Origin of the sequence: Olleya sp. UBA1516, assembly GCF_002323495.1 — a bacterium.
Lineage (GTDB): Bacteria > Bacteroidota > Bacteroidia > Flavobacteriales > Flavobacteriaceae > Olleya.
The window spans coordinates 1-57,671 of the sequence record NZ_DCQO01000005.1; the positions used below are offsets into that span (position 1 = coordinate 1).

Sequence of the window (57,671 nt, forward strand, 5' to 3'; positions counted from 1 at the left end):
ATAAATCTACAGATGTAGATGTTACTGCATCTAAAGTAAGTCCTGAAGGGTTTGGACATGTAGCGTTGTATATAAGTACGTTGTCAATTAGCCAATACCAAGCCCAAGAATCGGCATCATTATATATAAATCTAACTTGCATGTTAGCGTTAGCATAGGCTGTAATATCGATATGTTGTTGGTCAGGTGCATTAAAATTACCTGCTGATGCTGTTTGATTTAAGACTTCGACCCAAGCAGTACCATCATAAACTTCTACTATAGCATTGTCTGCTCCAATATTTCTGTAATATTGGTCAAAATCTAGAAATAGTGCAGTTGCTGCCGAAGCATCAAAAACAGGAGACGTTAACGTTTCTAATAATAAAGTTCCGTTTCCGTTTGCATCACTATCTACTATAGCTGCATTTGTGCCATCTAAGCTTGAAAAACCTCCTTGAATTCCAGAAATCCATGAATCACCTGTTGCTGCTCCTGCATCTGTTATCGTCCAGGTTGCAGGTATGGAGGCATTAAAATTTTCTTGTAAATAAGTTTGTGAATTAGCTTGCCATCCTGTTAGTAGAAATAGTAAAGCTAAAATGAACGTAGTTTTTTTCATTTTAATGAGATTGGGTGTTAGTTTATTTTTTTGAAAACCTTGCGAAAAACACAAGTTGGTTATTTAAAGGTATACTTTTATTAAGAATAATTTAACACAGATAGACGTAATGCGTTTTTTTTCGACGAAAAGAGCATTAATTGTTAAAATTGTAAGATTTATATATCGTGTTTAGAATATTATTTAGAAATTATCACGTTTCTTTTTATTTCATTGCCAAATTCGTCGACTACAACAAGTGAATGTTCTCCAATTTCGGGCTTAATTGCGATATCATGAATATCTGTAGTTTGACCAATGTAAGTTTTGTCTATATACCAAAAAAGAGTGCTATTTTTTTTAGAATGTGCAACTTTTAAAACGAGTTCGTTCGTCGTTTCGTTAAAATCCTTAGGTAGATAAATAGTACTTTCATTTTTGGTATAAATAAATTGCATTGTGACTTCATTTTCACCTAAACAATCAAATCTAAAAGTTGGAAGTGATTTATAAAATGGATTCTTTTTTTTATAATAGTATTCCATTAAAGGAGGAAGTGTAAACCAAGATTGAGTGTTAATGTTATTTAGATCTTCGCAAGAGGTATTAACCTGATAAGTGTTTGTTTTGTCTAGGTGAATTAACTTATGATAAGGACATGGTTTTGTTTTAAGACCACTTAGTTGTACGTATTGAAGCTCTGTATCTAAACAGTTAAGCGAGGCTCTGTAGCCACTAAGTCTACAGATTCTAGTTTCTTGCATTTCATCAAAAGGTTTTTTAAACCATTGACTATTTGGAAGCGCATCAAATACGTCAAATAAAATTGGAGCTGCAGATTGTACGCCAACTAATCCTGGTCTACCTTCTCCGTCAGCATTACCTACCCAAACACCTACAACATAATCTTTGGTTGTACCAATTGCCCAAGCATCTCTAAAACCGTAGCTAGTACCTGTTTTCCAGGCGATTTGTTTAGAATTGTCAAAAAACTCCCAATTGTCATCGCCTTCTGGTCTGTTTACCTCCTTTAAACTTTGATACGTTAGATAGATTGAGGCAGCATCAAAAAGCGTTTTTTGATTAGTTTTTTTTCCAAAATCAATGGTTTGCGAGTCGTAGAAAGTAGGTTCGCAAAATTCATTAGAATAATACTCGCTTGAAGTGTCGTTAAAATGATTTATAGTAGAAGAGAACGCTGCATAACTTTTACATAAATCCCATAAATTACTTTCTGCTCCACCTAAAATTAAGGATAATCCGTAATGATTTGCATTATAGGTTATGTCTTTTAGTTTTAAATCTTTTAGATAATGATGAAATCTATCTAAACCAAACGCTTGTAACATTCTAACCGCAGGAACATTTAAAGAGCGTGATAAAGCGCGTTTTGCAGGAACAGCTCCATCAAATTCTTTATTAAAATTTTCGGGACTATAATTTCCAAATTGAGAAGGTATGTCTGCAACTAATGTGTTAGGAAGTATGTCTCCTGCATCAAGCATAGCAGCATATAAAAAAGGTTTTAATATACTACCAGTACTTCTAGGCTTGTTAATTATGTCTACATTTTTTTGATGTGCTTTATCTGTTGGAGCGTTACCAACATAGGCTAAAACTTTCCTAGTTTTAACGTCTAAAACTAAAACAGCAATGTTATATATTTCATTTTGTTTTAAAATGTTATAATGATTAGAAACAATGCTGTTTACTTGTTCCTGAAGTTGTTTTTGAATTGTTGTTTTAACTCGTTCTCCTTTATTAGTTTTTGAAATAGTTTGTAGTAAATGAGGTGCTGTTTGTGGTAATGGATATGGTTTTTGTGGCAAGATTTCAGCTAAAGAAAGAGTATAGGTTAATGAATCAATAGTATTGTTTTCTAATAATTTTTTTAATAACCTGTTGCGTTTTTCTAGTAATTTTTTTTGATTTTTACCTGGGTAAATTAGGCTTGGTGCATTGGGTAAAACAGCTAATGTTGCGCTTTCTGCCCATGATAAATCATGAGCATTTCTGTTATAATAACGCCAAGATGCAGCATCTATACCAACAACATTTCCGCCAAAAGGCGCATGACTTGCATAAAGCGATAATATTTTTTCTTTACTATGCCTTAACTCTAATCTAGTGGCTAAAATAATTTCTTTAAACTTTTCTAAATAGGTTCTTGATTTTCCTTTTCTAGATAGTCTAATAACTTGTTGGGTAATTGTACTTCCACCACGTTTGACTTCACCAGAACTTAAGTTTTCATTTAAGGCTTTAATTATAGAGATAGGATTAAATCCAGGATGATTGTAAAAATAGTCATCCTCAAAAGCGATGACACACGTTTTAAATTTTTCCGGAATACTATCGCTTTCTGGAAAACGCCATTGTCCATCTTTTGCTATTTGAGCACCCAACAATACATTAGTGTTACTAGTAATAACAGTTGCTGTTGGATCTTTAAAAAGTATACTTGGTAAACAAAAAAAATAAGCTACTAATAGTATGAAAAACACTATTGTTTTTTTTAAATGTTTTGAAATAATAGCAATTAACCTATACATGAGTGCAACAAAAAGGCTTTAGTTGTTTTAATAATTGTGAATTTAAAAAAATACATTTATACTTGATGATAATATCTTAATTATAAACGTGAAAAGCTACCGACTTACTATTAATATCATTTTATTTTTATCTGTATTTTTTACAAATCAAAATGCAATAGGGCAGTTGGGATTTTGTAATGGTAATTCTGGAGATATTATTTTTAGTGAAACTTTTGGAACTGGAATAGGTCAAAGTGCTTTACCTGCAGGAACATCATCCTACACCTATTCTAATGGGTCAGAGCCAGAAGATGGTTTTTATACGGTAAGTAATACCTCTAACTTTTTTGATTGGTTTATACTTCAAGATCATACTTTAGATGATGTTAACGGTAAAATGTTAGTAATAAACTCTGATTTTACAACAGGTGAGTTTTACCGGACAACTATTAATGGACTTTGTGTGGACACATCTTATGAGTTTTCTTCGTGGTTAGTAAATTTGACACCTTCTACCGGATTTTGCGGTTCAGGAGCTATACCTATAAATGTAAGTTTTGAGATTTGGGATAGTTCTGATACTAATTTATTAGCCTCTGGTAGTACCGGAAACTTGGGTAGTTTGCCTTCACCAGAGTGGTTGCAGTATGGATTAGTTTTTCAGACGCTTCCTGGTCAGACGTCTGTTATATTAAAGATGAAAAATAATGGTGTTGGAGGATGCGGAAATGATCTTGCAATTGATGATATTGTTTTTAAAAGTTGTGGAGATAATATATCAATAGCAGATGCATCAGCTTCCAATATGATAAGTTTATGTAGTAGCCAAACACCTTTTAGTACGTCTTTGACAGTAACGCCAGATAATAGCGTATTTAGTACTCATTTTTATCAATGGGAAGAGAGTTTAGACGGAACTACATGGACCGATATTATTGGAGAAACAACTCAAAATATAACCATAAATGGTATTACAAATACTAGGTATTATAGGAGTAAAGTAGCTGAATCTGTTGCAAACTTAAATAATAACCTATGCAATGTTGTATCAGAAGTTTTTCAGGTAGATGTAACACCTCTACCACCTGTTCCAACACTGGCGTGTTGGGAAACCGCGACTGTAAATAATACGACTTGTTTATGGGATATTGTTGGTACACAACCAATTCATCCTATTGTAGCATGTTGGGAAACTGCGATATTTAATGCTGCAACTTGTGCTTGGGAAGTTTCTGGTACGCAACCATTACCACCTTCAGGATTAGAATGTTGGGAAACCACTATATTTAATACTACTACATGCGTTTGGGATATTATTGGTGACCAACCATTTATTGAAGAAACTGAATTTGTAAATTTCTGTCAAAATGAAACGATTACTTTACATGCCATTACAGATATAATTAGTCCAACATATATTTGGGATACAGGCCAAACGACATCCTTTTTAGAAGTAGATGCTTCTGGTATTTATACCGTAGAAGTAACTGATGGTTGTTTGACTACCATTATAACTTTTACTGTAGCCCAATTAGAAACACCTTTACTTGATACTATTACCTCCAACGGAAACCATATTGTTGTTAATACAAGCAATACTGGTGATTTTGAATATTCTATAGATGGTATTAACTATCAGAATACAAATGTATTTTTTAATATTGAAGGTGGTTTGTATACAATTTATATTAAAGCTAATGGATGTGATGATGTCGTGACCACATCGTTTTTACACTTTTACATACCGCAATTTTTTACTCCAAATAACGATACAAAGCATGATACCTTTGATTTAAAAGGAATCCAATATTTTCAGTCCTCAGAGGTTTATATATATGATCGTTTTGGTAAGCTTTTAAAAAGCTCAAAAAATAAATCCTTTTCTTGGGATGGTACATTTAATGGCAGCCCAATGCCTACATCGGATTATTGGTATGTTATAATAATAGATGGTCAGCGTCGTGTTGGACATTTTACTTTAAAACGATAAGGGTTTCTGCGAAAGCAGTATTATAAATTTAAAGATTTTAATACAGATTTAAGTTCGGTTTCTTTTTGCGTTCCAATAATAAATTTATTTCCATCTTTAAGTGTGATAGATAGTCCTTTGTTACCTTTTATGTTATAAACAGTACCGTATTTGGTCCATAATCTAATTCCCCAACCACCAACAAAACCATAGTTTACAACTTTCATTGTTTTAACATCGTTTAATTTAACCTTCTTTTTTACAAAAGGATTAAAAGACATTCTAATTTCGGAATGGTCAATTTCTGTTTTTAAACGAATTAATCCAAAAAGTCCAATAACCAAAAAAAGGATTATTGTAAAAGCAATTAAGCCTTGATTAGATAAAGGTTTGTCTCCAAAACTTTGACCAATAATTAGTTGTTTATAAATACCGTATATTGGTATTAATCCAATACCAATTAATAACATCCAAAGCCACCATTGGTTAAATCTTTGCACTTCTTTAAAATTCATAGTTTTAGTATTAAAAAAATACCACTTTCGTGGGAAACTTTTATTTTTCAACTTCAATCCATTGTCCTTTGTTTCTAACAAAAAAGTTGTTATCGTACATTGCTTCAGCTTGTAATCCTGGTAAATAGTATTGTCCTAAATACGAAGCATTAAGCATGACGTTAAACGTGTTGGTTTTTTTAGGTCCTAAGTCAAAATAAAAATTAACACGATCGTCTCTAATATTTGTAAACCTAGCCTGACTTGAAGTTGAAGCTCCAAAGTCTGTAAAACGTGTATTTACTATTTCCCAACCTGATGGAAAAATTTGAGTCAATGCAACGTCATTTATGTTGTAGTCTTTAGTATTAGTAATTTGTACTGTTGCAACAAAATCTTGACCTTGTTGTAGTTTGGAAACATCAATTTTATTACCCTTTAAATCTTTGTAAATTATACTTGTGGTCAGACCTCTTTGTTCTGCTAACTCTTGACCTAATGGTAGTTTTCCAGAGCTTAAAACACGTATGTAAACTATGTTTTGTTTGTTGTTTTTAACGCTTATAGTGTTGCTTCCATCGTTAATTGCTAAAGTACGTTGTGCAATAGCATTTTTAGTATCGATTGTTTCGGTTTTACCATTAATGGAGTAGCTTAATTTCATGGCTTTTCCGCCATTTGCATTAACCATTTTAGCCATAGATAGTAGGCTATATGCAGTGGTTTGTGTACTCATCCAACGTTGACTTGATAAATCATTAGCAATGGTTTCGGATAAATCTTTAACCCGTTTGTCTTTAGTTAAAATCATAGTTTCTAAAGCCATCGCTCTGTTTCTGTCAACAGATCCATAAGTGTAATAATTATATTTTTGTGGCTTAAAGTTAATATTTGCAGTACTTGACACTTGGTTGCTAGCTTCGGTTTGACCAGCTAAAGCATAAGCAGCTGCTAAACGCCATTTGGCTTCGTTAGAAATTTCTGAAAATTCGCGTAAACGATTCATAGCTCCCAAATCTGCACTTCCAGCTAATGCTAAAGTGTATAAGCGATAGGCTTGTGCTAAGTCGGAATTATATGTTCTGTAGCTTGGTCTCCAACTTTGTGCAGCTTGTTTTTGGTATTTAATCCAATTACTTTTAAAAGTTAATGGTAGAACAAATCCTTTTTTCTCTGCTTCTAATAAGAAATGTCCAGCATAACTAGTTCCCCAATCATTAGCACTATTTTCTCCAATCCAATAGCTTAAGCCACCATTTGGTCTTTGAAAAAGACCTAAACGTTTGATTCCGTTTTCTATGTTTGCTTGGATTTCTTGTTTTTTATTGAAAGGTAAATCAAAAATATCTTGTAAAAATAACTGAGGAAACACACTTGATGTGGTTTGCTCTACACAGCCATGAGGATATTGTACTAGATATTGTAATCTTCTAGTAAAATCCATTGGAGGCAATGTTGAAAACTCAACGCTTGCACTATTTGTTCCTGTAACACCAAATGTCGAAAAGTCAATAGTTTTAGATCCATTTGAATCTAAAGTAGCATCTAAGCTTTTAGACGAAATTGGATTTACGTTTTCTACATCAATCTCTACTTTATAAGTTGAAGATTCCCCATTTCCAGTTGCAATAACTTCAACAGTATTAATGCCTTTTGCTTTGCTAACATCTAATTCAAAATAAGCCATTTGCTCATCTGGACGTGCAAAAGTTAGTGCCTTAGTTTGGTCTCCAACAACTGTAATTCCGTTGCTTAATTTTAATTTAACCGATACGTTTTTTACATTAGGTTCCATAGCAAAAACAGTAACAGGTAGTGTTACCTTTTCTCCTGGACTTAATTTTCTTGGAAGCGTTGCTAAAACCATTAAAGGTTTTTTGACCTGTACAGATTTGTCAGTACTTCCGTAAGCTTCAGTTGTATTATTACCTGCAACAACCATTGTTCTGACTGCTCCAACGTAATTTGGTATTTTAATTTTATGTGTTTTTCTTCCGCCTGCTTCTAGATTAAATGGTCCAAGAAATTTAACAACAGGTTTAAATCTATTTGCTTTTTTGTTTTTTCCATCAGCAGCATTTCCATCTCCTCCAATAGCAAAAACTTGTTCTATACTTCCGCTATATGCGCCAACAACATCATCAAAAACATCCCAAGTTTTTACGCCTAAGGCCTCTCTAGCATAAAAGGATTGCCATGCGTTTGGTGTTTTAAAACGTGTTAGATCTAATAACCCTTCTTCAACCATAGCAATAGTGTAGGTCATTGCTTTGTTGTTTTTTTCTGAAACAAATACTTCAAATTCTTGTTCAGGTTGCAAGACGCTTGGCATTCTTATTTCTGGTTCTAATTTAGTATTTGGATCTTCTACCAATAACGGAATTACACCAAATAAGCGTAACGGTAAATCATTAGCAGTAGATGCGTGTGGTTGTAGTAATGAGATATTAATAAAAACGTTAGGAGCCATGTCTTTTGTGATAGCAATATCTACAGTGGTTTCTCCTTTTTTAGTTTTTACCCATTTAGTTTGTAAGACCTCTGATCCATTTTCTATACTAACTAATGCGCGACCTTCTGTACCTGACGGGAAAGTAATTTTTGCAGTTTCGCCAACATTATAGTTTTCTTTGTCTGCAGCAAACACTAACATTTTTGCAGCTTCTTTATCTCCAGAAGGTTGACGTTTCCACCAGTCTTTATAAAAGTATGCAGTGCGACCAGTCATGTGACCAGAAACGGGATCTTTTATAGTAATATAATAACGACCACCTTCGTTATCTGGCACTTTAATATTAAACGATGCTTTACCGCTTGTACTGGTATTTACTTTGCTGTTTAAAAATGGTTTGTGATAGCTGCTAGAGGTATATTGTGATAGGTTGTCGTAGGAGGAGTTCCACCACCAACGCCATTCTATTTTATACACTTTAACCTCTAAATTATTACGTTTAATTGGTTTTCCTTGATCATCCACAGTCACTAAATCAAACGTGTGATTTTCATCTGTAAAAAAAGAACCGTAAGCTTTTGCTTTAGGTGATTTTAAACCAACAAAAGAGTTGTAAGGAGCATATGGCATTGTAAATGCATCCATGGAAAAATCGCCTCCGTTTTCAAAAGCACGTACTAAAAATTGTGCATTTAGCATACCAGGAGCATCTTGTCCAATGTTTAAGTTTTTGGTAATATTTGCTAAACCTTCAGTATCTACATTGCCTTCAAAAATGGTAATCTCTTCTGTATTAAAGTTTTTGGATGGATCTAAAAATTGATAGTCTTCGTAGTTTTTAAAACCAGAATAAGAGGTGCTAAATTTTGCTTTAATTTCGGCTTTTACATTTTTAGCTGGAGCACCATGTAGCCAATTTACAGCTAGTTTTCCGTTTAATGGCGTGTTAGATTTAAGTATATCGTCTTCAAAATCTATTTTAATTTTAAGGCGATTAGGTTTTACTGTTTCGACTTTAAGTCCTTTATAAAATGTTGCTCCTCCAACGCTAATTTTTGCATTCCAGTTTCCTGTTTTGTCTTCAGTAGCAGTTGGGATATTAAATTGATAAAAATTATTTAAGCCTTGATTACTTATATTCTTATAAGCTAATTTACCATTAGCATCGGTTATTTCTAATTTTACTGGATGTCCTTTTGGTAGCTTGTTTGCTATATCATTTAGCATAAAAGTTAAATGAATAGAATCTCCTGGTCGCCAAACGCCTCTTTCAGTATAAATATAGCCTTTAAGTCCACGTTGTAATGTTGCTCCTGAAACATCAAATTTACTCAGTGATAGCGAGTTTCCGTCGCGTAATTTCACGTAAGTGTTATTATTACCTTTAGACACTATTGCAAAAGCAGCTAACTTATCTGTTTTGATTTTTGCTAATCCATCATTATCGGTATTGGTAGTTGCTAATTCTTGTTGTTGGAAGTTGTATAGTACGACCTTAGCAGCTGGTTCTGGATTGGTAGTTAAAATATTGGTCACTGCAAAATGATACGTATTACTAGCGCCTTTTTTTACAATAGCTCCTAAATTAGAACCAATTAAGTTTTGCGAAATCACCTTATTATTATAGTAAGCATCATTGCAAGGATTGTTGCGTTCTCTCCAGTTGTAATTATTGTCGCGATAGCTGTAAGTAATATTGTCCCAATATTCTTCTTCCTTTAAATCTTCGTCTTCTGTAGTTGTGTAAGTATAATCTCCACCACCATAATAATAGTCGTCTTCATAATAATAATCGTCCTCATAATATTCTTCTTCATTATCACTGCTATTACTTGCATTTGCGTCACAGTCGTACAACGAATATGCTTTTTTATAATCTAACTCTACACGATAAATTGCACCAGGATCTGATTTGATGTATTTGGACAAGTCAATACTATAGGTTTTCCATTTTCCATCATTTTCTATAGGGTTTTCAATTAGTTTAATGGTGTGTTTAGCAATACGACGACCAACACGTCTTATTTGGTTTTGATTATTACTTTCAAGAGTATTGTCTTGTAAAAATTGCAAAATATTATCTTCAAAAATCTTGATTATTCTAACATCTACAGCGCTTAAGTTTACAGCTTCAAAATTGAATTTTAACTCTTGAGAGTTAGGTAGTATTACACCACTATTAATTAGTTTAACTTGAGGTTTGACGTCTTCAAAAGCGATAGTTTCACTAAACGGTGTTTTTAGTTTATAGTCGTCTACGTTTTTTATTCCTTGAAAAACATCGACTTGTACATTGCCTGTAATTTTTGATTCAGGATAGGCTTTTAACACGTTTCCGTTTACTATAAATTTAGGGTTTTTGCTATTTTGGATAGTGACTAAACCATCAAAATTTTGCTGTTTTTTAATTGGGTCAGAAAAGTTAATTGACAAATATTGTTCTGGTGTCTGAATAACGTTTACAGACATGATTTTAAAGTTGTTTTTCCCAGGAATAGAAAAAGTATTTTCTCCTGTATTGTCTGCTTTAATAGCCTCTCCATTCCATTTAATTAAGATTTCAGAATCCTCAACTAAACGATTAATACTATCTATTTTAAATTCAAAATATTTTGAAGGCTGACTTTTTTCGTTCCATTCAATATTTAGGTTTTTACCTTTTTGAGTTGCACTAATTAACTGTTTAGCCTGTTGTAATGTAATGATATCAGATGCTTTAGCAACGCCTAAAAGGTATTGCCACTCTTTGGAGTAAGATTGTAAATCGTTTGTTTCAATATTAAAATTTGGAGTAATAGTTTTAAACTGAAACCTATAGCTACTAAATTGTTTTGGAAGGTCTTTATATAATTCGCCTAAATTAATTGTTGCTGCATATTCTGTATCTGGTTTTAAATTTTCATCAGGAACAAACCTTAAAGAATGATCGTTTATTACAACAATTTTACCTTCCACATAAGGTGAGATTTTAAATACATTTTTATCAAGCACTTGGTCAGGTTGCCATCCGTCTACCACTTTTGCTAAATTGATATTTATATTATCTGCAACAGACACACGTCCTGACGTTGTAAAACTAATGTAATCTCTAAATTTAAAAAGGTTATCCGTTTCAGTAACCTCTTTTTTACAAGAATTAGCTAGTATAAACACAAGAAATAAGATTGATAGCGATTTTAATTTCATGGTAAACAGTATTTTATATTTTTATATCTATGTAAGATAAGTTGCTGAGAAAAAAACTTGATATCTGGTTTTTAAAACAAAACTTGATGTTAAAGTTATTGCAAATTTTGAATTTTCAAGTATTAATCATAGACAATTTTTAATCTATTTTTTTGAGTAAAAGCTTAACAGTATTATAAGACAGGACGTATTTTAAAACGAAGAAATATTAGTATATTCGCTAAAAATTAAATAATTCGTAAAAATTAAAGAAATATGCAAGCAGTTTCAACTGATTTCGGAATAAAAGAAGCTTTAAAACAATTAGGCTTAAAAGATATAAATGAAGGGACTTCAACAGGGTCTAATAATTTTGGAAGTGGAGATTTAATCGCTTCATATTCTCCTACTGATGGAAAATTAATAGGAAAAGTATCTACAACTACTAAAGAAGATTACGAAAAAGTAATCACTACAGCTACGGAAGCTTTTAAAAGCTTTAGAGCGATGCCAGCACCACAAAGAGGTGAAATTGTAAGACAATTTGGTAATAAATTAAGAGAATTAAAAGAACCTTTAGGAAAGTTAGTCTCTTACGAGATGGGTAAATCTTTACAAGAAGGATATGGTGAAGTACAAGAAATGATTGACATCTGTGATTTTGCAGTTGGGCTATCAAGACAACTTAATGGGCAAACAATACCATCTGAACGTCCAGGACACGTAATGCGTGAGCAGTGGCACTCTTTAGGTGTTGTCGGAATAATCTCAGCATTTAACTTTCCAGTAGCAGTTTGGGCTTGGAATACAGCTTTAGCATGGGTTTGTGGTGATGTATGTATCTGGAAAGGATCAGAAAAAGCACCATTATGTTCTGTAGCATGTCAAAACATTATTGCTGCAGTTTTAAAAGAAAATAACTTACCAGAAGGTATTTCGGCAATCATAAATGGAGACTACAAAGTAGGAGAGTTTATGACAACAGATCATAGAATTCCGTTAATATCTGCAACAGGATCTACTAGAATGGGACGTATTGTTGGAGCAACAGTAGCAGAACGTTTTGGAAAATCGTTATTAGAATTAGGAGGAAACAACGCCATTATTATTACACCAACAGCAGATTTAAAAGTAGTTGTTCCTGGTGCTGTATTTGGAGCAGTTGGTACTTGTGGTCAACGTTGTACATCAACTAGAAGACTAATCATTCACGAGTCGGTTTACGATAAGGTAAGAGATGCAATTGTTGGTGCTTATGGACAATTAACTATTGGTAATCCATTGGATCAAAAAAATCATATTGGACCATTAATCGATAAGGATTCAGTAAATACGTATTTAGCTGCAATTGAAAAAGCAAAAGCAGAAGGAGGAAATGTACTAGTAGAAGGAGGCGTTTTAGAAGGTGAAGGTTACGAGTCTGGATGTTATGTTAAGCCAGCTATAATTGAAGCAGAAAACAGTTTTGAAATTGTACAGCATGAAACATTTGCACCAATTTTATATTTAATGAAATATTCTGGTGAAGTTGAAAACGCAATTGCTGTTCAAAACGGAGTAGCACAAGGATTATCATCTGCAATCATGACAAACGAAATGAAAGAAGCAGAAAAATTCCTATCCTTTGCAGGATCTGATTGTGGAATAGCAAACGTAAACATTGGAACATCTGGAGCAGAGATTGGTGGTGCTTTTGGAGGAGAAAAAGAAACAGGTGGTGGACGCGAGTCAGGATCTGATGCTTGGAAAGTATACATGAGAAGACAAACAAACACAGTAAATTATTCAGACGAATTACCTTTAGCTCAAGGTATTAAGTTTGATTTATAATAATTATTTTTTCGCTTTCGCGGAAGTTAAGCCACATCGAAAGATGTGGCTTTTTTTGTTTTAAGCTAACTTTTTAGGTCGTTGGTCGATTTTTAAGCGTCTATAATTCATTTAGTTAAGATAAATGTTAAAAGATTTTTAATTTTTTAATAACTTGATAGTCATTAACTTAAAACAAAACCATAATGAGTAAAAAAACCGGTTATCTTCTGGGTATTTTACTGACCATTATCTTAGGTACAATTTTGTACTGGTATTTATGTTGTAAACCATGTCTTGAAGCAGATAAAGTTGCTATAGATAAAACGACAAATACTGAGGATGTTTCAGTAAAAACAGATCAAAAAACAGCAACCATTAATGCATTTGCAGTAAAAGATGTTAATGGTGATTTGGATTTTCAAATTAATGATAATTTAAACTTTAAAACTTCTAGCCCTTTAATTATTGATTCTATCACTTCTAGTGTGGGTGAAGGCGCAAATAAGCTGGTCGCGTATTACAATAGTAATCCTAATAAACTATTAAATATTTATGGTCATTATCGTAGTGATGAGGTTAATAACTCAGTCTTTCCGGATTTAGGGTTAGCACGTGCCAATGCTGCAAAAAATTATTTTGTATCAAAAGGTATGGCTTCAAAAAATATTAATACTTACGGTAAATTGGATGATAATTTTAACGCTAATGCAGAAGGTGTATTGCAAGGACCATTAAGTTACGAAGTAAAGACTGTAGCTGCAGGAGACACAAGTATTGAAGAAGACACCAAAAAGTTAGGAGACACCATAAAAGCAGATCCTTTAATTTTATACTTTGATACTGCTCAAGCGACCATTAGTTTGTCGGATAGTCAAAGACTAAAAGTTTCAAATATGGTAAAATATATAGATAAGGTTGATGGTGCATTAATTACTGTTACTGGCTTTACAGATAATACTGGTAGTCGACCAACTAACATAAAATTAGGGCAAGGACGCGCTGATTTTACAAAACAATATTTAATCCAAAATGGAATAGACAGTAGTAAAATACAATCATTTTCCAAAGGTCCAGATTTACCTATTGCAGATAATGCTACAGAAGAGGGTCGCGCAAAAAATAGAAGAGTAGAAGTAACCATTAACTAACAAAAAATAAAAATTATGAATGTATTATTAACTATAAGTATTCCATGCTGGTTAATCCCATTATTAGTAGGAGCAATATGTGCAATATTAGGCTATTTATTAGGTCGTTTATTTGGAGGTAGCAATCAGGATAATAACAATAACATAGATTTAAATGTTTATAAAAATAGAATTAGCAAATTAGAAACCGATTTAGCTGCCTGTAAAGCAAGTAAAGATAGCGTGTCACGATCGTCTGGAGCTGGTAATACCGCAACTTCATTTACTTCAAATGTAACACCAACATCAACCTCAGCAATTAAAAAAGATGTTGTAGCTAGTGCTGCTCCTATAACCCCTAAGGTAACCGATGCAACTGTGATTGCTTTTGATGCAACAGCAGCTAAAACAGCATTGGGTAAAAAAATAAAACAAGACGATTTAACTGTAGTTGAAGGTATAGGACCAAAAATTAAAGAGTTATTTCATAATCATAATATTACAACTTGGACAGCATTGGCAGGTTGTACAGTCCAAAAATGTCAAGAGATACTTAAAAGTGGAGGTAAACGATTTGAAATGCATAAACCTGGAACTTGGCCTAAGCAAGCAGATTTAGCAGCTAAAGGATCGTGGCAAGAGTTAAAAGATTGGCAAGACCAATTAGATGGAGGAAAATAATATTTAACTCTTTAAACAAAAAAGCCGATATTTACAATTGTAAATATTGGCTTTTTAAGTAATTTAAAACCTTATTCAATGCCGAAACTTTGTCGGGAGAATCAAGGTTTTCTGTTAATTAATAGGTTTGCTATTGTTTAATAGCTGTATTAATTAACTATTTATAGTTGTTGTTTAAGTATACTTTAAACAACAACTTTAATCTTAATTGTATTTTACTTTTCGTAAAATACGCAAGACGTCTTTGTACTTTCTGTATACTTCAGGAAGCGGTTTTAAATATGGTTTTGCCTCATTTAATTTGTCCAAAGCTTCATGAAATAAATTCAGATAACATATAAGATACGTATCAGGTAGGTTGTTTAGATCTTTTATTTCGTTATTATTTAAAATTTGTCCTTTTTTTAGTTTTTCTAAAATCACATTATTACTATTGTATATGTGGTGTAATACCTTTTTGTCAAATTGTGGAGGATTAAAAACTAAGGTAGACTCTATGTTATAGCTAGCATTGTCAGTAAAATTAATAACTGTTTTTTCTAATGGATAATATTTATAAGAATTTTGAAGTCCTAGTTTTAAGTATTCAATAATCGTAAAAGAATCTTCATTAAAAGTAATTGCAACTTCATCTAAAGTTGAAAAAAATAAACGGACTTGCTCATTAATAAGCTCAATGTCTACTCTAGAGTAAAACGTTTCATCTTTAACTTGCTTTTTTTCGCCAGACCAACACAGGACAAAATATTCTTTAAAAACAATATAATTAGGATTGTAGTCTTGGCGTTTTTTCATAAAATCAAAAACACCATCTAATGTATATTGTATATTATTTTGTGCATGGTTCTCAATAGCTTCAACGATTTTGGAGTTTACATCTTGTATTTCGCTATTAAAAACTTTAGGCATGCTAATGCTTCCATCTCTAAAAAAGACTGATCCTCCATAATATTTCCAAATGTTTTTTCTAAGAGAAGTCAAACCATTATTAGCACGTATAGTAACTAACCCAACGACTTTGTGGTCTGGTAAGTGTGGAAAAGGAATATTCTCGTATTGTACAATTGGTGGATTTGATAAATAAGCGTTGATTAAGTTTTGGATTTTAGAATCATCAAAAAAATCAACGCCAATTATGGTGTTATCTTCATCCTCTACGCCTATAACTATAAACGAGTTGTTTTTAGGATTGGAATTGGATAAAGCGCAAACATGTTTTAAAAATTTAGCTTTACCTTCTTTTTGATTAATATCAATTTTTCGCTTTTTATCATAAAAACTATTCTCGTCGTTATGTGCAAGTAAGTTTTTAATAAGTAAGCGTTTATTAATCATGGATTACTCTTTTTTTACAATAGTTGAGGTTGCTTGAGCTGTGCAAAACATTAAAACATCAGCAATATTAACATGTGCTGGACGTGATACTGCAAAATAAATAACCTCTGCTAAATCCTCTGGCTGTAGCGCTTTGTAGCCTTTGTATACGTTATCTGCTTTGGCGTCTCCTTTAAATCTAACCTGAGAAAATTCTGTCTCTACCAAACCAGGATTTATGGCTGTGACTTTAATGCCAAAAGGATTAAGATCAATACGCATCCCTTCTGTAAGTGCCACAACAGCATGTTTACTTGCACAATACACATTACCTTTAGGGTAGACTTCTTTTCCTGCAGAAGAGCCTATGTTAATAATATGTCCAGATTGGCGAGCAGTCATTTGTGGTATAATGGCTTTGCTAACGTATAACAACCCTTTTACATTAATGTCCATCATAGCATCCCAATCGTCTAAATCGCCATCTTGTATTGGGTCTAATCCATGTGCATTTCCTGCGTTATTAACTAATATGTCAATATGTTTAAATGTTTCTGGTAAACTATTAATTGCCTCAAATACTTCTTTTTTGTCTCTAACGTCAAAATTTAACGTGTAGACATTAGTTTGTTTTTCTAAAGCTTTTTCAATGGTGTCTAATCTTTCTTGACGACGTCCACAAAGAATTAAGTTAATGCCTTGTTTTGCAAATTCATGAGCTGTTGCACGACCTATTCCGCTAGTTGCTCCTGTTATTAATGCTGTTTTATTCATTTAATTATGTCTTGTTTAAGCAATTATTTGTTTTTAGTTTTTGACCTTGTTTTTAAGGTACTTTATGTCCTTGACTAGCTACCAAAATTAAAAACCAATCTTCTAATTCTAAATTTATCTTTGTTGCTGCAATTGCGCCAGATAACCTGTTGCTATTTGTGGTGCCAACTACAGGTGTGATGTTGGCAGGATGTTTTAATATCCAAGATAAAAGTAATTGATCTTCAGTAGCATTGTATTTTTGCGATAATACTCCTAATTGCTTATGAATTCTTCTTGTTTGTTCCGTGTCTTCTTTAAAAGTTATACCTAAAGGGGACCAACACATAGGTTTGATATTGTTTAGTAACATGGCATCCAATGTGCCATCATGCATTGCTGTATGATGAGTCAGAGAAAATTCGATTTGATTTACAGAAACCTCAATTTTTTGAGTTAATAAATTGGTTTGAGAAGGTGTAAAATTAGAGACGCCAAACTCTTTTATTTTACCTTGTTGTTTTAGTGTTGTAACAGCTTCAGCTACGTCGTCAACTTGTAATAAAGGACTAGGTCTGTGCAGTAATAATAAATCTAAATAGTCCGTTTTTAAGTTTTTTAGGGATTGCTCAGTAGACCAAATTATATAATCCTTGCTATAATTATAATGTTTAACTTTTAATTGCGGACGTGCATTGCCAATATACTCTATTCCACATTTAGAAATTAGTTGTATCTGGTCTCTGTCTATATTGCTTTCCGCGAAAGCGTTACCAAACTCTGCTTCAGTTGTATAATCGCCATAAATGTCTGCGTGGTCAAATGTAGTAATCTGATTATTAATACAATGGTGCATTAGGTTTATGTATTCTTTTTGGTCTAATTGTTTGCCCCATTTTCCCCAAGTCATGGTTCCGGCAATTACTTGAGAGTACTTATTTTTTGTCATAGTTTAAAATCTTCAATAAAAGTAAAACATAAATTACTCTTAAAAGTCTAATAAACACCCTATTTTTAACCAATTATTAACACGATTGCAATAAAAAAATTAACAATTTGCACCACTTGAATTAGAATAGATAGTTCATTGCCTTTAAAAATATTACATAATGGAACAAACAGGTACAATTGATATTAAATCGATTAACGAGAAAATTGAAAAGGAAAGTGCATTTGTAGATTTACTAATGCTTGAAATGAATAAAGTTATCGTTGGACAAAAACACATGGTCGAGCGATTATTAATTGGACTATTAGGACAGGGACACATTTTGTTAGAAGGTGTACCTGGATTAGCAAAAACATTAGCTATTAATACGTTGTCTCAAGCTATTGATGCTAGTTTTAGTCGTATACAATTTACACCAGATTTATTACCATCTGATGTTGTTGGTACCTTAATTTTTAATATGAAAGAGAACGATTTTTCTATTAAAAAAGGACCGATTTTTGCAAATTTTGTGTTAGCAGATGAGATTAACAGAGCACCTGCAAAAGTACAATCTGCTCTATTAGAAGCCATGCAAGAAAAGCAAGTGACTATTGGAGACGAAACGTTTAAATTAGATAAGCCATTTTTAGTAATGGCAACTCAAAACCCAGTAGAACAAGAAGGAACGTATACTTTGCCAGAAGCACAAGTGGATCGTTTTATGCTAAAAACGGTTATAGATTATCCTAAACAAGCCGAAGAGCAACTAATTATGCGTGCTAATTTAAAAGGTAATTGGGACAAGGTAAATCCTGTCGTGTCTGTAGCGCAAATATTAAAAGCGCAGGAAGCAGTTAGAGAAGTCTACATGGATGAGAAAATTGAAAAATATATCTTAGATATTATTTTTGCGACACGTTATCCAGAAAACTATAAACTAGCCGATTTAAAACCATTAATTAGCTTTGGTGCTTCACCACGTGGAAGTATTAATCTAGCAACAGCAGCAAAATGTTATGCATTTATAAAGCGTCGTGGTTATGTAATACCAGAAGATGTGCGCGCTGTAGTGCATGATGTGTTGCGCCACAGAGTTGGAATTACCTATGAGGCTGAAGCCGAAAATGTAACGTCTGTAGATATTATTAATAAAATAGTTAACGAAATTGAAGTTCCATAATTGAGTTATTACAAATTGTTAATTGTAAACTCAAGACTGCACACTGCATACTTAAAAAATGGATACTAAAGAATTACTAAAAAAAGTACGAAAAATAGAGATTAAGACACGTCGTTTGTCTGATCATATATTTGGTGGAGAGTACCACTCAACCTTTAAGGGTCGAGGTATGACTTTTTCTGAAGTAAGACAATACCAATATGGTGATGATGTTAGAAACATAGATTGGAATGTTACTGCACGTACCAATCAACCACATATTAAAGTTTTTGAAGAAGAAAGAGAATTAACCATGATGTTAATGGTTGATGTCTCTGGATCAGAATTATTTGGTACAGAAAACCAATTTAAAAGTGAAATTGTTACTGAAATTGCTGCAACATTAGCCTTTTCTGCAACGCAAAATAACGACAAAATTGGATTGATTTTATTTTCCGATCAAGTCGAATTATATATACCACCCAAAAAAGGGCGTTCTCACGTTTTACGAATCATAAGAGACTTAATAGAATTTGAGCCTAAAAGCAAACAAACCAATATTGTCGAAGCTTTAAAGTTTTTACGTAGTGTGATGAAAAAGAAGGCGATTGTTTTTGTAATGAGTGATTTTATTGCAGACGATTACCAACAAACCCTTAAAATAGCTGCAGGAAAGCATGATATTACAGGGATTAGGGTTTTTGATAAACATGAGGCTAGTATTCCTAATTTAGGAATGGTCCAGATGGAAGATGAAGAAACTGGCGAATTAATGTTAGTCAATACAGGATCAAAATCAGTAAGACATAATTATGCTAAGTTTTATAACCAGAAAGTAGCCTATTATAAAGATAGTTTTGCTAAATCTGGAGCAGGTAGTTTAGCTTGCAGAACAGATGAGAGTTATGTAAAAAAACTATTAGGTTATTTTAAAACTAGAGGATAATTAATTAGAGTAAAGTAAAAACTTAACAGTGAATACAAAAATAAATTATAATAGGTTGGGTACAATTAAGACTATAAGTATAGGTCTTATTGCTTTTACCTTATTGCTTTTACCATTCATTTCTTTTTCACAAGTTAAAGCTACAATAGATTCTACTTCCATTAAAATTGGACAACAAATTACTTATAAGATTGAGGTAGAAACTGATACTGTAAATAGCGTTGTGTTTCCGGTTGGTCAAACTTTTATGCCTTTAGAAATGATTGAGGCATATAAAATAGATACAACAAAGCAACAAGCTAAATATAAGCTGATTAAAAAATATGGATTAACCCAATTTGATTCTGGTCAATACGTTATTCCTAAACAAAAAATAATTATTGCAGGTAAGCAATATATAACAGACTCGTTATTAGTTACAGTTAACAACATTGTTGTAGACACCACAAAACAAAAATTATACGACATCAAACCTATGATAGCGGTTGAAAAACCAGCTAGTGATTGGTGGATGTATGTTTTATTAGCACTAGTAATAGTAGGTCTAATTGGATTTCTAATTTACTGGTTTGTATGGCGTAAAAAACCTTTAACAGAAGAGGAGCAAATAGCTTTACTCCCACCTTATGATAGAGCAAAATTAGCATTACAAAAATTAGACGAAAGCAATTATTTAGCTTACGATAAGTACAAAGAGTATTACTCAGAGTTAACCTTGGCAATCCGTAAATATTTAGACGAAAAAGTTTACGACAGAGCGTTAGAAAGCACCACAGATGAGCTAATTACACGTCTAGAAGTATTAAGTGATGGTAATCAAATTGAATTAACAAAAGATCATATTAAAAAAATTGAGTCGGTTTTAAAACGTGCCGATTTAGTAAAGTTTGCAAAGTCTGCTCCAGACGTAGAGTTAGCAAAAATTGATAGAACAGTAATTGATCAAGAAATTGATTATGTAAAAGAAGCGTTACCAGAAGCTTCAGAAGAAGAAAAACTTTTAGATTTAGAATATAAAAAACAACAAGAAAAAAAGGAGTTTCGTCAAAAAATATGGGTGACTATCGCTGCCATTATTTTTATGTTGGGACTAACATTTGCAGCATTTAGTTACAGGTATGGTTTTAATTATGTGGTAGATACTATTTTTCAAAAGGACACAAAACAATTGTTAGAAGGCGGTTGGGTTGACAGTGATTACGGTTTTCCGCCAATAACAATATCTACTCCAGAAGTTTTAAAGCGTGAAGAAGTAGCAATACCAGACGATTTAATCGATAAAATAAAAATCTCTAGTTTTAAATATGAACTAGAAGATAAGTTTACGGTAAATATCACATCTACAGTAGTTAAAAGCGCACCAGATCAAGAAGATGCACCTTCTCCAGAAACTAATGTATTAAAAGCTATTGAAGATAATTTAAAAGCTATTGAAGCAGATGGTGGAAGAAATATAATTTCTAACAAAGACAAGTTTAAAACTCCAAATGGAGCAGAAGGTGTTAAAACATCCGGAACCTTTGACTATCCAATAGATGACGATAAAGAGGATTATGTAAATGGACAATTTGTAATTTTAAGTTTTGCTAATAAAGATGTAACTCAGCAAATATTAATTACATATTTGAAGGATGATATTTATTTAGACCAAGTTGTAGAGCGTGTTTTAGCGTCTGTAGAACTTAATCAAAAAGAAGACTAATGTTAGACGGAATTACATTTTTAAATAAAGAATTTTTCTGGCTGTTACTGGCATTACCATTAGCAATAGTTTGGTATGTTTTTAAGCACAAACAGCAAAACGCAGAACTAAAAATATCTAGCCTTAAAGGGTTTAAAATTACTAATTCTTGGCTGCCAAAATTAAAACATTTACTATTTGCTTTGCGCCTTTTAGCTTTAGGTGTTTTAATAGTTGCATTAGCAAGACCACGCACATCAGAGACTAACACAAAAACCAAAACAACTAGAGGTATAGATATTGTTATGGCAATTGACGTGTCTGCAAGTATGTTAGCAAAAGATTTAAAACCTAATAGGTTAGAAGCACTAAAAAATGTGGCTTCAAAATTTATAAAAGGAAGACCAAATGATAGAATTGGTTTGGTGGAATATGCAGGAGAAAGTTACACAAAAACACCAATTACTAGTGATAAGTCAATAGTATTAAATTCACTTGAGGATATTAAATACAATACTATTATTGAAGGTGGTACAGCAATTGGAATGGGATTAGCAACAGCTGTTAACAGATTAAAAGATAGTAAAGCTAAAAGTAAAGTCATTATACTACTAACAGACGGAGTCAATAATTCTGGTGTATTAAATCCAAAAATTGCTAGCGAGCTGGCTGTAGAGTTTAATATAAAAGTATATACTATTGGTCTTGGTACTAATGGTATGGCTTTGTCACCAGTGTCTGCGTTGTCAAATGGTAGGTTTCAGTATGACAGAGTTCAAGTAGAAATTGATGAAGATTTACTAAAAGATATTGCTAAAGTTACTGGAGGACAATATTTTAGAGCAACTAATAATCAAAAATTAGAGCAAATCTATACTGAGATTAATAAGCTTGAAAAAACAGAAATTGATGAAATTAAATTTACAACTTACCAAGAGCATTTTAGACCCTTTGTTTGGATTGCAGGATTGTTATTGTTAATTGAGTTTTTAATCAGAATAACACTATTTAGAAGCTTTGTATAAATTATCAGTATAAAGCAATTGTAAAAAGTTTAAAATAAAAAGATAGTTAGCATAAATAGTAATGTTGGTTAGCTTAAAATAAAAAATAAATGTTTCAATTAGAAGAAAAAATATGGTTTTGGACACTACTGGTAATTCCGGTATTAGTGCTCTTCTTTTTATTGCTACTATTATGGAAAAAGCAAACACAAAAAAGATTTGCAAACGCAACGCTTTTAAAGCGACTTAGTCCTAATAAATCAATATTTAAATCGGTACTCAAATTAGTTGTTTTATGCTTAGCTTTTGCAAGTTTAACCTTAGCTTTAGTAAACCCTAAAGTTGGTACAAGTCTAGAGACTGTAAAACGAGAAGGTGTAGATATTGTGTTTGCGGTAGATGTTTCTAAAAGTATGTTGGCAGAAGATATTAAGCCAAACAGATTAGAAAAATCACAACAATTAGTCTCTAAAATTATTGATAAACTAGGTAGTGATCGTGTAGGTATTATCGCTTACGCAGGAAAAGCATTTCCGCAATTACCAATAACAACAGACTATTCTGCAGCAAAAATGTTTTTGCAAAATCTAAATACTGATATGCTATCCTCTCAAGGTACTGCAATTAATGAGGCGATTAACCTTGCAAAAACCTATTACGACGATGACCAACAGACAAATCGTGTTTTAGTAATTTTGTCTGATGGAGAAGACCATAGTGAAGCTGCTGTACAAGTTGCAGAAGAAGCAAGTAAGGAAGGCATAAAGATATTCACAATTGGTGTTGGAGACGTTAATGGAGGACCAATACCTTTAAGACGTAACGGAGTCTTACTTAATTATAAAAAAGATAAGCAAGGCGAAACCGTTATTACTAAACTAGACGAGGACACTTTAAAAAACATAGCTAATCAGGCAAATGGTACTTACATAAATGGTGCGATAACAGACAAAGTTGTAAATCAAATGACGGACATTTTAAATAAAATGGATAAAACAGAATTTGAAGCTAAGCAAGTCGCTAATTTTGAAAGTAGATTTCAATGGTTTTTAGGTTTAGCTATCTTACTACTTTTTATAGATATTTTCTTGTTAGAAAGAAAAACAGCTTGGCTGAAAAAATTAAATCTATTTAACGAGAATTTATAAAACCCTTAACATCAACAATTGCAAGCCTTTAGTATATTTGCGAGTTATTTAATTTAAATGAAACACTTTTTAACATACATATTTTTATTGGTATCCCTATCAATCTTAGCCCAAGATAATACGGAAGATAAAGCTATAATTAAACAAAAGTTAGAAGCTCAAGGTTATACTGCTCAAGCTAATGCTTTAGCAAATAATGACGATTTTGTTGAAGCCGAAATGGAATACCGTAAAGCACTATCTTTACAGCCAAAGCAAGCAGCAGGTGCCTATAATTTAGGGACTCAGTATTTTAAAAAAGGAGACTTTGAAGAGTCATTATACAGACATCAGCAAGCAGCTAAAAATGCCACGTCTAAAGAAGAAAAACATAAAGCCTTCCATAATATAGGAAACATACTAATGGAAGAAAAAAAGTGCAAAGAAGCGGTTGAAGCTTACAAAAGCGCTTTAAGAAACAATCCGTCAGATGATGAAACGCGCTATAATTTTGCATTAGCAAAAGAGTGTGCAAAACAGCAAGAGGACGACAAGCCTCAGGAAGACGATAAAGACGGAGAAAACGATAAAGATAAAGATCAAAATAAAGACGAAGATCAAAAAGAAAATAACGAGAAAGAGCAAGAAGATAAAAATAAAGAGGATCAAGGAGAGCAAGACAAAAAGGAAGGTGATCAAGATAAGGATGAAGATGGTAATCCTAAAGATGATCAACAAAACGATCCCAAAGAAGGTGACCAAAAAAACGAACAAAATCAACCACAACCAGGTCAAATGTCACCACAGCAAATAAAAAACTTGCTAGAAGCCATGAATAACCAAGAGCAAAAAGTACAGGAAAAAATAAATGCAGAAAAGGTTAAAGGCGTAAAACAACAAACAGATAAAGATTGGTAAATAACATTTTATATTGTATTAATTAGATGAAATTACTGAAACACATATGTATCCTTTTATTAGCCTGTACAACAAGTTTTACTTTTGCACAAGATGAAGATGCGGTTCAGTTTCAAGCAAAAGTTAGTAAAAAAAGATTAGGCTTAAATGAGCGTTTGCGTGTTGATTTTCAAATGAATAAAGATGGTGACAACTTTGTGCCACCTAGTTTTTCAGATTTTATTGTGGTTGGTGGACCAAATCAATCGGTTAGCAACTCTTGGAATGGTAAAACAAGACGTTTTACTAAAATTTACAGTTACTTTTTAGCGCCTAAACAAATGGGTACGTTTTCTATAAATCAAGCTAAAATCGAGATTGATGGTCAAGAGTATAAAACATCACCAATAAGTATTACAGTTACAAAAGCTATTGAGAAGCCTGAAGATCCAAACGATCCAGATTATTTATTACAAGAACATATACATTTAGTTGCGGAAGTATCTAATACTAATCCTTATCTAAACCAGCCCATAAGTGTTGTTTATAAGTTATACGTTTCGCCAACCGTTGGAATTAGTAATTACAGAGAAATAGAAAGTCCAGTTTATAATGGTTTTTGGAGCCAGAGCATGGATGATCAGAGAATAAAAGCTCAAAACGGAACTTATAAAGGTGAAGATTATAGATTTGTAACACTACGTAAAACCGTTTTATATCCTCAAAAAACTGGGAAATTAGTCTTAGAGCCATTAAGTTTGGATCTTACTATAGACGTGCCAACTAATAGACGAGACATTTTTGGTAATCGTATAAAAACACAAGCACACAGAACAATTACTGCAAGCGTTAGAACAATTAATGTAAAACCTTTACCAGAAGAGGGTAAACCAGATAATTTTACAGGAGCAGTTGGTGATTTTGTGTTTAGTTTGACAACAACAAAAAATAGTCTTAATGCAACGGAATCTCTACAGGCAAAAATTGAAGTTTCTGGTCAAGGAAATTTAAAATTATTTGAGTTGCCAAAGTTAACAACGCCAAGTACTTTAGAGGTTTATGAGCCGGAACACCAAGAAAATGTTAGAACCAACATGGCAGGCATGCAAGGTAATATTTCAGACCTATATACGGTTGTGCCTCAATATAAAGGTAAGTTTCCGATTCCTCCAGTTAGTTTTTCTTATTTCGACTTAAAAACCGAAACATATAAGCAAATTAGCTCTGACGAAATAGTAATAAATGTATTAGAAGGACCAGTTTACGCAGAAGCGGATAACAAATTACCTGTGTCTAGTAATGGTAAACAACCTGTCGTTTTAAATGAAAATCAATTTGCTTTTATAAAAACAGATTCAAGTTTTACAGCAATACAAACCGATAATTTTTTAAACTCAACTTTATTTTGGACTAGTCTTTTAGGACCTTTACTAGCAATTCCATTAGCCTTGTTTTACAGAAGAAAACGAGAAGAGCGATCGGCAGATGTAACAGGTAACAAAAAACGTAAAGCAGATAAGTTGGCTAAAAAGTATTTAACTGAAGCTAAAAAAGCACTAGGTCAAAAAGAAGCATTTTATGTTGCGCTAGAAAAAGCTTTGCACAATTATCTTAAAGGGAGACTTAATATAGAAACCTCAGATTTAAGCAAAGAAAAGATTGCAAAATTATTATCCGATAGACAAGTAGATAGTCAGGTGATTGTAGCTTTTGAAGCGATTTTAGAAAATTGCGAATTAGCAAGGTATACGCCAATTACTAACGTTACAATGCAGCAAGATTACGATAAAGCAGCAACTACAATCAATTTAATAGACAAACAGATTAAGTAGTGTTAATACATACTGAAAGCTAGATTTGACTCATTATTAGGTAAAATATATTAAGGCAGAAAGCGGATTACATGAAACATTTACTTTACATATTATTTTTTTTCATAGGAAACTTGGTGGCACAAAACCAATCCGTTTTTGAGCAAGCCAATGCGTTATATACAGAGGGTAAATTTGAAGATGCTATTACAAAGTACCAAGCAATATTAGACACCAAACAGCACTCTGCAGAGTTGTATTACAATCTTGCTAATGCACATTATAAGTTAAATAATATAGCACCTAGCATTTATTATTATGAAAAAGCTTTACAGTTAAAACCCAACGACACTGAGATACTTAACAACATCGCATATGCTAAAAACATGACTGTGGATGCCATACAAGAGGTTCCGCAATTAGGTATGTCTAGATTTTTTAATAAGTTAACCAATGCCTTTGCTTTTGATGATTGGGCTAAAATAGCTATAGGCTTTATTTTAGCATTTGTAGTGTTATTTTTGGTATACTATTTTACAGATAGTACCACTCGTAAAAGAGCAGCTTTTAGCTCTAGTGTCGTGTTTTTATTTTTATCTTTAATAAGTTTAGGTTTAGCGTTTCAAAAACAGACATTAGACAAAAAAGATAATCCAGCAATAGTATTTGCTCAAAAAAGCGAGGTGAAAACTGAGCCAAATAGCGTAGGGACTGACGCTTTTGTATTACATGAAGGTACTAAAGTACAAGTATTAGACACTATTAATGATTGGAAAAAAATTAAATTAGCAGACGGTAAAACAGGTTGGATTTTATCTAATGACATAAAGCTGTTAAATAATTTTTAATTATTCCTTAACACTAAAATCGTACTTTAGTTATATATTTGCCTTTCTTATTTAGACAAATATGCATAAAAAGATAGTTTCCATCTTCTTTACAATTTTATTTTTGGCGCTTATAACAGCTCCATCTATAATTATTGCTATGGATGATACTGTGGATGTATCTGTGTTTTATAGTTTGTCAGAAGAAGAGGAAGAACATAAAAATGTAAACTTGACTTTTGTATTAGAAGACACAGAAGATGCCTTTTATGAAGCCTCTAGTATTAATAAGTATTTAGGTTACCACTTCAAAACCTATCCTAAACCGCACCTTAATTTAATTTCCCCACCTCCCGAATTCATTTAATAATAAATTAGTCGGACTATTGGTCCATTTAAAATAATTATTAAAATATTACTAATAACAACTGTTATTGGTACAAATGAATTTATATATGTTTAAAACATTAAAAAATGACTTACCAGCGAGTATAGTCGTGTTTTTTGTAGCATTACCTTTATGTTTAGGTATTGCTTTAGCAAGTGGTGCCCCACTTTTTTCTGGTCTAATTGCCGGAATAATTGGTGGAGTTGTAGTAGGAGCTTTAAGTGGTTCTAAAATTGGAGTAAGTGGTCCTGCAGCAGGATTAGCAGCAATAGTATTAACAGCAATTGGAACTTTAGGAGGTTATGAAAACTTTTTAGTAGCAGTTGTATTAGGAGGAATTATTCAAATAGTATTTGGTGTTTTAAAAGCTGGTATTATTGGATATTACTTTCCGTCATCAGTAATTAAAGGGATGTTAACAGGTATTGGAATCATTATCATTCTAAAACAAATCCCTCACTTTTTTGGCTACGACGCAGAGCCTGAAGGTGCTGATAGTTTTATAGAAACGTCAGGAGAAAATACGTTTTCTGCAATATTAAATATTACAGATAACATTACTATGGGATCAATGACTATTGGTTTAATAGGTTTAGCAATTTTATTATTATGGGATAAAGTATTGTCTAAAAAAGGTAAAGTGTTTCAAATTGTACAAGGACCTTTAGTAGCAGTAGTATTAGGTATTGTGTTTTATGTTGTAACACAAGGCTCTAGTTTAGGTATAGCTAACACACATTTAGTTAGTGTTCCAATTCCAGAAGATTTAGACTCGTTTATAGGACAGTTTAGTTTTCCTAATTTTACAGCAATAACAAATCCTCAGGTTTGGATAGTTGCTTTTACAATTGCATTGGTAGCAAGTTTAGAAACGTTACTATGCGTTGAGGCAACAGATAAAATTGATCCAGAAAAAAACGTAACGCCAACTAACAGAGAGTTGTTAGCTCAAGGAACAGGAAACATCATTTCTGGTTTAATTGGAGGTCTGCCAATTACACAAGTAATCGTACGTAGTTCTGCAAACATCCAATCAGGAGGTCGTAGTAAAATGTCTGCTATTATTCATGGTTTTTTATTATTAATTTCAGTAGTATTAATTCCTAAATTGTTAAACATGATTCCTTTATCTGTTTTAGCAGCAATCTTATTAATTGTAGGATATAAGCTAGCAAAACCAGGTTTATTCAAAAAAATGTATGACATGGGTTGGAAGCAATTTGTACCATTTGTAGTAACAGTTGCAGGTATTGTCTTTATTGATTTATTATGGGGAATTGGTTTAGGGTTGTTAGTCGGAATTGTAGTAATATTAATTAAAAGCTACCAAAACTCACACTTTTTACACATCGAAGATAATAGTAACGGAAAGCATAAAATTAAAATGACTTTTGCTGAAGAAGTTACTTTTTTCAATAAAGGTGCTATTTTAAAAGAATTAGATAGCTTACCAAAAGACACGTATTTAGAGCTTGACGTTAGAAAAACTAGATATTTAGATAACGATATTATCGAAATATTAGAAGATTTTGCATTTAAAGCTAAAGAAAGAAATATTGATATTCAGTTAATATCAGAACGTGGTATAGTTGAAAATCCAGATAGTTTTATTGAGTTTTTTAAACTAAGACCAAAATCAGCCTAAATTTTAAATCATGAAAAACAATAAATATAAAATATTGTTGCTTTCAGATTTAAATAAGTCGGCAACATCAGAACTGATAAGTACGGTAAGTTTAGCAAGAATGTTAGATGGAGACATCACTTTATTTCATGTTAAAAAACCGACTGACATTGTAGAAAGAGAAAGCCAATTATCTGCTATGCGATCCATTAATGAGGAGCATATTTCAACTAATAAAATAATTGAAAACCTGATTAAACCTGTTTGTCAGGAATATCAATTAAATATTGGATATGATGTTGCTATTGGTAATATAAAATTCGAAATTGAGGCATATATCAAAAACTATCAACCTGATATTATTGTTTTAGGTAAAAGAAAATCTAAAACCATTAACTTTATGGGAGATAATATTACAGATTATGTTTTAAAAACACACAAAGGATCAATTATGATTGCAGCACCAAACCAATCGTTGCAACCAAATCAAGATGCAATGTTGGGTGTTTTGAATACAAACGATCAAGCATCGGACACTAATTTTATTGAAGGATTGATTAGTAAAACCAATCAGCCTATTAAAGCATTTAAAATAGTGTCTAAGTTAACGCAATCAAATACAACAGCTAATAATAAAACGGTAGAGTATGTATTTGAAAAAGGAGATGGTGCAGTAGATAATGTTTCAAAATACGCTTTAAAAAGCAAAATTAATCTAATGTGTTTTGATAATGCCCAGCAGCAAAAGTCTAACACTAACATTAAAAGTGTAATAAGTAAACTAAATGTTTCATTATTACTAACAGGACAACAATCAAAAATGCTACATAAGTAGTCATTAATAATATTAAAATACATAAAAATGAAAGCACATACAAAAGAAACTCAGGCAACATTAACGCCTGATAAAGCAATACAGTTTTTAGTAGAAGGAAATGAGAGATTTCAAAACAACCTTAAAGCAAATCGTAACCTTTTAGAGCAGGTTAACGATACTAGTGAAGGACAATTTCCTTTTGCAACAATATTAAGTTGTATAGATTCTCGTGTTTCTGCCGAGTTGGTTTTTGATCAAGGTCTTGGAGATATTTTTAGTGTTCGTATCGCAGGTAATTTTGTAAACGAAGACATCTTAGGTAGTATGGAGTTTGCATGTAAGTTAGCTGGTACAAAAGTTATAGTCGTGTTAGGTCACACTAGTTGCGGAGCAGTTAAAGGCGCTTGTGATCATGCAGAGATGGGTAACTTAACTAAGTTAATCCAAAAAATTACACCAGCTGTAAATGCGGTAACAGAGCCTAAAGACGAAAGCTTACGTACTTCTAAAAACTTACAATTTGTAGATGAAGTATCTAAGAAAAACGTGCATTTAACAATAGATAGAATACACGCAGAAAGCCCAATTTTAACAGAAATGGAAAAAAATGGCGAAATAAAAATCGTTGGTGCTATGTATGATATTAATACAGGAGCAGTAGATTTTTACTAGAAAAAGACAATTTTTATGAGGATTTTGAAAATGAAAATGAAAAGGAATAAAATAATAGCAACACTAACATTTATGTTAGTGTTGCCTTTTTATGGACTAAGCCAAGATAGTAATTTAGGTAATTGGCTAATCTATATTGGAAGTAAAGAGCTTAAAAATGGATGGAATATTCATAACGAAGTGCAATACCGTAATTACGATGCTGTAGGAGATTTAGAGCAATTATTGTTAAGGACAGGTTTAGGGTATAACCTAACCGAAAACAATAACAACCTACTACTTGGTTACGGTTATATATTATCAGAAAACTATGTTGGAGATACAGATCAAAAAGTATCAGTAAACGAACATCGAATTTTTCAGCAGTTTACAACAAAGCAAAATGTTGGAGTGCTTAATTTAAGTCATCGTTATCGCTTTGAACAACGTTTTGTTGAAGATGATTTTAAAATGCGATTTAGATACTTTTTAGGCTTAAAGATTCCGTTACAAAATAAGGCTGATGGTAATAATCCATTGTATCTTTCAGCTTATAATGAGATTTTTTTAAACACTAAAAGTGAAATCTTTGACAGAAACCGTTTGTATGGAGGATTAGGGTACCAATTTTCTAAACAACTAAGGTTAGAATTAGGATACATGAATCAGTTTTTTGAAACCTCAAGCAGAGATCAAATCAATATAATGGCGTTTGTTAATTTTTAAAACTCACAAACTCATAATTTACTGTTAATTAAGACTGATAGACCAGGCTAAACTTTTATTCTTCAAAAAAAATGTTAATTTAGTATAAACCCAACTATTAAACTATGAAGAAATTTTTTGCCAATTTTAAAGGAGATGCATTTGGAGGTATCACAGCAGGTATTGTGGCTTTACCATTAGCATTAGCTTTTGGTGTTTCCTCTGGTTTAGGACCTAGTGCAGGTTTATATGGAGCTATATTTATTAGTTTTTTTGCAGCCTTTTTTGGTGGCACACCAACTCAAATTTCTGGTCCTACTGCTCCAATGACAGCAGTAAGTATGGTTGTAATTGCTAGTATAATTGCAACGCATGATGGTGACGTTAACAAAGCACTACCATATATATTGACGGTTTTTTTATTAGCAGGTTTAGTACAAGTAGGATTAGGTGTTTTAGGCTTTGGTAAATACATTAAATACATACCATATCCTGTTGTGTCTGGTTTTATGACAGCTATTGGTGTTATAATATTAGTAACACAAATCTTGCCATCCATTGGTTATTATCCAAAAGAGGATACAGAATACGTCAACAAATTTAAGCCACAAGCTGAAGAGTTAATTTTAGAAAACATTCTTAGAGAAGAGGCAGGAGAAGGCATTTTAGTTTTAGAAGATTTTAAAGAAACGATCAAAAGAGCTGGAGAGTTACAACCTGAAGACATTGCAAAAGAGTCTAAAACACTTGCTAAAACCGAAGCTTCAGGTGTTTTAGGTACTTTAAAAGTATTACCAAGAGCCATCCAAAATATTAATTGGTTAGAGCTTGCCTTAGCGTTAGCTACCATATTTATAGTATATGGTTTTAAGCGTATAACAACCAAAATACCAAGTGCTTTAGTAGCATTAGTCGTGGTTTCTGGTGTAGCCTATGGTTTAGATTTAGGCTATCGTCCCATTGAAGAAATTCCATCAGGATTACCAATACCAAATTTTGAAATAATAACAGGTTTTAGTTTCGCTAGTATTTCGCCTTATATCTTTACAGCAATAACATTAGCATTATTAGGTGCAATTGACTCATTGTTAACAAGTGTTGTAGCAGATAATATGACCAAGACTAAGCACAACCCTAATAAAGAATTAATAGGACAAGGTATAGGTAACAGTATCGCGTCAATTTTTGGTGGTATTCCAGGAGCTGGTGCAACCATTAGAACTGTAGTAAACATTAATGCAGGTGGACGTACTAGACTATCTGGTATGATTGCAGGTGTCATGTTACTATTTATCTTATTAGCATTAGGACCAGTTGCGTCAAAAATTCCAGCAGCAGTATTAGCAGGTATTTTAATTACAGTAGGTATTGGTGTTATGGATTATAAAGGTCTAAAAGCAATTCCTGCATTACCAAAGGACATGAAGATTGGACCATTAAAAGTCAGCTCTGAAGTATTGATAATGCTTGTTGTATTAGTACTGTCTAGCGTATGGGATTTAATTTATGCAGTGGGTATTGGTTTGGTTATCGCATCCTTATTATTCATGAAAAAAATTGGAGACCTTACAGCGCAACGTTCAGACGTTAAACCGTTAAAGGAAGAAGCTTGGTCAGACGAGTCAAATTTCCCTGTAGCCTTAAAAGAGGAAGTATTTATAAAACACATCAAAGGACCATTATTTTTTGGTTCAACTTCAGACTTTCAGCAATTAGCAAAACAAATCCCAAGTACAGCAAAAACAGTAGTAATTAGATTGGGTCGTATGCAGTATATGGATCAATCTGGATTATATGCGATGGAAGACGTTTTGGTAGATTTAAAAAAACAAAACATAAATGTGTTGTTTGTTAATCTATTAAAACAACCACGATACATGATGGAACGTATTGGTATTATTCCAGAATTAATACCAACACAACATATTTTTAAAGACTTTAATTCATGTTTACATTGGATTAAAACTAATGTAGAGGATAAATTTTAAGGTAGTCGATAATGGATATCAAAAAAGTATTTGAGAATAATCAAAAGTTTGTACAAGATAAATTAGCCACAGATAAAGACTATTTCGAGAATTTAGGTAAAGGACAAAGTCCAGAATTACTATATATTGGTTGTAGTGATAGTCGTGTAACTGCCGAGGATTTAATGGGTTTAGGTCCAGGAGAAGCTTTTGTACATCGTAATATTGCAAATATGGTATCAGGTAACGACCTAAGTGCCATGTCAGTTGTAGAGTATGCAGTGGTGCACTTAAAAGTTAACCACGTTGTAGTTTGTGGTCACTATGCATGTGGAGGCGTAAAAGCAGCAATGCAATCCGCAGATTTGGGCGTATTAAACTCCTGGTTGCGTAACATACGTGATGTATATCGTATACATAAAGATGAGTTAAACGCAATCCAAGACGACGAAAAAAAATACGACCGTTTAGTAGAGCTAAACGTAAAAGAACAATGTGTTAATCTATTAAAAACAGCTGCAGTACAAAAAGCATACAGAGATCGAGACCTAAAAGTACATGGTTGGGTGTTTGATGTGCATACAGGTAAGCTAATTGACCTAAAAATAGATTTTGATCATTACCTAGAAGACATAATGGAAATTTATCACTTAGATTAAACCTTAAACTTCAGATTCAGTAGTCGGTTCCTCAGGATCAATTATAGGCTCTTGCAATAAAGTATCATCAGACTTAATAATAATAGGAAAAATCATTGGAGCTAATGATTTTACAGGAGCATATAAAATAGAATCTTCAATATCCTCCTCCTGCACAAAAGGGATAGTATTATTCATTTTATCAAAAACAATTAATAAAACACTCAAAATTAAACCAATTTTAAGCGCACCAAAAGCAGCACCTAAAAGTTTGTTTAAAATCCCTAAAGAGGCAAAATCAGCTAACTTAGTTAACGCTTTACCAGCTAAGCTAATGACTAAAATTATAATCACAAACGTAATAGCAAACGCAGAAGTATTAATTGTTTTTTCATTCCAAGACGTTTTATCCATTAAAAATTCGGCAACAAAATAGCTAAAATGAATAGCACCATAAACACCAGCAATTAAAGCAACAATGGATGCAAGTTCTACAAAAAGACCCTTAAACAAACCACGTACCAAACCAAATAATAGTAAAGCACCTAAAACAATATCAATTACAGCCATAAAGTTAGATTTTAGACAAATATAAATTAACTTTGCGACTTTAAAATTAATATGGCAAGAGACGAACAGTTAAAAGAGAGATGGCAAGAGGTTGTAACCAAATTATCTAACCAATTTGCAGATGGAGACACACTAGATTTAGATGCAATAATTTATTTAATAGGCGTACAAGAGTTAGGACAATTAGACCGTAAATTTAAAAAAGATCATAAGTTAGACCTTATGCATATTGCAATCTGTAAACTGCTAACACCTTATGGGTATTATGAATTTGATTTTGTAGACGAAGACGGTTGGCCACACTACATAGCAAAAGAAGAATTACCAAATTTAAAAGCAGGAGAACAAAGCATCTTAATGAAAGAAGCCATAGTAAACTACTTTATAGAGACCGATTATATTAAATAAATTTTGGGCGTTACCCAAGGGTCGCGCTCTCGGCAGTCGCTTTTAATTTGCTTTAAGGCAAATAAAAGAGCTTCAACAAATGCCTCCATCGCTAACGCAAATCACGATAAAATTCATAAATTTGCCAATCATTTAGAAGATCATGATAGACAAGATAAAAGAACTTATAGCAGAAGCAGAAGCCTTTAAGGCACAAACCAAAGAAGAGGTTGAAGCGTTTCGTATAAAGTATTTAGGAAAAAAAGGATTACTTAATGACTATTTTGCCGAATTTAAAAACGTGGCAAACGACCAGAAAAAAGAATTTGGTCAAGTAATTAACACCCTTAAAACTACAGCTCAAAATAAAGTTAATGCTTTAAAGGAAGAGCTAGACAACAATACACAAGACGCAGGTATAAGTGGAGATTTATCAAGACCAGGAGAACCAATAACCATTGGCTCACGTCACCCAATATCTATAGTAAAAAATCAAATTATCGATATCTTTTCAAACATAGGATTTAATGTTAGTGAAGGTCCAGAAATAGAAGACGATTGGCACAACTTTACAGCACTTAACTTGCCAGAATACCATCCAGCAAGAGACATGCAAGACACGTTTTTTGTACAAACCAATCCAGATATCCTATTACGTACCCATACAAGTTCTGTACAAGTGCGATATATGGAAAACAATAAACCACCAATACGTACAATATCTCCAGGACGTGTATATCGTAACGAAGCAATATCTGCACGTTCACACTGTTTTTTCCATCAAGTAGAAGGGTTGTATATAGATAAAGACGTCAGTTTTGCAGACTTAAAGCAAACCTTACAATACTTTACTACAGAGCTTTTTGGTAAATCTAAAATTAGATTACGTCCATCATACTTTCCATTTACTGAGCCTAGCGCAGAAATTGATGTGTATTGGGGACTTGAAACAGAAACAGATTATAAAATCACCAAAGGAACCGGTTGGTTAGAAATTGGAGGTTGTGGTATGGTAGATCCAAATGTCCTTACTAATTGCGGTATAAATGCAGAAGAGTATTCAGGATTTGCATTTGGTGTAGGTATTGATCGTATAGCAATGTTATTACATCAGATAGGTGATATTCGTTTGTTAAGTGAAAACGACGTTAGATTCTTAGAGCAGTTCAAATCTGCCTTATAATAATTACTAAAAATGTTTAAAAGCCGACTGTTTATAGTCAGCTTTTTTTTATTTAACAACAATTTAACTTCGATTAGTTCGGTTTGTTCCGAACCAATAATATATTTGTATTATAAATTTTAAAGTTTAGATATGACTAAAGAAATCTGTAACAAAAAAATGGAGCTTGTAGAAAGACTAGGCGTTCATTTAGAAAGTAAAGATAGTTTAGCACCTGTTGCAGCACGTATAATGGCTTACGTGATTTTAACAGGAAAACAAGGAGCAACTTTTGATGAAATGGTAGAGGTATTATGCGCAAGTAAAAGCACCATTTCTACACATTTAAACCACTTACAAGACTTAAAAAAAATAGAATACTTTACCAAAACGGGCGACCGTAAAAAGTATTTTGTCATTAATAAAGATTCGGTATTAAATCATATTGATAATATGATTCACGAATGGGAAATAGTAGAGGTACTACATCTTGAAATGAAAGCTTATAAAGAAGCCATAAACGAACATGTTACAGACGACGATGAGAAATTCGATTTAACATTTCATAACAATTATCTCAAATTTATTTCAAGTGCTTCTGCATCAATGAAAGAACTAAAAGACAACCTAATTAAAAATAAATTCAACCTTTAAAATAATGAAAATAAATAAAATAATTTCAATATTATCAATAGCTAGTATTTTTCTAGTTGTGATTAGCTGTGGTAATAATGAGAAAGCGCAAGCAGCTTCAGCACAACAGCAACAGGTTTTACCTTTTCCTGTAACACAATTACAAACAAAAACCGTAACAGGTTTTACTGAGTATCCTACAACTATTGAAGGTAAAGTTAATAGTGATGTAAGAGCAAAAACCTCTGGATATATAGAAAAAGTATATGTAGACGAAGGACAAAAAGTACGTAAAGGTCAAACCTTATTTAAACTAGAAACACAGTCGTTAAGCCAAGATGCAGGTGCAGCTAAAGCACGAGTAAATGTGGCACAAGTTGAGGTTGATAAACTAGTTCCTTTAGTAGAAAAAAATATTATTAGTCCAGTACAATTAGAAACTGCTAAAGCAAATTTAGCTCAAGCTAAAGCTAATTATAGTGGTGTAACAGCAAATATTGGTTATGCCACAATTAAAAGTCCAATAGACGGTTTTGTTGGTGCCATTAATTTTAGAGAAGGTGCTTTAATTAGCCCAAATGATGCAACACCACTAACAACTGTTAGTCAAATAGACGAAGTTTATGCTTTTTTTAGTTTTAACGAAGCGCAATATATAGATCATTTACAACGCTCTGAAGGTCAAAATAAAGCAGAGCGCATCAAGAATTCGCCAGACTTAACTTTAGTTTTAGCTAACGGAAAAGAATATTCTGAAAAAGGACGTATTCAAACCAGTACAGGACAGATTAACCAAAGTACAGGTACAATACAAATTAGAGCTGCTTTTGATAATCCAAACGAAATTTTAACTAACGGAAACAGCGGAAAAATTAAATTTCCAATAGAGTATAAAGACGCTATCGTTGTGCCACAAACTGCAACTTTTGAGCAGCAAGGTAATATTATGATTTTCAAATTAGGAGCAGACAATAAAGTAGAAACTTCTATTTTAAAAGTTAAAGGGACAGTAGATAATTTATATGTGGTAGATTCTGGTTTAGAGGCTAACGATAAGATTATTATTTCAGGAGTAGGAAAGTTAAGAAACGGTATGGCAATTGCACCTCAGGACACGTCTTTTGACGAAGCAATTAAACCAGTTCCAACTTTATTTAGAAATTAGATAACCACCAAACATATTTATCATGTTAAAAACATTCATTGAAAGACCAGTGCTTTCAACAGTAATCTCTATTATCATAGTTTTACTAGGAGTTATTAGTATAACTAGCTTACCTATAGAGGAATATCCAGATATTGCACCTCCAACCATTAAAGTAGTTGCAAATTATACAGGAGCAAATGCCGAAACCGTTTTAGAGAGTGTTATAATACCTATCGAAGAGCAAATTAATGGTGTAGAAGGGATGACATACATTACATCTACAGCATCTAACACAGGTGCAGCCGAAATTACCGTGTATTTTGATCAAGAAATTGATGCAGATATTGCAGCTGTAAACGTACAAAACCGTGTGTCTAGAGCAACACCTTTATTACCACAAGAGGTAATACAAACAGGTATTACCACTCAAAAGCAAGAAACAAGTGTATTAATGTTTATCTCAATGTATTCTGAGAGTGAGGATTACGATGCTACTTTTATTCAGAATTACTTAAAAATAAACGTTATTCCAGCAATGCAACGTATTAGCGGTGTTGGAGATGTTAGTGTATTCTCGCAAAAAGATTACGCGATGCGTATTTGGTTAAACCCAGAAAAATTAGCGTCTTATAATTTAATACCTTCAGATATTTCTGCAGCTTTAGCTGAACAAAACTTAGAAGCAGCAGCTGGATCGTTAGGAGAAAATAATGGTGAATCATTTTCATACACTTTAACTTATAGTGGTCGTTTTAAAGACGAAGCACAATACAGTGATATTGTTATAAAAGCCTTAGGAAACGGAGAGTTTTTACGTTTAAAAGATGTGGCAACTATAGAGTTGGATGCACAATCTTACGGATCAAACGCCATGAGTAAAGGTAATCCTGCTGTTTTTATGGGGATTTTCCAAACTAAAGGATCTAATGCACAAGAAATTATTGAAAACATAAAAGTAACCTTAGAGCAAGTAAAAGCAGACCTTCCAGAAGGTTTAGATGTATTTGTTCCTTACGATACTAGTTTATTTTTAAATGCCTCTATAGATAAAGTAATTACTACTTTGTTAGAAGCCTTTTTACTGGTATTCTTGGTAGTATTTATATTCTTACAAGATTTCCGTTCTACATTAATTCCTGCAATTGCAGTACCAGTATCTATTATTGGTACCTTCTTTTTCTTGAATGTATTTGGGTATTCTATTAACTTATTAACGCTATTTGCCTTAGTACTTGCTATTGGTATTGTAGTAGATGATGCCATAGTTGTTGTAGAAGCTGTCCATGCTAAAATGGATGAAGGCGAGCACAACCCGAAAAAAGCAACCATTACTGCTATGAGTGAAATTTCTGGTGCCATTATTTCTATTACATTAGTTATGGCAGCAGTATTTATTCCTGTAACCTTTGTAACTGGACCAACAGGAGTGTTTTATGAGCAATTTGGTGTAACTTTAATTATTGCCATTTTAATTTCGGCAGTAAATGCCTTAACCTTAAGTCCAGCATTATGTGCTTTATTATTAAAAGAACATAAAGAGGACGAAGAGTTAAAAGGAAAAGGTCCATTAAAGCGTTTTTATACGTTATTTAATCGTGGATTTAATGCAACCATTGATAAGTATGGAAAATCGCTGCAGTTTTTATACAAAAAGAAATTTATTTCAGTATTACTATTAATCATTGCAGTAGTCGGTATTTATTGGGCTTCAACTACAACTCCAACAGGTTTTGTACCAAATGAAGATAGAGGAATTGTTTTTGCTAATATAGAATTACCACCAGGAGCATCTTTAGATAGAACAGATGCTGTAGCAAGAAAACTTTACGCTCAAATTGAAAACATTGATGGTATTGAAGCTGTAAACTTTATTAAAGGTAGAAGTTTAATAAGTGGTGCAGGTAGTAACTTTGGTTTTGGTATTATAAAACTTAAAAACTGGGATGAACGTGAAGATGCATCACTTTCCGCGGAAGCGATAACAGGAAAATTATTTGGTGTAGCAGCAGGAATACCTGATGCCAATATCATATTTTTCTCTCCTCCAAGTATACGTGGTTTTGGTAACTCAGCTGGTTTTGAAATTAACTTATTAGATAAGTTTGGTGGTGAGTTTACAGATTTAGATAAAGCCAATAAAGATTTTTCTATGGCTTTAATGAGTCATCCAGAAATCAAATATGCAACATCATCTTTTAGTACAAGTTATCCACAATATGAAATGGAAGTTAATGTACCATTAGCTAAAGAAAAGGGTGTGTCTGTAAGTAGTATCTTTTCAACTTTACAAGGGTATATTGGTGGAATTTATGCTTCAGATTTCTCAAGATTCGGAAAACAATTTAGAGTATACATTCAGGCTTTACCAGAAGACAGAGCAGATGAAAACGCTTTAAATAGCATGTATGTACGTACAGATTCTGGCGAGATGACGCCAATTACACAGTTTGTAACCTTAGAGCGTGTGTATGGACCACAATCGGTAACGCGTTTCAACTTATTTAATTCTACCATGATTTCTGGTGCTACAAACGAAGGGTTTAGTACAGGTGATGCTATTAGAGTTATTGAAGAAGAAGTTGCAAAATTACCTAGTAATTATACAGTGGCATATTCTGGATTAACACGTGAAGAGGTTAATGCAGGAAACCAAACAACGTTTATATTTATACTTAGTATCTTATTTGTATACTTTTTATTAAGTGCACAATATGAAAGTTACTTATTACCATTTGCGGTCATATTCTCATTACCATTTGGTGTTTTTGGAGCTTATATTACAACTAAGTTTTTAGGATTAGAAAATAACATATATTTCCAAATTGCTTTAATCATGCTTATTGGTTTATTGGCCAAAAATGCCATACTTATTGTCGAGTTTGCTTTGGCCAGACGAAAAAATGGCGAGAGTATTGTAGATGCAGCAATCCATGGAGCCAAATCACGTTTACGTCCAATTTTAATGACTTCGTTTGCTTTTATTTTAGGATTGATGCCATTAGCATTAGCAACAGGTGTTGGATCTGAAGGAAACAACTCGATTGGATCTGGAGCAGCAGGAGGAATGTTAATTGGTACTATTCTAGGAGTATTTGTTATTCCAATCTTATTTATATTATTCCAATGGTTACAAGAAAAAGTTTCGGGTAAACCAGCAGTACAAACTATTGAAGACTAAAACAATGAAATCAATATTAAAACATAGAAACTTTAGTAAAGGCGCATTAATACTAGTTGTTGCATTAACACTACAAAGTTGTTTTGTAGCTCAAGATTATGTGAGACCAGACTTAGATGCTGAAACGCAAGCACTTTACAGAACCGATAATTTACCAACAGATAGCGTATCTATTGCAGATGTATCCTGGAAAAATTTATTTACAGACCAATACCTTCAAAAATATATAGAAGAAGGTCTTCAAAATAATATGGATGTGCGTATTGCTTTGCAGCAAATTTTAGCTGCTGAAGCTTATGCAAAACAAGGTAAAGCTGGTTATTTACCATCAGTAAGTGTTGGCGCAAATGCAACGCATCAAGAGTTGTCAGAAAACAGTCAATTTGGAGCTTTATTTAGTGGAGGAATAGATACTTATGATATTACAGCTAACTTATCATGGGAAGCAGATATTTGGGGGAAAATTAGAAGTAATAAACGTGCAACACAAGCTGCTTACTTACAAAGTGTCGCAGGACATCAAGCAGTAAAAACGCAATTAATTTCTAGTATTGCTAATACGTACTATAATTTATTGGCATTAGATGCGCAACTAGAAGTGACTAAACAAACTATTTTAACTAGAGAAAGTGGTGTAACAACCATTAAAGCTTTAAAGGACGCTGGACAAGTAACACAAGTTGCGGTAGACCAAAATATAGCACAATATAACAGTGCCAAAGCGTTACAGGTAGATATTGAAGTTGCTATTTTTAAAACTGAAAATACGCTAAGTATTTTATTAGGAAAATCACCTCAAACTTTTGAAAGAAGTAGTTTAGATATCCAAAATATAGATCAAGATATAGTATTAGGTGTTCCTGCAACATTATTAAGTAACAGACCTGATGTTATGGCTGCAGAGTATGGCTTAATAAATTCTTTTGAGTTAAGTAATGTTGCCAAAAGTAACTTATATCCTTCTTTAACATTAACCGCTTCTGGTGGTTTAGAAAGCTTAGATGTAGATAATTTAATTAATGCCAATTCGATTTTTGCAAATATTATAGGCGGAATTACGCAACCTATTTTTAATCAACGAAAGTTAAAAACTCAAAGAGAAGTTGCTTTTGCACAACAAGAACAAGCATTACTTAGATTTAAGCAAACGTTGTTAGTGGCAGGAAGTGAAGTATCTAATGCGTTATATACTTATAAAGCTGAAACTAAAAAGTTTGAGTTTAGAAAAAATGAAGTGGAAGCTTTACGTACAGCCGAAGCTAATTCTAACGAGTTACTTAAAAATGGTTATGCTAACTACTTAGACTTATTAACAGCTAGAGAAAGCGCTTTAAATGCGGAACTTAATATTATTAACAGCCAATTGCAGCAACTAGTGTCTATCGTAGATTTATACGAAGCACTTGGTGGTGGATGGAGATAATATTTTAATCTAAATGAAATGATAACCAAAGCTCAATTGCTACAATGTGCTATTACTAAGTTTACTAGATTTGGTAGTAAGCACGTTACTTTAGACGATTTGGCAACTGAGCTTGGTATATCTAAAAAAACAATTTATTCTTTTTTTAAAAACAAAGAAGACTTAGTAACATCAAGTCTAGAAAGTTTATTAAACGAGTATAAAAACGATATAAATGGGATTGTTAATAGCAATGGTAAAGATCCTGTTTTGTGTGTTATTTTAATTTACCGTAGAGGGTTTGAGTATTTAAAATACTTTAAACCCTCTTTTATTTTTGGGTTACAAAAATACTACCCTAAAGCAAGTTTGTTATTTGATAATTTCTCTGAAGAATTAGCACATAAAACCATACAAGATTTACTTATTGAAGCACAATTAAAAGGCGATATAAGACCCGAAATTAATATTGAATTAATAGTAAAAATCTATTTTTTTAGAATTGATAATCTTGTTTTTAAAGAAAATAATTTATTTGAAATTTATACAAAAGACGTGTTGTTTAGGCATTTGGTGTTGTATAATTTAAAAGGGATTGTAAATTATAGTTACACTAATAGATATTTAGAACTTGAATTTTAAGCATAAAAAAACCTTATAAAAATTAAAAAGCCTTAACGATAATCTGTTAAGGCATTTTGTCAGGGATTCATTAAATTTTAAAGAAATTATTGTAGTAAGCTATAAACAAACTCAGGATAACCACGTTCTCCAGCTTCATTAAATAGTGCTAAAAACTTAAGTTTATATAAGTTTCCATCTGTGTCTCTAATAATATAAAACACATTGTCTTTTAGTGATGGAGATGAACTTGGTCCACCACTGTTTCTCCAACTACTTCCAATACTTCTTTGATCGTCAGAAAATTGTGTGTTGTCTACATCTGCAAGCGTAAAATTATCATAGGATAACTCAGATTGTATTTCCGTATCTATTACATACGCATTAGTACTTTGTTTAGTGTTTGTAACTACAAAGTCAGAATAAAAGTATGGACCATAACTATCTGTGCCTATAAATACTTCGTCTGTAAACGTAGTAAAGTTTAAATCCCATGCTTCTTTTGCTGGTTCAATTACTATTTCACTAGTAGAATCAAAGCTAAAAAACGTATAGTTATAAGAGGTGTTTTTAGAGATGGTTACTTCTTGGTGAGTCGTATCATCTAAATCTGCATATTGTAAGATATAGTTTGTACCATCTTGCAATACTCTAACTTTTTTCCAACCTCTCTCGTCATCCGTAGTGTCAATACTTCCTGTGGTAGGAGTTTCTGTACCTACAGTATAACCTAAGTTTACTAGGTATACTGGATTATCTGCATCTGTTGCTGTAATAGCTGAAAATGCAGTACCATTTAATGCACCATTTGGCGCATCAATATATTGCATGCTAGCTTGGTTATAAGTATTGGTTTTAACCAAAGGTTGTAAGTCTAGTACTTCTTGATTTGTAGAGTTTACCGCATCAATATCTGTAGTGGTTAATTGTGCTGCAGCCATTGCTATAGATCCATTTATGACCACTCTAAATTCTGTTCCTGAATAAAATCCTAAATCCCAAGAGTCACGTTGTACGCTTGTGGTTGTATTTGTACTTAAGTCTACATATACTTGGTTTTGCTGATTTGGACCACCAACTGTTGGCGCTACTGCTGCTCCATCAATAACAACTGTTATCGGTTGTGTTGGTGTATTATCGTCGTCGCTACTACAGTTAGTAAATACTAATGCAGTCATGCAAAGTGCTAGAGTAAATAGTTTGTTTTTCATTGTATTTGTTTTTAAAAATTTAAATTATATAATAGTTTTAGGTAATATGATCTTCCGTAACCTAGTAATAGGCTATTATTATTTGTACTGTGTGTTCCTGTTGTATTTGCGCCATTAATAGCAACGCTAGTGACATCCAATAGGTTTCTACCACCAATTGTAGCTTGTAGTTTGTTATTAAAAAAAGATTTTTTTACTGAGGCATCCATCCAACTATAAGCATCAGTATTATATTTTATAAAGGTGTTGTTTCCACTATCATCTGTACCTTCTGCAATGTAGTTTTGTTGTTTTCCGTTATATTTTAAAAGGACGGTTAAAGCAGTGTCCCATTTTTTAATTAAATAACTAGCACTTGTATTAAGTTGCAATGCGTATAAAAAGTCATTTTCTGCATTAACTTCATCATTCATTACTCTAGACACGCCTTGTAAAGTTGCACCTAAATTAAAAGTCCAATGCTCATGTTTAATAGTATTTTCTGTGGTTATTCCAAATAGTTTATAGGCATCAATATTGATGTATTGGTATTGAAGTGGAGAAGGATTCACTAAGGCTAGTTCAATCTTGTCTTTAAGTGCTATGTAGCTTAATTTTAAATTGTTAGTTAAGGATGTGGTTTTAAACCAACTTCGTTTTTTAATATTTAAAAAAGCTGAAAACCCTTCTTCTGGACTTAGATTTTCGTTACCTCTAACATCGTGGTTAGAGTCTACAAAATAGTAGTACAACTCTTCAAAATTTGGAGTTCGGTAAGATGATCCAATGCTTGCTCTTAGTTCGTAACCTTTATTTAATAAATACCTAGTGCTAAACGATCCTAATATTTGAGATTTAAATTTAGAATTGTATTCATATCGCAATCCTGGACGTAAGGATAATTTACTAGATAATTTAAATTCTGAAGAGGAGAATACCGCATAGTTATTCTGTTTTTGCGTTTGATCTTGTTGCGTGATTTCTCCTGAAGCTTGTGTGTCAAACCCTTTTATAAATTTAGCTTCATAACCTAATTGATAATTGTAAAAGTCTTTTTTGGATAGGTTGTTAATAGTTCCTTTGGAGAAAAGTACATTACTGGATTGGTAGGTTTGATCAGTTTGATTTGTCTTGTCCTTTGTGATAATAAAATAGTTAAACTGATTTAAATCACGCTTTTGTGTTTGATAAGATAAGGACGCATTATAATTAGCGCCAGACGTTAGTGAGCCACTAATGTTTAAGTTATTTACAAAACGATTTGTAGTAAATATTTTATCTGTTGCAGATGGATTACTGATTTGTGTTTGCACATTTATATTGGCTCTAACAGCAGCATCATAGAAATTTAAATCTTCATTAAAAAACTCGAATTTGTAAAACAATCTAAATTTATCTGAATTATAATGTAAGCTTGCTTTGGTAGTTAATTGGGTTTTTGGTAACCAGTCATACCCTCTTAACCCATCATTGTTATAGTAGTTTTGTCCGTGTCTATTGTTGTAGAATCCTGCAAACTGATTTCGGTTAAACCCAATTTTTGAAGACCATTTTTCGTTAAAATTATGGCCAATATTTATGCCTTGTATATGTCTGCCTTCATCAAATAAGGCATATTCATTACTAACGGTTTCTTCTTGTATAAAGCTTTGGATTTCCCAGTCATGGTTAACCGTTTTTTTAGTAATTATATTAATAACACCAGAGACTGCATTGGCACCATATTCGACTCCCATTGCACCTTCAACGATCTCTATGCGCTCGATATCGTCTAAATTTATTTGAGTTAAATCAATATTATTACCAACGCCATTATCACTTACTAAAGGTATATTATCAACAAGAATATTAAAGTATTGCGCATCTAATCCAAAAAATGATATGGTTGATCGTCCAGTTTGGGCACTTGGAATAATGTTTAGATTAAGATTAAAATTAAGTAGGTCTGCTAAATTATTAGCAGCTTGTTGGTCTATTTTTTTTCGGTCAATTATAATAACATTATGTACGGATTTTTTAATGGATTGTGGATTATATTGACCTGTAATAACTACTTCTTCAAGCTTTTGGACTAGTGTGGAGTCATTAGCTGTAATTTCTTTGTCTTGAGCAGTTGTAATTCCGATTAAAAAAAAAGTAAAATAAACCGTTAAATATTTTTTATTTAGAATCATTCTTGATTAAATTTGCTGCAAATATAAACGTTATTTTAATTCAGTCTAAATAAGAACAACATTTTTTCAAATAAATAAACAACCCATTAAATATGAAAACTTTAACAACTTTATCACTATTATTTTTGACCTTTACAGCCACAATTAATGCACAAAACAAAAAAAAGCAAGACCAAGATGCTATTAAAAATATGTGTGGTTGTTATGAAGTCACCTTTAATTTTGCAGAGACTTTTAACTATAGTCAAGATTCATTATATAAGCCATCAGAAACTAAAGTTGATAAAGGTTTAGAGTGGGCACAATTAGTAGAGGATAGCGATAATAAAATTGTGATTCAGCATTTGTTACAAGTTGGTAGTCCAGAGTCTCCATATATTGTAAAGCATTGGAGACAAGATTGGTTATTTGAAAACACAGATTTTTATATGTACAATGGTGACAATAAGTGGACCTATGTGTCTAAGCCTAAAAAAGAAGTTAAAAATCAATGGACACAAAAAGTATATCAGGTAGATGATAGTCCACGTTATGAAGGCTCTGCAACTTGGGTTCATGTAGATGGTAAAAGTTTTTGGGAAAACATTACAACAGCACCTTTGCCAAGAAGAGAGTACACTAAAAGAAGTGATTATAATATTACTTTAAGAGGGAATAGACATCAAACAACAGATACTGGTTGGGTACACGACCAAGACAATGAAAAAGTGCTAAGAGAAGACGGAAAAGAGGACGTGATATTAGCTAAAGAAAAAGGTTATAATACGTACGTAAAAGTTGAGGATAGTAAATGTCAAGCTGCTCAAGATTGGTGGAAAACTAATCAAATAAAATGGTCTAAAGTCCGTACAAAATGGGAATCTGTTTTTGCAAGACATCAAGATCTAGCTTTACAAGCTAAGGTAGATAATAAAGTATTATATAAATATTTGTTTGATGACGAAAACTACTCTACATCAGAACAAATAAATCCAATAATCGAAAGTTTTATAATAAAGTAAAATAAAGTATAAATGAAAAAAGTAATTACAGTTTGCCTACTATTAATTAGTATCGCAGTTAATGCGCAAGACAATGTTTTTTTAGGTAGAGGTTTTTGGGGACCATCAGTAACCATCCAAGACGTTAAATCTAAAATAGCAGAGGGTAATAATCCAGCCGAATTAAACGAAAATAATTTTGACCCAGTTGTCTATGCCATCCTGCAATCTGCACCAAACAATGTTATTAAATACATACAATCATTAGATGGTAACGATGTTAATAAATTAACGCACGATGGTCGCACGTATATCTTTTGGGCTGCTTATATAGGCAATGATACTATAATGGAATACTTTATTAGCAAAGGTGCTAAAACAGATATTTTGGACGACCATGGTTTTACGCCTTTAAATTTTGCTGCTAATGCAGGTCAAACAAACATCAAAGTATATGAGCTTTGTTTGGCAAATGGCGCAAACTTAAAAAAAGATTTAGACCATAATGGAGCTAATGCTTTACTATTAGCAGCTCCAACCAATATTACATTAACTAACTACTTTGTGTCTAAAGGCTTAAGTCTAAAAAGCGTAGATAATAATGGTAACGGAATTTTTAATTATGTTGCTAAAACAGGTGATGTAGAATTGCTAAAAGGGTTAATGGAAAAAGGATTAAAAGGTACAGATCAAGCCTTTATTTTTGCCAGTCAAGGGACTAGAGGTAAAACCAACGGGTTACCTGTTTATAGTTATTTAGAAAGTATTGGTTTAAACCCAAATACTAATTCTCCAGATGATGTATCACCTTTACATAATGTAGCAGCAAGAAGTAATGATTTAGAGGTTTTAAATTATTTTATTGAAAAAGGAAATGATGTAAACGCTATCGATAAAAGCGGAAACACACCTTTTTTAAATGCAGTTAGTCAAAATAATATCGAAGTAATATCGATGCTTTTAAAACAGGTTAAGGATATTGATTACGCTAATAAAAAAGGAGAAACAGCTTTAATGTTAGCCATCCAAAACAACACTGCAGACGTGGTTAAATTAGTCCTGTCTAATGATGCAAAAACAGATCTTGTTGATACTTACGGAAATAATTTAGCCCATTATTTAATCCAATCTTTTAACCCAAGTAAAGAAAAAGATTTCACCACTAAATTACAGCTTTTAGAAAGTAAAGGGTTTGAGTTTACAACGCCTCAAAAAAATGGTAACACATTATTCCATTTAGCTTTAGATAAAAATAATGTCGAATTTTTAAAACAAATTAATCAATTTGGTATCGATGTAAATACTGCAAATAACGAAGGGTATACACCTTTACATTTAGCAGCAATGAAGGCTAAGGATAATACGCTTTTAAAGTATTTAATAGCTATTGGAGCAAATAAAAAAGCAACCACAGGTTTTGAAGAAACTGCATTTGATTTAGCCTCAGAAAACGAAATTTTAAAGAACAAAAAAGTAGCATTAGACTTTTTAAAATAAGATATCATGAAAAACATAAAACTAATTTTTAGCATAGCTATTCTTAGCATAGCCTTGTTTTCTTTTACAACAATAAACACATCTACTAAGTACAAATGCATGGTGCAAATGACCAATTATGTTGGTGAAGGAGCTTATGTAGTCATCTCGTTAATTAATCCAGATGGACACTATGAAAAAACATTATATGTTCAAGGAGATGATGAGGAGTGGTATAATGACATCACAGAATGGTGGAAATTTCAAGGTAAAGTTAGAGCAGATATTGATGCCTTAACAGGAGCTACAATTTCTGGAGGAGAACGTGCTATAAGCGTTATTCAAATCGAAGATTCTAAAATAGATGCTGGTTACAGTATACGTTTTGAGTCTGCGGTAGAGGATCAAGAATATTACACAAAAGATGTCCAATTTTTGCTAACCTCAGAGAGTGTAAAAAGCAAAACAGAAGGCTCAGGATTTATACGTTACGTACGTTTAATGCCAAATTAAACCCATATTTATGACCCTTTCTATTTGGAGATATAGTCACCTGACACTAGCTATAACCTCATTTGTATTTGTATTTCTAGCAACAATAACTGGTATTATACTTGCTTTTCAGCCAATATCAGAGCAGATGCAACCCTTTAAAATAGAAAGTGTTAATCAGTTGGATGTAGACCAAACGATAACAACGTTTAAGGATAAATATCCCGAAATCATTAATATAGAAGTAGATGCAAATCAGTTTGTGTCTGCTTCTGTCATTACCGCAGATGGTACCTCGTTAAATGGTTATTTTAATCCAAAAACCGCTGCTTTTTTAGGTGAAAAGCCAGAGATTTCAGCCTTTTTTAAATTTACTACAAATTTACATCGTTCGTTATTTTTAAAAGGAATAGGACGCTTTTTTGTGGGTTTAGGCTCGTTTTTACTATTCTTGATAGCAATTACAGGTTCTATTTTAATTATTAAACGTCAAAGCGGAATTAAGCGCTTTTTCGCAAAAGTGGTTAACGAGAATTTTTCGCAATATTGGCATGTGGTTTTAGGACGATTATCCTTAATTCCTATTATAATTATCACGTTAACTGGTGTGTATTTGTCACTGCTTAAATTTGATTTAATTCCAGAAAAAAAGCAAAAACACATTGTTGATTTTCAAACTACAACTTTCGCTGAAAAGCAGCCTTATACAAATATTTTTAATACAACACGATTAACTGAAGTTGTCAATTTAGAGTTCCCTTTTTCCGAAGATGAAGAAGACTACTACACCTTAAAATTAAAAGATAAAGAAGTCTTGGTCCATCAATATTCTGGGCAAGTTTTAAGTCAGGTGGACTATACTATGGTCACATTTTTATCTAACCTAAGTCTCACATGGCATACAGGTAAGGGAAGTACAGTGTGGTCTATAATATTATTGATTGCCTGTCTTAATATTTTATTTTTTATCTATTCTGGATTTAAAATGACCATTGAAAGAAGAAAAAACAAAGCATTGCCTAAAAATAAATTTACTAAGGATAAAGCTGAGGTTATTATTCTAGTAGGTTCAGAAACAGGACAATCTTATGCTTTAGCTACAGCGTTTTATAAGGGAGTAATAGCTAGTGGCAAAACGGTTTATATATCAGATTTAAACAGTTATTCTACGTATAAAAACACCAAGCAGCTTGTTGTGTTTACTTCCACTTATGGCGAAGGTGATGCTCCTATAAACGCTAAAAACTTTATTTCACTTTTAAAAAGCGTACCACAAGAGCAGACCATAAAATATGCAGTTGTTGGTTTTGGGTCTTTAAAGTACAAAGCGTATTGTAAGTATGCCCAAATGGTGGATGCTAGTTTACAAATACATCCCAATTTTACACCTAATTTACAGCTACATAAAATCCATAATCAATCACAATCTGCTTTTAAAAATTGGTTGCAACAATGGAATACAGTGGTAAACTTTAAAGTTAATTTAATGCTTGATACTCAAGTTTTAAAATTAAAAAATCAGCAAGTTTTTAATGTGGTAAATAAGTCGACATTAAATGTAGATAACACTTTTTTACTACAGCTAGAGCCTAATAAAAAAAGCAGTTTTAAATCTGGTGATTTGTTAGCTGTGTATCCCAAACAAGATGGTGTTGAAAGGCTTTATTCTATTGGTAAAATAGATAATCACATTGTTATAAGTGTCAAAAAACACGAGTTTGGTGTGTGTTCTGCTTACTTTAATAGTTTAGAAAAAAAGGACGTGGTTAATGCTGTAATAAAATCTAACCCTACTTTTAATCTTCCAAATAAAACTAAACGCGCAGTCTTAATTGCAAACGGAACAGGAATTGGTCCTTTTTTAGGAATGATAAACACTAATCCACAAACTGAAAAGCATTTATTTTGGGGTGGACGTACCAAGCAATCTTTGAGTTTATATCAAAAATATATAGATAGTGGATTACAACATAATACGCTAAGCAGTTTTAATGTCGCTTTTTCTCAAGCACAAAAAGAGAAAATTTATGTACAAGATATTGTGGCTAAAAACCAAGCGATAATTACGCAAGTTTTAAAAGACGATGGCGTAATTATGATATGTGGCTCTGTAGCAATGCAAAACAATGTCTTGGAAGTCTTAAACCATATTACCACAACTAAATTACAACTGCCTATTAGCTTTTATATAGATAATCAGGTGATAAAAACGGACTGTTATTAACTTGTAAAACTTAAAATTATGTGCACTAATATAGAAGCTATTTCAAAAACCTCACAAGGCGAATTAAACTACTGTAAAGGATGCAAGCAGTTTCATTTTGAGTTTAATAATATTTATTTTGAGTTTACGCCAGAACAATTTGAGCAATTTAAAGCCTACATTTTATTTGTTGAAGCAGATTATTGGGAACATAAATATGCTTGTGCTAATGTTAAGCGTAAAATACCAATCCCAACCTTACAAGACAATTTAGTGTTAATGTTTGATAGGCAAGAAATTAAAGAGCTTAAAGTACTGGTTAGCCAAAAAAACAAGGCTGTTTTTGATACTTTACTTAATGTAGACGATATAGATTACACTTATATTGTTAACTAGAATAGCTTAAAATTTATTATTATCTTAAATTTGCAGCTTAATACTATTTTAGAGTTTTTTAAGTCATGAAAAAGGATATCCAAATACCAGTTGTTGAAAACGTATATGTTGCTATTGTTAACGAGTATAATGACATATACAAAACACAAGACTGGAACGCTTATATTATAAATGATAAAGCGGTTGATTTAGACATGGTATTGATTGTAACTAGTGGTTTCTCGGAGGATAAAATGACTTCTATTTTTAGAAAAAAACTAGACAAGCTACCTAAAAAAAGCTATGCTAAAATCGAGTTGATGCAAGAGGATTTATTTGCATTAAACAATCAATTTAAGGTTACCTTTTTTGAAGGTAATACTATGTTTGACCAAACATATACTTTTAGAAAAAACACAATTAATTTAAAGGCTTTACAACCAATACCTTTAATGGAAGCACGTGGTGTTTTGGTTAAGTAATATTATAAAGATTACATAATACGGTTTAAAACAAATTATGATTAGTCTTTAGCTTGGCTAATACTTGCGTTAGCGATTGTAGCGGAAATCCTTTTTATGAGGCACGATTAAAAAGATTGTAACGTAAAGCGCGACCCTTGGGTAACGCCCAAAATAAAAATGGTTGAAATTAAAAAGTCCCTTTGTTTAATGCAAAGGGACTTTTTTTAATCTAATTTATCGGTTAGTTTTTGAAACACTTTTTTAGCATCCTTACCTTCGTACAATACCGCGTATACTGCGTCTACAATGGGTAAGCGTGTTTTCTTTTTGTTTTTCTCGTTAAGTAAATGGGCACTTTTTGTGGCATAGTAACCTTCTGCTACCATACTCATTTCCATTTGTGCAGATTTTACGGTGTAGCCTTTACCAATCATGTTTCCAAACATGCGGTTTCTAGAAAATGTGGAGTAGCCTGTAACTAATAAATCGCCTAAGTAAGCCGAGTTGTTTATGTTACGTTTCATTTTGTGCATTTTCTTGATAAAGCGTTTCATTTCGCGTATTGCGTTACTCATTAATACACTTTGGAAGTTGTCTCCATAACCTAAACCGTGTGCGATTCCTGCTGCAATTGCGTAAATGTTTTTAAGCATTACTGCGTATTCTGTACCAATAACATCGTCGCTGGTCTTAGTTTTTATATAATCGCTGGATAATACATCTGCAATTTGTTGTGCTTTTTTTTGGTCTGCACATGATATGGTTAGGTAAGATAAACGCTCTAAAGCGACTTCTTCTGCGTGACAAGGACCTGCAATGACACCTATGTTTTCAAAGGGTATGTTGTAGTTATCATGAAAATGCTCGCCTAATAGTTTTCCGGTTTCTGGTATAATACCTTTTACTGCAGAAACTACTGTTTTGTTGGTAATGTCTACGGTAAGTTTTTGTAACTCGGAATGTATAAAAGCGGATGGTACTACAAAAATTAGTACATCTGCATATTCAGCCATTTCGTTAATATCGTTACTTAGTTTAAGTTGTTCTAAATGGAACTCGACAGAACTTAAGTAACTTGGGTTATGTTGTTCTTTTAATAAGTGTTCTTTAGTATAAACGCTACGCATGTACCATCCAACTTCTTCCAGGTTTTCGCACAGCATTTTTACAATTGCAGTAGCCCAACTTCCGGATCCAAAAACAGCGTATTTTAATTGTTGACTCATATAAGGGATTAAATTCTATATCAAAAATACATAAAATTTTACTTCTTTAAATTTATCTAATTAACAAACCATTATCATTTTTGGCACGCCTTTTGAAATTAGTCTATTATCAATCCTTAAAACGACACATTATGAAGACAATAAAACTACTTTCAGGTTTTGCTTTAATAGCAATATTATTTACCTCTTGTTATAGCGAGGTTATTGTAGACGACTATAATGGTTATAATGAGCCAGTACCAGTTAGTATTAACCAAGTGCTAAATTCGCACGAGTTATGGTACGTTGCAGTGGATGAAACTATAGGTTATGGCGAGTCTCCTTTTTTACAGATAGCATTCACCATTTCTTTTAGAAACGGTACACTGTATGCTAATAATAATTTAGTTGGTATTGGTAGTCAAGGTAACGGTTTTGGTATCCCAATTGGAAATTATAATGCTTACAACATGATATTAGATGTAGACCATGATATTGATGGTTACGATAGTTTTGATGTGTATCAAATAGATAATAATACTATTGAGTTGTACAACCCTTTTACAGATACATCGTACTTTTTACATGGTTACCAACGTAGCACTTTTGATTATGATTATGTGTTTTACGACAACCTACAATACTTTTTACAAGAATATGAAGCTTGGGAAAAAACATACACAAGTAACTATGGTGCTTTAAATGAGTTTGATAACGAAAATTATTTGCAATTTTTATCAGGCGGAAACGATAACACGTTTAGAAGTAGTCAGGATCCAAACGGAATTAATCCAAACAATTTATATTGGGATTACTCAGGATTTTATAACGTAGGAAACTTTAGCGGAAACATGTACTTAAAGTCATTAGTATTAGATTATGATTATTTTGATAATGAGCAGTTTGAGTTAAGTATTATCAATGATCAACGTATAGAGTTATTCCATCCAAGTTCTGGAACCGTTTACGAGTTTACTGGTAGAGGATATATCCAATATTTAAAGGTTGGTACAGAACTTAATAGAGCTAAAACTTCTGGTCTTAAAAAACGTGTACAACACACCAAAAAACAAGATAATCCTAGAGAAAACTCTAGAGCATAATATATTGAATTAGTCATTTAGTTAGTTTAAAAACCGCTTAGAGCAAGTCTTTAAGCGGTTTTTTATTGTATACTTTAACAAAGACTTGGCATAAGAGTTGTTAACATAAGTTGCAGTTAGACAACTAATTTTTTAACTTTATAAATATTAAATAACACTAAACAACAATCATAATTATGGGATTATTTTCATTTATTAAAAATGCAGGAGCTAAAGTTTTTGGAATAGGAAAAACTGATAAAGAAGAAGCTGCAGCAGCCGAAGCAGCAGAGGTTAAAATGGAAACATTAGCTGCTAGAAAATTAGAAGAAACAGCAAGCGATCTAGACTTACAAGTAGAGGGTTTAAGCATCTTTATTGATGATGATGCAGCAACCATTACTGGAGTAGCAGCAGATCAGGCAACCAAAGAAAAAGTAGTATTATTAGTTGGTAATAGTGATGGTATTGCAACTGTAGACGACCAGATGACAGTAGCTGTAGCAGAAGTTGAGGCGCCAGAAGCACAGTTTCATGCTGTAGTAAGTGGAGATACTTTAGGTAAAATAGCGAAGCATTACTATGGTGACGCTATGAAATATCCAGAAATTTTTGAAGCCAATAAACCAATGCTTACAGATCCAGATAAAATTTATGTTGGACAAGTATTACGTATACCTGCTTTGGACTAAACGCATTATATTTTATGTAAAAAACGCTAACTTAATAGTTGGCGTTTTTTTTTGTTTTTTACTTAACGTCATTTATAATATTAATAACATGTTTAGTAAAATAAGCTAGCATAATTAGTAATCCTACTATATTTAACCAAACAACTTTTTTGTTTGATTTTAAGTTTTGTTTGATGTTTACTGAGATAGTGTAAATCACGTAAATTAAGCCTATTGTAAAAATGTATTTCAAGGTTGTGTCAAGTTTTATCTTATTTTTTTTCTGTTTTAAAATATATAAAAAATGGCATTATTATGAATAACACAACTAGAATAGGGATATAATTAAATTTGTAGTCACCTCTTAATATATGATTATTAACTAACCAAAAAAATCCATAACCAAAAAGAGTAGCAATAAAGGATATAATATAATAAAGGATAAACTTTTTTAATGTTTTCATGTTTTTTAAGTTTAGAGTATTTGAATTCATATACCATTCTTTTTTAAAAATGATTAATTAGGTTTTTATATAATTCTATAATTGGTTCTATTGGGTCAGTCCAATTATCAAATTCTAGATGATAGTTAGTTTCAATGCTCCAAACATTGTCATATTGACAAGTTATATTTGGATCAAATTTTTCTTTATTAGCAATTTCACTCAGTATGTTTAATGCGTTGTTTTTACTTAAGAAGTACTTTAGATTTGAATGTTCTGTTGAAACATTTAGTCTGCTTTTTTTTTGTAAAAACAGATTTTTTAAATGAGATGTGGTATTTACAGTAAAAGGTATTGGATGAAGTGTATCATTTAGTTGACAGCGTATAGTTGTAATATAATTGGTTCCTGTCTGATTTATTATGGTAAAAAGATTGTCTTTATAGGTAAAGGTTATTTTATAAATAACGTTAGGACTGCGGACTCCCATACCAATGGATATGTTTTCATCTGTAAAATAAAATTGTCCATTTTCTTTTTCGGCTAAATTCTTGAAAAATTCTTTGTACATATACTGTTGATTGTTACTACATCCAATTTAGTAAAAATTTTAGAAACTAATCTGAAGGTTTAATCCTACCTATAAAAATTCATTTCATCTAAATAAGACCAAACATGTTCTGGCAATAACGGTTTTATGTTTTTACCAGCTTTGATACTGTTTCGTATTAAAGTAGACGATATCTCCATTATTGGAGCCTCAATATGGTGTATTTTTGGGTGTTTATCAAATTGGGTTTCTACTTTACCATCACTTATTCTAGGATAGACATAAATGTTGTGATGGTCTAAAATAACCTGATAGTTTTTCCATTTATGGAAGCTTTTTAAATTGTCTTCTCCCATAATTAGCGAGAATTCTTTTTCAGGATATTTCTCTGTTAAATAGGCTAATGTATTAACAGTGTAATTGGGTTGTGGTAAGTTAAACTCGATATCACTTTCTTTAAGCGTATCGTAGTCTTTAGTCGCTAGATACACCATTTCTAAACGATGATGGTTATCTAACAGCGTGCTTTTTTTCTTAAATGGATTATGTGGTGTTACCACAAACCAGATTTGGTCTAAGTCGCTATTTTCCACCAATTGGTTAGCAATTATTAAATGTCCAATATGTATTGGATTAAAAGATCCAAAGTATAAGCCTATTTTCATTGCGTTGTCAATCCTAGTATAATCTGGTTGTAATTATTTATTTATAAAATCGCTAACTAAATGCTCTGCTTCAGTTAGTGCTTTTTCAAGATTATCATTTTCTATAATAACATCAAATAAAGGTGCTGTAGCTAGCTCTGCACTAGCTTTACTGATGCGCATGTTAATTTTGTCATCACTTTCTGTCTTACGTTTTTTTAAACGTATTTTAAGCTCGTCAATACTTGGTGGCTTTACAAAAATAGCAATGGTTTCTTCTGGAAATTTACGTTTTATACGTAAGCCACCAGACACATCAATATCAAAAATCACATTTTTTCCTAAAGCCCAAATACGCTCGACTTCGGTTTTTAAAGTCCCATAAAAGTTATCTCTATATACCTCTTCCCACTCTAAAAAATCGTCATCTTTTATGTGTTGTTTAAAATCTTTAGCAGATAAAAAATAGTAATCCTTGGCATGCTCTTCCGTACCACGTTTTTCTCTAGAGGTTGCAGATATTGAAAAGGCTAAATTTAAATGGTCTTGCTTTAGTAAATGTCTAACA

Annotated in this window: 48 protein-coding genes (1 of these 48 running past the window's edge); 34 read left to right on the plus strand and 14 right to left on the minus strand. The window is 32.3% G+C overall.

Annotated features, from left to right (window positions below; genetic code table 11):
* Together B2989_RS01290 and pbpC are read right to left on the minus strand one after the other, a co-directional pair.
* The coding region (locus tag B2989_RS01290) for a choice-of-anchor J domain-containing protein (RefSeq protein WP_292942977.1) at window positions 1–601 on the minus strand (601 nt) is incomplete at its 3' end.
* 179 nt (window positions 602–780) lie between these two features.
* Entirely contained in the window at window positions 781–3,132 is a 2,352-nt protein-coding gene (pbpC, locus tag B2989_RS01295; protein WP_292942980.1) for a penicillin-binding protein 1C, read from the minus strand.
* A gap of 88 nt (window positions 3,133–3,220) precedes the next feature.
* On the opposite strand from pbpC, the gene B2989_RS01300 reads away from it, so the two are divergent.
* Window positions 3,221–5,104 (plus strand): T9SS type B sorting domain-containing protein, encoded by a 1,884-nt coding sequence (locus B2989_RS01300; protein ID WP_292942983.1) that lies wholly within the window; start codon window positions 3,221–3,223, stop codon window positions 5,102–5,104.
* Window positions 5,105–5,124: 20 nt separating this feature from the next.
* On the opposite strand, the gene B2989_RS01305 is transcribed toward B2989_RS01300, so the two are convergent.
* Both B2989_RS01305 and B2989_RS01310 read right to left on the minus strand, forming a co-directional pair.
* Window positions 5,125–5,598, minus strand: coding sequence for a hypothetical protein (locus tag B2989_RS01305; protein ID WP_292942986.1), 474 nt, complete (start codon window positions 5,596–5,598; stop codon window positions 5,125–5,127).
* Window positions 5,599–5,638: 40 nt separating this feature from the next.
* Window positions 5,639–11,215, minus strand: coding sequence for an alpha-2-macroglobulin family protein (locus B2989_RS01310; protein WP_292942989.1), 5,577 nt, complete (start codon window positions 11,213–11,215; stop codon window positions 5,639–5,641).
* Between the two features lie 255 nt (window positions 11,216–11,470).
* Here B2989_RS01310 and B2989_RS01315 point away from each other — a divergent pair, with 255 nt between their 5' ends.
* From B2989_RS01315 to B2989_RS01325, 3 genes are all read left to right on the plus strand, one after another.
* The gene (locus B2989_RS01315; protein ID WP_145005389.1) at window positions 11,471–13,024 is read left to right on the plus strand and encodes an aldehyde dehydrogenase family protein; all 1,554 of its coding nucleotides are present in this window, start codon (window positions 11,471–11,473) and stop codon (window positions 13,022–13,024) included.
* A gap of 185 nt (window positions 13,025–13,209) precedes the next feature.
* The gene (locus B2989_RS01320) at window positions 13,210–14,154 is read left to right on the plus strand and encodes an OmpA family protein (RefSeq protein WP_292943002.1); all 945 of its coding nucleotides are present in this window, start codon (window positions 13,210–13,212) and stop codon (window positions 14,152–14,154) included.
* Window positions 14,155–14,169: 15 nt separating this feature from the next.
* The gene (locus B2989_RS01325) at window positions 14,170–14,814 is read left to right on the plus strand and encodes a hypothetical protein (protein ID WP_292943005.1); all 645 of its coding nucleotides are present in this window, start codon (window positions 14,170–14,172) and stop codon (window positions 14,812–14,814) included.
* 204 nt (window positions 14,815–15,018) lie between these two features.
* Here the strand turns inward: B2989_RS01325 and B2989_RS01330 are convergent, their stop codons facing one another.
* The 3 genes from B2989_RS01330 to B2989_RS01340 are packed head-to-tail and all read right to left on the minus strand — an operon-like array spanning window position 15,019 to window position 17,830.
* Window positions 15,019–16,149, minus strand: coding sequence for an ATP-binding protein (locus B2989_RS01330; RefSeq protein WP_292943007.1), 1,131 nt, complete (start codon window positions 16,147–16,149; stop codon window positions 15,019–15,021).
* A 3-nt stretch (window positions 16,150–16,152) separates the two neighbouring features.
* Entirely contained in the window at window positions 16,153–16,902 is a 750-nt protein-coding gene (locus B2989_RS01335; RefSeq protein ID WP_145005399.1) for an SDR family NAD(P)-dependent oxidoreductase, read from the minus strand.
* A 52-nt stretch (window positions 16,903–16,954) separates the two neighbouring features.
* Complete coding sequence (locus B2989_RS01340) at window positions 16,955–17,830, minus strand: aldo/keto reductase (protein WP_292943013.1); 876 nt, start codon at window positions 17,828–17,830, stop codon at window positions 16,955–16,957.
* A gap of 160 nt (window positions 17,831–17,990) precedes the next feature.
* On the opposite strand from B2989_RS01340, the gene B2989_RS01345 reads away from it, so the two are divergent.
* From B2989_RS01345 to B2989_RS01415, 15 genes are all read left to right on the plus strand, one after another.
* Complete coding sequence (locus tag B2989_RS01345) at window positions 17,991–18,992, plus strand: AAA family ATPase (RefSeq protein WP_292943017.1); 1,002 nt, start codon at window positions 17,991–17,993, stop codon at window positions 18,990–18,992.
* Window positions 18,993–19,050: 58 nt separating this feature from the next.
* Window positions 19,051–19,917: a DUF58 domain-containing protein gene (locus B2989_RS01350; RefSeq protein WP_145005405.1), complete on the plus strand. Its 867-nt coding sequence runs from the start codon at window positions 19,051–19,053 to the stop codon at window positions 19,915–19,917.
* A 28-nt stretch (window positions 19,918–19,945) separates the two neighbouring features.
* Window positions 19,946–21,619, plus strand: a complete 1,674-nt coding sequence (locus B2989_RS01355; protein WP_292943020.1) for a hypothetical protein — start codon at window positions 19,946–19,948, stop codon at window positions 21,617–21,619.
* Complete coding sequence (locus B2989_RS01360) at window positions 21,619–22,623, plus strand: vWA domain-containing protein (protein ID WP_292943023.1); 1,005 nt, start codon at window positions 21,619–21,621, stop codon at window positions 22,621–22,623. The genes B2989_RS01355 and B2989_RS01360 overlap by 1 nt, the downstream gene beginning before the upstream one ends.
* Before the next feature lie 89 nt (window positions 22,624–22,712).
* Complete coding sequence (locus B2989_RS01365; RefSeq protein ID WP_292943026.1) at window positions 22,713–23,750, plus strand: VWA domain-containing protein; 1,038 nt, start codon at window positions 22,713–22,715, stop codon at window positions 23,748–23,750.
* A 57-nt stretch (window positions 23,751–23,807) separates the two neighbouring features.
* The gene (locus tag B2989_RS01370) at window positions 23,808–24,647 is read left to right on the plus strand and encodes an aerotolerance regulator BatC (RefSeq protein ID WP_292943028.1); all 840 of its coding nucleotides are present in this window, start codon (window positions 23,808–23,810) and stop codon (window positions 24,645–24,647) included.
* A 26-nt stretch (window positions 24,648–24,673) separates the two neighbouring features.
* A complete protein-coding gene (locus tag B2989_RS01375) occupies window positions 24,674–26,458 on the plus strand; it encodes a BatD family protein (RefSeq protein ID WP_292943031.1) in 1,785 nt (594 codons plus the stop codon).
* A 71-nt stretch (window positions 26,459–26,529) separates the two neighbouring features.
* Window positions 26,530–27,285 (plus strand): SH3 domain-containing protein, encoded by a 756-nt coding sequence (locus B2989_RS01380; protein WP_292943034.1) that lies wholly within the window; start codon window positions 26,530–26,532, stop codon window positions 27,283–27,285.
* Window positions 27,286–27,388: 103 nt separating this feature from the next.
* Window positions 27,389–27,631 (plus strand): hypothetical protein, encoded by a 243-nt coding sequence (locus B2989_RS01385; RefSeq protein ID WP_292943037.1) that lies wholly within the window; start codon window positions 27,389–27,391, stop codon window positions 27,629–27,631.
* A gap of 88 nt (window positions 27,632–27,719) precedes the next feature.
* Window positions 27,720–29,297 (plus strand): SulP family inorganic anion transporter, encoded by a 1,578-nt coding sequence (locus tag B2989_RS01390; protein WP_292943040.1) that lies wholly within the window; start codon window positions 27,720–27,722, stop codon window positions 29,295–29,297.
* Window positions 29,298–29,307: 10 nt separating this feature from the next.
* Complete coding sequence (locus B2989_RS01395; RefSeq protein WP_292943043.1) at window positions 29,308–30,111, plus strand: universal stress protein; 804 nt, start codon at window positions 29,308–29,310, stop codon at window positions 30,109–30,111.
* Window positions 30,112–30,138: 27 nt separating this feature from the next.
* Entirely contained in the window at window positions 30,139–30,765 is a 627-nt protein-coding gene (locus B2989_RS01400) for a carbonic anhydrase family protein (protein ID WP_292943046.1), read from the plus strand.
* A 36-nt stretch (window positions 30,766–30,801) separates the two neighbouring features.
* Window positions 30,802–31,470, plus strand: a complete 669-nt coding sequence (locus tag B2989_RS01405) for a DUF2490 domain-containing protein (RefSeq protein ID WP_292943049.1) — start codon at window positions 30,802–30,804, stop codon at window positions 31,468–31,470.
* 104 nt (window positions 31,471–31,574) lie between these two features.
* The gene (locus tag B2989_RS01410) at window positions 31,575–33,437 is read left to right on the plus strand and encodes a SulP family inorganic anion transporter (RefSeq protein ID WP_292943052.1); all 1,863 of its coding nucleotides are present in this window, start codon (window positions 31,575–31,577) and stop codon (window positions 33,435–33,437) included.
* Between the two features lie 11 nt (window positions 33,438–33,448).
* Window positions 33,449–34,075, plus strand: a complete 627-nt coding sequence (locus B2989_RS01415; protein WP_145006824.1) for a carbonic anhydrase — start codon at window positions 33,449–33,451, stop codon at window positions 34,073–34,075.
* A gap of 3 nt (window positions 34,076–34,078) precedes the next feature.
* Here the strand turns inward: B2989_RS01415 and B2989_RS01420 are convergent, their stop codons facing one another.
* Window positions 34,079–34,624, minus strand: coding sequence for a CvpA family protein (locus B2989_RS01420; RefSeq protein ID WP_292943060.1), 546 nt, complete (start codon window positions 34,622–34,624; stop codon window positions 34,079–34,081).
* 51 nt (window positions 34,625–34,675) lie between these two features.
* Between B2989_RS01420 and B2989_RS01425 the strand changes: the two genes are divergently transcribed.
* From B2989_RS01425 to B2989_RS01455, 7 genes are all read left to right on the plus strand, one after another.
* Window positions 34,676–35,032: a hypothetical protein gene (locus tag B2989_RS01425; protein ID WP_292943063.1), complete on the plus strand. Its 357-nt coding sequence runs from the start codon at window positions 34,676–34,678 to the stop codon at window positions 35,030–35,032.
* Between the two features lie 142 nt (window positions 35,033–35,174).
* The gene (gene pheS, locus B2989_RS01430; protein ID WP_028283961.1) at window positions 35,175–36,194 is read left to right on the plus strand and encodes a phenylalanine--tRNA ligase subunit alpha; all 1,020 of its coding nucleotides are present in this window, start codon (window positions 35,175–35,177) and stop codon (window positions 36,192–36,194) included.
* 132 nt (window positions 36,195–36,326) lie between these two features.
* The gene (locus B2989_RS01435) at window positions 36,327–36,827 is read left to right on the plus strand and encodes a GbsR/MarR family transcriptional regulator (protein WP_292943066.1); all 501 of its coding nucleotides are present in this window, start codon (window positions 36,327–36,329) and stop codon (window positions 36,825–36,827) included.
* 4 nt (window positions 36,828–36,831) lie between these two features.
* Window positions 36,832–37,971: an efflux RND transporter periplasmic adaptor subunit gene (locus B2989_RS01440; protein WP_292943069.1), complete on the plus strand. Its 1,140-nt coding sequence runs from the start codon at window positions 36,832–36,834 to the stop codon at window positions 37,969–37,971.
* A 22-nt stretch (window positions 37,972–37,993) separates the two neighbouring features.
* Window positions 37,994–41,131: an efflux RND transporter permease subunit gene (locus B2989_RS01445; RefSeq protein ID WP_145005454.1), complete on the plus strand. Its 3,138-nt coding sequence runs from the start codon at window positions 37,994–37,996 to the stop codon at window positions 41,129–41,131.
* A gap of 4 nt (window positions 41,132–41,135) precedes the next feature.
* Window positions 41,136–42,554, plus strand: a complete 1,419-nt coding sequence (locus B2989_RS01450) for an efflux transporter outer membrane subunit (protein WP_145005457.1) — start codon at window positions 41,136–41,138, stop codon at window positions 42,552–42,554.
* A gap of 18 nt (window positions 42,555–42,572) precedes the next feature.
* A complete protein-coding gene (locus B2989_RS01455; protein ID WP_145005460.1) occupies window positions 42,573–43,175 on the plus strand; it encodes a TetR/AcrR family transcriptional regulator in 603 nt (200 codons plus the stop codon).
* An 86-nt stretch (window positions 43,176–43,261) separates the two neighbouring features.
* Here the strand turns inward: B2989_RS01455 and B2989_RS01460 are convergent, their stop codons facing one another.
* Together B2989_RS01460 and B2989_RS01465 are read right to left on the minus strand one after the other, a co-directional pair.
* On the minus strand, window positions 43,262–44,365 hold the full coding sequence (locus B2989_RS01460; protein ID WP_292943078.1) for an HmuY family protein: 1,104 nt from the start codon (window positions 44,363–44,365) through the stop codon (window positions 43,262–43,264).
* 11 nt (window positions 44,366–44,376) lie between these two features.
* The gene (locus tag B2989_RS01465) at window positions 44,377–46,518 is read right to left on the minus strand and encodes a TonB-dependent receptor plug domain-containing protein (protein ID WP_292943081.1); all 2,142 of its coding nucleotides are present in this window, start codon (window positions 46,516–46,518) and stop codon (window positions 44,377–44,379) included.
* A 92-nt stretch (window positions 46,519–46,610) separates the two neighbouring features.
* Here B2989_RS01465 and B2989_RS01470 point away from each other — a divergent pair, with 92 nt between their 5' ends.
* From B2989_RS01470 to B2989_RS01495, 6 genes are all read left to right on the plus strand, one after another.
* Window positions 46,611–47,519: a DUF6607 family protein gene (locus B2989_RS01470; RefSeq protein ID WP_292943084.1), complete on the plus strand. Its 909-nt coding sequence runs from the start codon at window positions 46,611–46,613 to the stop codon at window positions 47,517–47,519.
* 12 nt (window positions 47,520–47,531) lie between these two features.
* The gene (locus B2989_RS01475; protein WP_292943087.1) at window positions 47,532–48,995 is read left to right on the plus strand and encodes an ankyrin repeat domain-containing protein; all 1,464 of its coding nucleotides are present in this window, start codon (window positions 47,532–47,534) and stop codon (window positions 48,993–48,995) included.
* 6 nt (window positions 48,996–49,001) lie between these two features.
* A complete protein-coding gene (locus tag B2989_RS01480) occupies window positions 49,002–49,487 on the plus strand; it encodes a DUF2271 domain-containing protein (protein WP_145005475.1) in 486 nt (161 codons plus the stop codon).
* Window positions 49,488–49,497: 10 nt separating this feature from the next.
* The gene (locus B2989_RS01485; RefSeq protein ID WP_292943094.1) at window positions 49,498–51,690 is read left to right on the plus strand and encodes a PepSY domain-containing protein; all 2,193 of its coding nucleotides are present in this window, start codon (window positions 49,498–49,500) and stop codon (window positions 51,688–51,690) included.
* Between the two features lie 18 nt (window positions 51,691–51,708).
* Window positions 51,709–52,065: a DUF6686 family protein gene (locus tag B2989_RS01490; RefSeq protein ID WP_191101120.1), complete on the plus strand. Its 357-nt coding sequence runs from the start codon at window positions 51,709–51,711 to the stop codon at window positions 52,063–52,065.
* A gap of 65 nt (window positions 52,066–52,130) precedes the next feature.
* The gene (locus B2989_RS01495) at window positions 52,131–52,526 is read left to right on the plus strand and encodes a hypothetical protein (RefSeq protein WP_292943105.1); all 396 of its coding nucleotides are present in this window, start codon (window positions 52,131–52,133) and stop codon (window positions 52,524–52,526) included.
* A 206-nt stretch (window positions 52,527–52,732) separates the two neighbouring features.
* Here B2989_RS01495 and B2989_RS01500 read toward each other — a convergent pair whose 3' ends face one another.
* Window positions 52,733–53,734, minus strand: a complete 1,002-nt coding sequence (locus tag B2989_RS01500) for an NAD(P)H-dependent glycerol-3-phosphate dehydrogenase (RefSeq protein WP_292943108.1) — start codon at window positions 53,732–53,734, stop codon at window positions 52,733–52,735.
* Between the two features lie 131 nt (window positions 53,735–53,865).
* Here B2989_RS01500 and B2989_RS01505 point away from each other — a divergent pair, with 131 nt between their 5' ends.
* Entirely contained in the window at window positions 53,866–54,816 is a 951-nt protein-coding gene (locus B2989_RS01505; RefSeq protein WP_292943111.1) for a nicotinic acid mononucleotide adenyltransferase, read from the plus strand.
* Between the two features lie 176 nt (window positions 54,817–54,992).
* Window positions 54,993–55,487: a peptidoglycan-binding protein LysM gene (gene lysM / locus B2989_RS01510; RefSeq protein WP_145005493.1), complete on the plus strand. Its 495-nt coding sequence runs from the start codon at window positions 54,993–54,995 to the stop codon at window positions 55,485–55,487.
* A 486-nt stretch (window positions 55,488–55,973) separates the two neighbouring features.
* Here the strand turns inward: lysM and B2989_RS01515 are convergent, their stop codons facing one another.
* The 3 genes from B2989_RS01515 to gmk all read right to left on the minus strand — a co-directional run.
* Window positions 55,974–56,480 (minus strand): hypothetical protein, encoded by a 507-nt coding sequence (locus B2989_RS01515; protein WP_292943117.1) that lies wholly within the window; start codon window positions 56,478–56,480, stop codon window positions 55,974–55,976.
* 65 nt (window positions 56,481–56,545) lie between these two features.
* Window positions 56,546–57,124, minus strand: a complete 579-nt coding sequence (nadD, locus tag B2989_RS01520) for a nicotinate (nicotinamide) nucleotide adenylyltransferase (RefSeq protein WP_292943120.1) — start codon at window positions 57,122–57,124, stop codon at window positions 56,546–56,548.
* A 33-nt stretch (window positions 57,125–57,157) separates the two neighbouring features.
* Window positions 57,158–57,671, minus strand: partial view of a guanylate kinase gene (gene gmk / locus B2989_RS01525; RefSeq protein ID WP_191099368.1) — the 3' portion only. It continues 74 nt past the right edge of the window; the window shows 514 of its 588 coding nt (coding positions 75–588); its start codon lies off the right edge, out of view — the gene reads right to left on this strand; it ends in the stop codon at window positions 57,158–57,160.

What these genes read in the sequence shown, in the direction of transcription:
- pbpC (WP_292942980.1), bottom strand. Translation starts at nt 3,132, where the DNA reads ATGTATAGGTTAATTGCTATTATTTCAAAACATTTAAAAAAAACAATA.
- B2989_RS01305 (WP_292942986.1), bottom strand. Translation starts at nt 5,598, where the DNA reads ATGAATTTTAAAGAAGTGCAAAGATTTAACCAATGGTGGCTTTGGATG.
- B2989_RS01310 (WP_292942989.1), bottom strand. Translation starts at nt 11,215, where the DNA reads ATGAAATTAAAATCGCTATCAATCTTATTTCTTGTGTTTATACTAGCT.
- B2989_RS01315 (WP_145005389.1), top strand. Translation starts at nt 11,471, where the DNA reads ATGCAAGCAGTTTCAACTGATTTCGGAATAAAAGAAGCTTTAAAACAA.
- B2989_RS01320 (WP_292943002.1), top strand. Translation starts at nt 13,210, where the DNA reads ATGAGTAAAAAAACCGGTTATCTTCTGGGTATTTTACTGACCATTATC.
- B2989_RS01325 (WP_292943005.1), top strand. Translation starts at nt 14,170, where the DNA reads ATGAATGTATTATTAACTATAAGTATTCCATGCTGGTTAATCCCATTA.
- B2989_RS01330 (WP_292943007.1), bottom strand. Translation starts at nt 16,149, where the DNA reads ATGATTAATAAACGCTTACTTATTAAAAACTTACTTGCACATAACGAC.
- B2989_RS01335 (WP_145005399.1), bottom strand. Translation starts at nt 16,902, where the DNA reads ATGAATAAAACAGCATTAATAACAGGAGCAACTAGCGGAATAGGTCGT.
- B2989_RS01340 (WP_292943013.1), bottom strand. Translation starts at nt 17,830, where the DNA reads ATGACAAAAAATAAGTACTCTCAAGTAATTGCCGGAACCATGACTTGG.
- B2989_RS01345 (WP_292943017.1), top strand. Translation starts at nt 17,991, where the DNA reads ATGGAACAAACAGGTACAATTGATATTAAATCGATTAACGAGAAAATT.
- B2989_RS01350 (WP_145005405.1), top strand. Translation starts at nt 19,051, where the DNA reads ATGGATACTAAAGAATTACTAAAAAAAGTACGAAAAATAGAGATTAAG.
- B2989_RS01360 (WP_292943023.1), top strand. Translation starts at nt 21,619, where the DNA reads ATGTTAGACGGAATTACATTTTTAAATAAAGAATTTTTCTGGCTGTTA.
- B2989_RS01365 (WP_292943026.1), top strand. Translation starts at nt 22,713, where the DNA reads ATGTTTCAATTAGAAGAAAAAATATGGTTTTGGACACTACTGGTAATT.
- B2989_RS01370 (WP_292943028.1), top strand. Translation starts at nt 23,808, where the DNA reads ATGAAACACTTTTTAACATACATATTTTTATTGGTATCCCTATCAATC.
- B2989_RS01375 (WP_292943031.1), top strand. Translation starts at nt 24,674, where the DNA reads ATGAAATTACTGAAACACATATGTATCCTTTTATTAGCCTGTACAACA.
- B2989_RS01380 (WP_292943034.1), top strand. Translation starts at nt 26,530, where the DNA reads ATGAAACATTTACTTTACATATTATTTTTTTTCATAGGAAACTTGGTG.
- B2989_RS01390 (WP_292943040.1), top strand. Translation starts at nt 27,720, where the DNA reads ATGTTTAAAACATTAAAAAATGACTTACCAGCGAGTATAGTCGTGTTT.
- B2989_RS01395 (WP_292943043.1), top strand. Translation starts at nt 29,308, where the DNA reads ATGAAAAACAATAAATATAAAATATTGTTGCTTTCAGATTTAAATAAG.
- B2989_RS01400 (WP_292943046.1), top strand. Translation starts at nt 30,139, where the DNA reads ATGAAAGCACATACAAAAGAAACTCAGGCAACATTAACGCCTGATAAA.
- B2989_RS01405 (WP_292943049.1), top strand. Translation starts at nt 30,802, where the DNA reads ATGAAAAGGAATAAAATAATAGCAACACTAACATTTATGTTAGTGTTG.
- B2989_RS01410 (WP_292943052.1), top strand. Translation starts at nt 31,575, where the DNA reads ATGAAGAAATTTTTTGCCAATTTTAAAGGAGATGCATTTGGAGGTATC.
- B2989_RS01415 (WP_145006824.1), top strand. Translation starts at nt 33,449, where the DNA reads ATGGATATCAAAAAAGTATTTGAGAATAATCAAAAGTTTGTACAAGAT.
- B2989_RS01420 (WP_292943060.1), bottom strand. Translation starts at nt 34,624, where the DNA reads ATGGCTGTAATTGATATTGTTTTAGGTGCTTTACTATTATTTGGTTTG.
- B2989_RS01425 (WP_292943063.1), top strand. Translation starts at nt 34,676, where the DNA reads ATGGCAAGAGACGAACAGTTAAAAGAGAGATGGCAAGAGGTTGTAACC.
- pheS (WP_028283961.1), top strand. Translation starts at nt 35,175, where the DNA reads ATGATAGACAAGATAAAAGAACTTATAGCAGAAGCAGAAGCCTTTAAG.
- B2989_RS01435 (WP_292943066.1), top strand. Translation starts at nt 36,327, where the DNA reads ATGACTAAAGAAATCTGTAACAAAAAAATGGAGCTTGTAGAAAGACTA.
- B2989_RS01440 (WP_292943069.1), top strand. Translation starts at nt 36,832, where the DNA reads ATGAAAATAAATAAAATAATTTCAATATTATCAATAGCTAGTATTTTT.
- B2989_RS01445 (WP_145005454.1), top strand. Translation starts at nt 37,994, where the DNA reads ATGTTAAAAACATTCATTGAAAGACCAGTGCTTTCAACAGTAATCTCT.
- B2989_RS01450 (WP_145005457.1), top strand. Translation starts at nt 41,136, where the DNA reads ATGAAATCAATATTAAAACATAGAAACTTTAGTAAAGGCGCATTAATA.
- B2989_RS01455 (WP_145005460.1), top strand. Translation starts at nt 42,573, where the DNA reads ATGATAACCAAAGCTCAATTGCTACAATGTGCTATTACTAAGTTTACT.
- B2989_RS01460 (WP_292943078.1), bottom strand. Translation starts at nt 44,365, where the DNA reads ATGAAAAACAAACTATTTACTCTAGCACTTTGCATGACTGCATTAGTA.
- B2989_RS01465 (WP_292943081.1), bottom strand. Translation starts at nt 46,518, where the DNA reads ATGATTCTAAATAAAAAATATTTAACGGTTTATTTTACTTTTTTTTTA.
- B2989_RS01470 (WP_292943084.1), top strand. Translation starts at nt 46,611, where the DNA reads ATGAAAACTTTAACAACTTTATCACTATTATTTTTGACCTTTACAGCC.
- B2989_RS01475 (WP_292943087.1), top strand. Translation starts at nt 47,532, where the DNA reads ATGAAAAAAGTAATTACAGTTTGCCTACTATTAATTAGTATCGCAGTT.
- B2989_RS01480 (WP_145005475.1), top strand. Translation starts at nt 49,002, where the DNA reads ATGAAAAACATAAAACTAATTTTTAGCATAGCTATTCTTAGCATAGCC.
- B2989_RS01485 (WP_292943094.1), top strand. Translation starts at nt 49,498, where the DNA reads ATGACCCTTTCTATTTGGAGATATAGTCACCTGACACTAGCTATAACC.
- B2989_RS01490 (WP_191101120.1), top strand. Translation starts at nt 51,709, where the DNA reads ATGTGCACTAATATAGAAGCTATTTCAAAAACCTCACAAGGCGAATTA.
- B2989_RS01495 (WP_292943105.1), top strand. Translation starts at nt 52,131, where the DNA reads ATGAAAAAGGATATCCAAATACCAGTTGTTGAAAACGTATATGTTGCT.
- B2989_RS01500 (WP_292943108.1), bottom strand. Translation starts at nt 53,734, where the DNA reads ATGAGTCAACAATTAAAATACGCTGTTTTTGGATCCGGAAGTTGGGCT.
- B2989_RS01505 (WP_292943111.1), top strand. Translation starts at nt 53,866, where the DNA reads ATGAAGACAATAAAACTACTTTCAGGTTTTGCTTTAATAGCAATATTA.
- lysM (WP_145005493.1), top strand. Translation starts at nt 54,993, where the DNA reads ATGGGATTATTTTCATTTATTAAAAATGCAGGAGCTAAAGTTTTTGGA.
- B2989_RS01515 (WP_292943117.1), bottom strand. Translation starts at nt 56,480, where the DNA reads ATGTACAAAGAATTTTTCAAGAATTTAGCCGAAAAAGAAAATGGACAA.
- nadD (WP_292943120.1), bottom strand. Translation starts at nt 57,124, where the DNA reads ATGAAAATAGGCTTATACTTTGGATCTTTTAATCCAATACATATTGGA.